45 protein-coding genes and 1 pseudogene are annotated in these 55,642 nt (G+C 71.2%); 30 read left to right on the forward strand and 16 right to left on the reverse strand.

The window, feature by feature from the left end:
* From VM306_RS08945 to VM306_RS08955, 3 genes are all read right to left on the reverse strand, one after another.
* Positions 1-1,419: Na+/H+ antiporter (locus VM306_RS08945; RefSeq protein ID WP_325512915.1), on the reverse strand; the 1,419-nt coding region annotated here is incomplete at its 3' end.
* Positions 1,420-1,437: 18 nt separating this feature from the next.
* A complete protein-coding gene (gene trxA, locus VM306_RS08950; RefSeq protein WP_325512916.1) occupies positions 1,438-1,746 on the reverse strand; it encodes a thioredoxin in 309 nt (102 codons plus the stop codon).
* Entirely contained in the window at positions 1,737-2,123 is a 387-nt protein-coding gene (locus tag VM306_RS08955; RefSeq protein WP_325512918.1) for a MerR family transcriptional regulator, read from the reverse strand. The genes trxA and VM306_RS08955 overlap by 10 nt, the downstream gene beginning before the upstream one ends.
* 431 nt (positions 2,124-2,554) lie before the next feature.
* Between VM306_RS08955 and VM306_RS08960 the strand changes: the two genes are divergently transcribed.
* The 8 genes from VM306_RS08960 (at position 2,555) to VM306_RS08995 (ending at position 9,289) form a co-directional block, all read left to right on the forward strand.
* Positions 2,555-3,400, forward strand: coding sequence for an LLM class flavin-dependent oxidoreductase (locus tag VM306_RS08960; protein ID WP_325512920.1), 846 nt, complete (start codon positions 2,555-2,557; stop codon positions 3,398-3,400).
* Positions 3,401-3,411: 11 nt separating this feature from the next.
* Positions 3,412-4,683: an LLM class flavin-dependent oxidoreductase gene (locus VM306_RS08965; protein WP_325512922.1), complete on the forward strand. Its 1,272-nt coding sequence runs from the start codon at positions 3,412-3,414 to the stop codon at positions 4,681-4,683.
* A gap of 236 nt (positions 4,684-4,919) precedes the next feature.
* Entirely contained in the window at positions 4,920-5,768 is an 849-nt protein-coding gene (locus VM306_RS08970) for an amino acid ABC transporter permease (RefSeq protein ID WP_325512924.1), read from the forward strand.
* Positions 5,765-6,487, forward strand: coding sequence for an amino acid ABC transporter ATP-binding protein (locus VM306_RS08975; protein ID WP_325512926.1), 723 nt, complete (start codon positions 5,765-5,767; stop codon positions 6,485-6,487). The genes VM306_RS08970 and VM306_RS08975 overlap by 4 nt, the downstream gene beginning before the upstream one ends.
* Before the next feature lie 11 nt (positions 6,488-6,498).
* Positions 6,499-7,434, forward strand: coding sequence for an ABC transporter substrate-binding protein (locus tag VM306_RS08980; RefSeq protein WP_325512928.1), 936 nt, complete (start codon positions 6,499-6,501; stop codon positions 7,432-7,434).
* 15 nt (positions 7,435-7,449) lie between these two features.
* Entirely contained in the window at positions 7,450-7,905 is a 456-nt protein-coding gene (locus tag VM306_RS08985) for a winged helix-turn-helix domain-containing protein (protein ID WP_325512930.1), read from the forward strand.
* The gene (locus VM306_RS08990) at positions 7,902-8,417 is read left to right on the forward strand and encodes a GNAT family N-acetyltransferase (protein WP_325512932.1); all 516 of its coding nucleotides are present in this window, start codon (positions 7,902-7,904) and stop codon (positions 8,415-8,417) included. Before VM306_RS08985 ends, VM306_RS08990 begins: the two co-directional genes overlap by 4 nt.
* Positions 8,417-9,289, forward strand: a complete 873-nt coding sequence (locus VM306_RS08995) for an aminoglycoside phosphotransferase family protein (protein WP_325512934.1) — start codon at positions 8,417-8,419, stop codon at positions 9,287-9,289. Before VM306_RS08990 ends, VM306_RS08995 begins: the two co-directional genes overlap by 1 nt.
* On the opposite strand, the gene VM306_RS09000 is transcribed toward VM306_RS08995, so the two are convergent.
* Positions 9,266-10,084: a helix-turn-helix transcriptional regulator gene (locus tag VM306_RS09000; RefSeq protein ID WP_325512936.1), complete on the reverse strand. Its 819-nt coding sequence runs from the start codon at positions 10,082-10,084 to the stop codon at positions 9,266-9,268. The genes VM306_RS08995 and VM306_RS09000 overlap by 24 nt on opposite strands.
* 55 nt (positions 10,085-10,139) lie before the next feature.
* On the opposite strand from VM306_RS09000, the gene VM306_RS09005 reads away from it, so the two are divergent.
* The 8 genes from VM306_RS09005 (at position 10,140) to VM306_RS09040 (ending at position 26,271) form a co-directional block, all read left to right on the forward strand.
* Positions 10,140-10,892, forward strand: coding sequence for a nuclear transport factor 2 family protein (locus VM306_RS09005; protein WP_325512938.1), 753 nt, complete (start codon positions 10,140-10,142; stop codon positions 10,890-10,892).
* A 485-nt stretch (positions 10,893-11,377) separates the two neighbouring features.
* On the forward strand, positions 11,378-17,917 hold the full coding sequence (locus VM306_RS09010; protein WP_325512940.1) for an SDR family oxidoreductase: 6,540 nt from the start codon (positions 11,378-11,380) through the stop codon (positions 17,915-17,917).
* Complete coding sequence (locus tag VM306_RS09015; RefSeq protein ID WP_325512942.1) at positions 17,905-21,591, forward strand: beta-ketoacyl synthase N-terminal-like domain-containing protein; 3,687 nt, start codon at positions 17,905-17,907, stop codon at positions 21,589-21,591. The genes VM306_RS09010 and VM306_RS09015 overlap by 13 nt, the downstream gene beginning before the upstream one ends.
* Positions 21,591-21,851: an acyl carrier protein gene (locus VM306_RS09020; protein ID WP_325512944.1), complete on the forward strand. Its 261-nt coding sequence runs from the start codon at positions 21,591-21,593 to the stop codon at positions 21,849-21,851. Before VM306_RS09015 ends, VM306_RS09020 begins: the two co-directional genes overlap by 1 nt.
* Complete coding sequence (locus VM306_RS09025) at positions 21,844-22,626, forward strand: alpha/beta hydrolase (protein ID WP_325512946.1); 783 nt, start codon at positions 21,844-21,846, stop codon at positions 22,624-22,626. The genes VM306_RS09020 and VM306_RS09025 overlap by 8 nt, the downstream gene beginning before the upstream one ends.
* Positions 22,623-23,750 carry a glycosyltransferase gene (locus tag VM306_RS09030; protein ID WP_325512948.1) on the forward strand — a complete coding sequence of 376 codons (1,128 nt, stop codon included), beginning with the start codon at positions 22,623-22,625 and terminating at the stop codon, positions 23,748-23,750. Before VM306_RS09025 ends, VM306_RS09030 begins: the two co-directional genes overlap by 4 nt.
* Positions 23,747-25,498 carry a class I SAM-dependent methyltransferase gene (locus tag VM306_RS09035; RefSeq protein ID WP_325512950.1) on the forward strand — a complete coding sequence of 584 codons (1,752 nt, stop codon included), beginning with the start codon at positions 23,747-23,749 and terminating at the stop codon, positions 25,496-25,498. The genes VM306_RS09030 and VM306_RS09035 overlap by 4 nt, the downstream gene beginning before the upstream one ends.
* Positions 25,495-26,271, forward strand: coding sequence for a hypothetical protein (locus VM306_RS09040; protein ID WP_325512952.1), 777 nt, complete (start codon positions 25,495-25,497; stop codon positions 26,269-26,271). Before VM306_RS09035 ends, VM306_RS09040 begins: the two co-directional genes overlap by 4 nt.
* Here VM306_RS09040 and VM306_RS09045 read toward each other — a convergent pair.
* The 9 genes from VM306_RS09045 to VM306_RS09085 form a co-directional block, all read right to left on the reverse strand.
* Positions 26,249-28,489: a glycoside hydrolase family 3 N-terminal domain-containing protein gene (locus tag VM306_RS09045; protein ID WP_325512954.1), complete on the reverse strand. Its 2,241-nt coding sequence runs from the start codon at positions 28,487-28,489 to the stop codon at positions 26,249-26,251. The two genes, VM306_RS09040 and VM306_RS09045, sit on opposite strands and share 23 nt — an antisense overlap.
* Before the next feature lie 227 nt (positions 28,490-28,716).
* Positions 28,717-29,217: a hypothetical protein gene (locus VM306_RS09050; RefSeq protein WP_325512956.1), complete on the reverse strand. Its 501-nt coding sequence runs from the start codon at positions 29,215-29,217 to the stop codon at positions 28,717-28,719.
* A gap of 33 nt (positions 29,218-29,250) precedes the next feature.
* Positions 29,251-29,844 (reverse strand): hypothetical protein, encoded by a 594-nt coding sequence (locus VM306_RS09055; protein WP_325512958.1) that lies wholly within the window; start codon positions 29,842-29,844, stop codon positions 29,251-29,253.
* Positions 29,841-31,190, reverse strand: a complete 1,350-nt coding sequence (locus VM306_RS09060) for a hypothetical protein (protein ID WP_325512960.1) — start codon at positions 31,188-31,190, stop codon at positions 29,841-29,843. Before VM306_RS09060 ends, VM306_RS09055 begins: the two co-directional genes overlap by 4 nt.
* Positions 31,187-31,948: an ABC transporter ATP-binding protein gene (locus VM306_RS09065; RefSeq protein ID WP_325512962.1), complete on the reverse strand. Its 762-nt coding sequence runs from the start codon at positions 31,946-31,948 to the stop codon at positions 31,187-31,189. Before VM306_RS09065 ends, VM306_RS09060 begins: the two co-directional genes overlap by 4 nt.
* 106 nt (positions 31,949-32,054) lie before the next feature.
* Entirely contained in the window at positions 32,055-32,819 is a 765-nt protein-coding gene (locus VM306_RS09070) for an ABC transporter ATP-binding protein (RefSeq protein ID WP_325512964.1), read from the reverse strand.
* Positions 32,816-33,601 carry a zf-HC2 domain-containing protein gene (locus tag VM306_RS09075; RefSeq protein WP_325512966.1) on the reverse strand — a complete coding sequence of 262 codons (786 nt, stop codon included), beginning with the start codon at positions 33,599-33,601 and terminating at the stop codon, positions 32,816-32,818. Before VM306_RS09075 ends, VM306_RS09070 begins: the two co-directional genes overlap by 4 nt.
* Positions 33,602-33,671: 70 nt before the next feature.
* Positions 33,672-34,223, reverse strand: a complete 552-nt coding sequence (locus VM306_RS09080; RefSeq protein ID WP_325513002.1) for an RNA polymerase sigma factor — start codon at positions 34,221-34,223, stop codon at positions 33,672-33,674.
* A 165-nt stretch (positions 34,224-34,388) separates the two neighbouring features.
* Entirely contained in the window at positions 34,389-35,531 is a 1,143-nt protein-coding gene (locus tag VM306_RS09085) for a helix-turn-helix domain-containing protein (protein ID WP_325512968.1), read from the reverse strand.
* Positions 35,532-35,617: 86 nt separating this feature from the next.
* On the opposite strand from VM306_RS09085, the gene VM306_RS09090 reads away from it, so the two are divergent.
* From VM306_RS09090 to lgt, 4 genes are all read left to right on the forward strand, one after another.
* The gene (locus VM306_RS09090; RefSeq protein ID WP_325512970.1) at positions 35,618-36,685 is read left to right on the forward strand and encodes a ferredoxin reductase; all 1,068 of its coding nucleotides are present in this window, start codon (positions 35,618-35,620) and stop codon (positions 36,683-36,685) included.
* A gap of 74 nt (positions 36,686-36,759) precedes the next feature.
* On the forward strand, positions 36,760-37,878 hold the full coding sequence (locus tag VM306_RS09095) for an acyl-CoA desaturase (RefSeq protein ID WP_325512972.1): 1,119 nt from the start codon (positions 36,760-36,762) through the stop codon (positions 37,876-37,878).
* 140 nt (positions 37,879-38,018) lie between these two features.
* Positions 38,019-39,794 (forward strand): CocE/NonD family hydrolase, encoded by a 1,776-nt coding sequence (locus VM306_RS09100; protein WP_325512974.1) that lies wholly within the window; start codon positions 38,019-38,021, stop codon positions 39,792-39,794.
* A gap of 64 nt (positions 39,795-39,858) precedes the next feature.
* Positions 39,859-40,782 carry a prolipoprotein diacylglyceryl transferase gene (gene lgt / locus VM306_RS09105; RefSeq protein WP_325512976.1) on the forward strand — a complete coding sequence of 308 codons (924 nt, stop codon included), beginning with the start codon at positions 39,859-39,861 and terminating at the stop codon, positions 40,780-40,782.
* A gap of 36 nt (positions 40,783-40,818) precedes the next feature.
* On the opposite strand, the gene VM306_RS09110 is transcribed toward lgt, so the two are convergent.
* Together VM306_RS09110 and VM306_RS09115 are read right to left on the reverse strand one after the other, a co-directional pair.
* Positions 40,819-41,478, reverse strand: coding sequence for a response regulator transcription factor (locus tag VM306_RS09110; protein ID WP_325512978.1), 660 nt, complete (start codon positions 41,476-41,478; stop codon positions 40,819-40,821).
* A complete protein-coding gene (locus tag VM306_RS09115) occupies positions 41,475-42,254 on the reverse strand; it encodes a sensor histidine kinase (protein ID WP_325512979.1) in 780 nt (259 codons plus the stop codon). Before VM306_RS09115 ends, VM306_RS09110 begins: the two co-directional genes overlap by 4 nt.
* Positions 42,255-42,392: 138 nt before the next feature.
* Between VM306_RS09115 and VM306_RS09120 the strand changes: the two genes are divergently transcribed.
* Genes VM306_RS09120 through VM306_RS09130 form a run of 3 tightly spaced genes read left to right on the forward strand, consistent with a single transcriptional unit; the run spans position 42,393 to position 47,588 of the window.
* The gene (locus VM306_RS09120) at positions 42,393-43,088 is read left to right on the forward strand and encodes an ABC transporter ATP-binding protein (protein WP_325512981.1); all 696 of its coding nucleotides are present in this window, start codon (positions 42,393-42,395) and stop codon (positions 43,086-43,088) included.
* A complete protein-coding gene (locus tag VM306_RS09125) occupies positions 43,085-45,403 on the forward strand; it encodes an FtsX-like permease family protein (RefSeq protein WP_325512983.1) in 2,319 nt (772 codons plus the stop codon). The genes VM306_RS09120 and VM306_RS09125 overlap by 4 nt, the downstream gene beginning before the upstream one ends.
* A gap of 43 nt (positions 45,404-45,446) precedes the next feature.
* Positions 45,447-47,588 (forward strand): penicillin acylase family protein, encoded by a 2,142-nt coding sequence (locus VM306_RS09130; RefSeq protein ID WP_325512985.1) that lies wholly within the window; start codon positions 45,447-45,449, stop codon positions 47,586-47,588.
* Between the two features lie 93 nt (positions 47,589-47,681).
* Here the strand turns inward: VM306_RS09130 and VM306_RS09135 are convergent, their stop codons facing one another.
* Positions 47,682-48,458 carry a crotonase/enoyl-CoA hydratase family protein gene (locus VM306_RS09135; protein ID WP_325512987.1) on the reverse strand — a complete coding sequence of 259 codons (777 nt, stop codon included), beginning with the start codon at positions 48,456-48,458 and terminating at the stop codon, positions 47,682-47,684.
* Between the two features lie 138 nt (positions 48,459-48,596).
* Here VM306_RS09135 and VM306_RS09140 point away from each other — a divergent pair, with 138 nt between their 5' ends.
* From VM306_RS09140 to VM306_RS09165, 7 genes and pseudogenes are all read left to right on the forward strand, one after another.
* A complete protein-coding gene (locus tag VM306_RS09140; protein ID WP_325512989.1) occupies positions 48,597-49,196 on the forward strand; it encodes a sulfite oxidase-like oxidoreductase in 600 nt (199 codons plus the stop codon).
* Positions 49,166-49,906 (forward strand): ferredoxin reductase, encoded by a 741-nt coding sequence (locus VM306_RS09145; protein WP_325512991.1) that lies wholly within the window; start codon positions 49,166-49,168, stop codon positions 49,904-49,906. The genes VM306_RS09140 and VM306_RS09145 overlap by 31 nt, the downstream gene beginning before the upstream one ends.
* A gap of 13 nt (positions 49,907-49,919) precedes the next feature.
* Positions 49,920-50,186 carry a DUF6510 family protein gene (locus VM306_RS09150; RefSeq protein WP_325512993.1) on the forward strand — a complete coding sequence of 89 codons (267 nt, stop codon included), beginning with the start codon at positions 49,920-49,922 and terminating at the stop codon, positions 50,184-50,186.
* Between the two features lie 13 nt (positions 50,187-50,199).
* Positions 50,200-50,667: pseudogene (locus VM306_RS41320) on the forward strand (hypothetical protein); the annotation flags it as partial.
* Positions 50,668-50,688: 21 nt separating this feature from the next.
* Entirely contained in the window at positions 50,689-53,823 is a 3,135-nt protein-coding gene (locus VM306_RS09155) for a LamG-like jellyroll fold domain-containing protein (protein ID WP_325512996.1), read from the forward strand.
* Between the two features lie 39 nt (positions 53,824-53,862).
* Positions 53,863-54,876: a LacI family DNA-binding transcriptional regulator gene (locus VM306_RS09160; RefSeq protein ID WP_325512998.1), complete on the forward strand. Its 1,014-nt coding sequence runs from the start codon at positions 53,863-53,865 to the stop codon at positions 54,874-54,876.
* Positions 54,877-54,970: 94 nt separating this feature from the next.
* On the forward strand, positions 54,971-55,642 hold a 672-nt coding region (locus tag VM306_RS09165), incomplete at its 3' end, for a discoidin domain-containing protein (protein ID WP_325513000.1).

The following is a 55,642-nucleotide window of genomic DNA, read 5'->3' on the forward strand; positions in this document are numbered from 1 at the left end:
CTCGGACTGCGCGACCTCCTCGTCGCCGGCCTCCTTGGCGCGCCTGACCTCCATGTGGTGTTCGTACTCGGCGAGCACGCGCTTGTAGACGACGTCGCTCACGCCCACCTTGTCGGCGAGGCGCGGCAGGGCCTCGTAGGCCTCCTCGGACGCGGTCGACTGGGCCAGCTTGAGCTCCTCGTCGACCGCGGTGTCCTCCGGCAGGCGGGAGAACCGGATGATCGTCGGCAGCAGGATCGCCTGCACGATCAGCGTCAGGACGACGACACCGGACGTGATGAGGATGATCTCGTCGCGGAACGGGAACGGGCCGCCGCCGACGACCGTCTCCGGCACCGCCAGCGCCGCGGCCAGTGACACGGCGCCGCGGAACCCGGCGGCCGACGACACCAGCCGTTGGCGGGCGCCGACGCGGCGGAGTCGTTGCTGTGGACGGCGATCGAGCGCCCGGATGATGTACGGGGTGGTGTAGCTCCACAGCAGGCGGGTGCCCGTCACGGTCAGCGCCACCAGGCCGATCGCGCCGAACGCGGTGAGGGTCTCCGAGCCGTCCAGCGCGCGGATCGCGCCGTTGGCCTGGAGTCCGATCAGGACGAACAGGGCGCCGTTGAGCAGGAACGTGGCGATGGTCCAGAACGCGGAGCTCTGCTGGCGGGTGTCGGCCGGCACGATGCGCGGACCGACCTGCGACAGCGTCAGGCCGCACACGACCACGGCGATCACGCCGGAGCCGTGCGCCACCTCGGCCAGCAGGAACGCGGAGAACGGCGTGAGGATGCTGACCACGCTCTCGTGCAACGGGCTGTCGAGCCGCTTGCGTACCTGCACCGCGAGCCACGCGATCGCGAGGCCCGCCAGCGCGCCGCCCACGTAGGACAGCAGCAGCCGCACCCCGACCAGGCCGGTGCTGAACTGCTGCTCTCCCGTGGTGATCGCGATGGCGATGGCGTAGATCACGAGCGCGGTGCCGTCGTTGATCAACGACTCGGCCCGCAGGATCGTCGTGGTGCGGCGCGGCATGCCCCGTGCGATGGCCGAGACGGCGGTCGCGTCGGTCGGGGCCAGTGCCGCGCCGAGCACCCACGCCGGGCCCCAGTCGAGGCCCAGCGCGTGGGCGACCGCCGCGACCGACCCGGCGGTCGCGAGCACGAGCAGCGTGCTGAGCAGCACGATCGGGCGCAGGTTGCTGCGGATCTCCCGCAGTGAGGTGTTGAGGCTCTCCCAGTACAGCAACGCGGGCAGGAAGATCAGCAACATCGCTTCCGGCGGGAGGCTGACCGATTCCAGCCCCGGCACGAAGCCGAGCACCGCGCCACAGAGGACGAGCAGCACCGGTGCCGCGAGGCGCAACCGTCCGGACGCGACGGTGCTCGCCAGGATGCACACGCCCAGCACCACTACGAGTTCGAGACCGAGCATGGCCTCAAGATAGGCGGCTCACGCGCCGAGCGCGCTATCCAGTTCGGCGAGCAGACGCGACTTCGGGCGAGCTCCGACGATCTGGTGAATCGGGACGCCGTCGCGGAACAGCAGCATCGTCGGCAGCGACATGACCTGGTAATCGCGAGCGGTGGCCGTGTTCTCGTCCGCGTTGATCTTGAGCACGGTCAGGTCGTCGCGCTCGCGGTCGATCTCGTCGAGCACGGGCGAGAGCATGTGGCACGGTCCGCACCACTGCGCCCAGAACTCGACGAGAACGGTCCCGGTCCGGGTGCTCTCGGCGAAGGTGGCGTCGGTCAGCTGCACTGGTACTCCTCAGGGTCGGGCACGAGGCACGGGTCTTGGAAGGCGAGTCTGGCCAGCAGGAACTCCCGGACCGCGTTGAGCCGGTCCAGGCACGCGTCGACCTCGGCGAGCTTGCGCCGGTAGACCTCCCGCGAGTCGGGACACGAGTCACCGGACTCGTGCCCAGCGCGCAGGCAGGCCACGAACGGCCGCGTGTCCTCGAGCGACAACCCGACGGCCTGCAACGACTGGATCTCCCGCACCAGCCGCAGGTCGTGCTCGCCGTACTCGCGGTACCCGTTGGACGCGCGCCGCGCCTCCAACAGCCCCTCGGACTCGTAGAAGCGCAGCGCACGGGTCGTGGTGCCGGCTCGCTTGGCCAGTTCGCCGATCCTCATGGACGGAACGCTAAACCTTGACGCGCACGTCAAGGCAACCTTTTCAGTCCGCGGCGAGCCCCGGCAGCGGTGAGGCGTGGTGCCGGGAAGGGCGCAGTGCAAGCGCGGCGCTGGGCACGCCCAGGTGCGGTGCGCTGCGGGGAACGCCCCGGTGCGGTACCCGGCGGCCAGCACCCCCAAGGGCGAGGCGAAGCGAGCCGTCTTCCCTGTGAACCGCCGGGAAGCGGCGATGACCACCACCGCGCCGTCCGGGTCTGCGCAACCACCTACGCAAGCCGAGGCGTTCACCGGCGGCCAGCCGCAGTCCACCGCGGCATGGCCAGCAAGCGCGGATTATTCCCGCCCCAGCCAGTTTTCCCACCCAGTGGCCGCCCCAGCGCCAAGCCCTCCCACCGCAACAGAATGCGGGGAAAACGAGGAGAGGGGGACCGGTGGGTTCACAACTGCACCTGGCCGCAGCGCTCCAGGCGACCGGCGACGAGGCGTACAGCGCGAAGCACTGGGCCGGGCTCGTGCGCGAGGCCGAGGACGCCAAGCTCGACTTCGTCACGTTCGACGACTCCCTGGACGGCCGACCAGGGCTGGACGCCGTGCTCACGGCCGCGCGAATCGCGCCGCTGACCACGCGGATCGGCCTGGTGCCGGTGGCGGTGGTGACGCACACCGAGCCGTTCCACGTGTCCAAGGCGATCGCGACGCTCGACCACGTGAGCAAGGGGCGTGCCGGTGTTCAGCTCACCGTTGCACCGAACCCCGCCGAGGCCAGGCACTTCGGGCGCCGCGAAGACCTCGACGACCTGTGGGAGGAGGCGGCCGACTACGCCGAGGTCCTGCGCGGGCTGTGGGACAGCTGGGAGGACGACGCCGAGATCCGCGACGTCGCCACCGGGCGGTTCATCGACCGCGAGAAGCTGCACTACATCGACTTCGAGGGTCGCTGGTTCTCCGTGCGGGGGCCGTCGATCACGCCGCGGCCGCCGCAGGGGCATCCGCTGGTCGCGGCCACGGAACCGGTGGGGGACATCGTCTTCTCCGACGACCCCTCGGCCACCGACAGGCTCGTCTTCCGGGACGTCGACGCCGCCACGCCGGTCGACCAGCTGATCGCGTGGCACGAGGAGGGGTTCGCGGGCTTCCGCCTGCACGGCGACCTCACGAACATCACCCGGGAACTCGTGCCCGAGCTGCGGCGGCGCGGGCTGTTCCGCGCCGAGTACGAGCACACGACGTTGCGCGGCCACCTCGGCCTCACCCGTCCTGCCAACCAGTTCGCCTGAAGGAGCGCGAGATGACCAAGCAGATCCACCTCGCCGCGCACTTCCCCGGCGTGAACAACACGACCGTGTGGAGCGACCCGCAGGCAGGCAGCCACATCGACTTCGACTCGTTCGTCCACTTGGCACAGACGGCCGAACGGGCGAAGTTCGACTTCTTCTTCCTCGCCGAGGGGCTGCGGCTGCGCGAGCAGGGCGGGCAGATCTACGACCTGGACGTCGTCGGCAGGCCGGACACCTTCACCGTCCTCGCCGCGCTGGCCGCCGTCACCGACCGGCTCGGGCTCGCGGGCACGATCAACTCGACGTTCAACGAACCCTACGAGGTGGCCAGGCAGTTCGCCTCGCTCGACCACTTGTCGGACGGGCGCGCCGCGTGGAACGTCGTCACCTCGTGGGACGCGTTCACCGGCGAGAACTTCCGCCGCGGCGGGTTCCTGGAGCAGGAGGACCGCTACACGCGCGCCGAGTCGTTCCTGCGCACGGCGTGGAAGCTGTTCGACACCGGTGTGGGCCCGTTCGAGCACCAGGACCAGCACTTCGGCATCAGCGGCACGTTCGGCGTCCCGCGCTCGCCGCAGGGCCGTCCGGTGATCCTCCAGGCCGGGGACTCGGAGGAGGGCAGGGAGTTCGCCGCCGCGACCGCCGACGCGATCTTCTCCCGGCACGGCACGCTGGAGGCGGGGCAGAAGTTCTACAGCGACGTGAAGAGCAGGCTCGCGAAGTACGGCCGCACGCCCGACCAGCTGGTGGTGCTGCCCGCGGCCACGTTCGTCCTCGGCGACACGGACGCGGACGCCCAGGAGAGGGGCGCCGTCGTGCGGCGGCAGCAGGTCAGCGGCGCGACCGCGATCCGGTTCCTGGAACAGGTGTGGAACCGCGACCTCAGCGCGTACGACCCGGACGGGCCGCTGCCCGACGTCGAGCCCGTGACCGGGGAGAACACCATCGCGAAGGGCCGCGCGAGCGTGCGGATGTTCAAGGACCCGGCCGCGACCGTGCGGGAGTGGAGGGAGAAGGCCGCGGCCAAGAACCTCTCGATCCGCGACCTCGTGATCGACGTGAGCGCGCGGCAGACGTTCATCGGGTCGGCGGACACCGTCGCCACGCAGATCGACGACCTCGTGCAGCAGGACGCGGCGGACGGCTTCATCCTCGTGCCGCACGTGACGCCCGGCGGGCTGGACGAGTTCGCCGACACCGTCGTGCCGTTGCTGCAGGAACGCGGTGTGTTCCGGGAGGACTACTCGGGTCCGACGTTGAGGGATCATCTCGGACTCCGATAGTTGTTCAGCAAGTGGACGTCCTTGCCCAGCTGATTCGCCGGTACCTACCGTGAGCGTCGTTGAGTGAGTGCTCTCCTCGGGGAGCGCAGGGAAGGGAGGACAGGATGGCCGTCTTCGCCACGATCATCCTGTCCTCCCGCTGCCACAACGACTGCACGAGCTGACCTTCCAGCTCGCCTCACGTTCCCCGCCGCAGCAAGGACTCCCCGATGGCCTCTCCTGGCACCCTGACACTCGTGTCCACAAAGGACGACGATCCGGCGTCGTTGCCGGTCGTGCCGGCGCGGCACCCGTGGCGCTGGGTCGGCGTCGCGTTCGTGCTGGTGCTGGCCGCGCAGTTCGTCCACGGCCTCGTCACCAACCCCGCGTGGGACTGGCCGACGTTCGCCCGCTACTTCACCGCCCGGTCGATCATCACCGCCGTCGGCACGACCATCCTGCTGACCGTGCTGGGCACCGTCCTCGGGTTCGCGCTCGGCATCGTGGTGGCGGTGCTGCGGATGTCGAAGAGCCCGTTCCTGCGGGCCGTCGGCTGGACCTACGTCTGGGCGTTCCGGTCGATCCCGCTGATCGTGCAGCTGCTGTTCTGGTTCAACATCTCCTACCTCTACCAGCGCCTGAGCCTGGGCATCCCGTTCGGGCCGGAGTTCGTGAGCTTCGAGACCATCGAGCTGATCAGCCCGATGGGCGCCGCGGTGCTCGGCCTGGCGCTGCACCAGGCGGCCTACGCGGCGGAGATCGTGCGGTCCGGCGTGATCTCGGTCGACCGGGGGCAGCTGGAGGCGGCGGCCGCGCTCGGCATCCCGAGGTTCCGGCAGTTCCGCAGGATCGTTCTGCCGCAGGCGATGCGGTCGATCCTGCCCAACGCGGCCAACGAGGTGATCAGCCTCTTCAAGGGCACGTCGGTGGTGTCGGTGATGGCGATCGGCGAACTGTTCTACCAGGTGCAGGTGATCTACGGCCGCAACGCCAGGGTCGTCGCGCTGCTGATGGTCGCGACCGTCTGGTACATCATCCTGACGACCCTGCTCTCGGTCGGCCAGCACTACGTCGAGCGCTACTTCGCGCGAGGAGACCGCCGATGATCGAGGTTCTGGGCGTGCACAAGAGCTTCGGCACGCTGGAGGTGCTGCGCGGGGTGTCGCTGGAGGTCGCGGCGGGCGAGGTCGTCGTGGTGCTCGGGCCGTCCGGGTCGGGCAAGTCGACGTTGCTGCGCACGATCAACCACCTGGAGAAGGTCGACCGCGGGTTCATCACGATCGACGGCGAGCTGATCGGCTACCGCCGCCGCGGCGGGAAGCTGCACGAGCTCAAGGAACGCGAGATCCTCAAGCAGCGCAAGGACATCGGGTTCGTCTTCCAGAACTTCAACCTCTTCCCGCACCTCACCGCGCTGGAGAACGTGGCGGAGGCCGCCGACCTCGCCTCCGCGCGGGCGTTCCTCGACCGGGTCGGCCTGGCGGACAAGGCGGGCGCCTACCCGCGGCAGCTCTCCGGCGGCCAGCAGCAGCGCGTCGCCATCGCCAGAGCCCTTGCCACGCAACCGAAGGTCGTGCTGTTCGACGAGCCGACCTCGGCGCTGGACCCGGAGCTCGTCGGCGAGGTGCTGGACGTGATGCGCGACCTCGCGCGGTCCGGCACCACGATGGTCGTCGTCACGCACGAGATCGGCTTCGCCCGCGAGGTCGCCGACCGGGTCGTGTTCATCGACCAGGGCGTGATCGTCGAGGAGGGCTCGCCGGCCGAGGTCCTCGACCACCCCGTCCACGACCGCACCCGCGCGTTCCTGTCCAAGGTCCTTTGAAGGAGTCCGTTGTGCGCAAGACACTTCTCGCCGCCCTCATCCTGGTCCTCGCCGCGTGCGGAACCGCCGAGAGCGAGCCCGCCACCAGCGGTGGCGCGAACCTGAACGTCAACCTCGGCCCCGGCCAGAACCGCGTCACGGCCGCGAAGGACGACAAGATCGCCTCGAAGGTCCCGGAGAAGTTCAGAACCAAGGGGGAGCTCGTCATCGGCGGAGACGCCGGTACAGCGCCACCTCTGCGGTTCTACGCCACCGACGACAGGACCGTGATCGGCGTCGAGACCGACATCGCCACGCTGATCGCCGACGTGCTGGGCCTGAAGCCCCGTCTCGAGATCTCGTCGTGGGAGAACCTGTTCGTCGGCCTCGACAGCGGCGCCTACGACCTCGGCCTGTCCAACATCACCGTCACCGAGGCGCGCAAGGAGAAGTACGACTTCGCCACCTACCGCCTGGACACGCTGGCGTTCGAGGCGAAGAAGGGCGGCAGCTGGAAGGTCGCGAAGCCCGAGGACGTGGCCGGCAAGGTGATCGCGGTGTCGTCCGGCACCAACCAGGAGAAGATCCTCGTCGACTGGAGCACGAAGAACGTCGCCGCCGGCCTGCCCGCCACCGACATCAAGTACTTCCAGAAGTCCTCCGACTACTACCTCGCGCTGCAGTCCGGGCGCATCGACGCCTACCTCGGCCCGAACCCGACCTCGGCCTACCACGCGGCCACGTCCGGTCAGACCGAGGTGATCGGCAACTTCTCCGGCGGCGCCACCGTCCAGGGCAAGATCGCCGCGACCACCAAGAAGGACAGCGGGCTCGTCGGCCCGGTCCAGGAAGCCCTGAACCAGCTGATCGCCAACGGCAAGTACGCCGAGGTGCTGAAGCGCTGGGGTCTGTCCGACGAGGCGGTGCCCACGTCGGAGATCAACCCCCAGGGCCTGCCGAAGACCTGACCGAGGAGACGGACAATGCGGTTCAGCATCACCATCGACACCGAGAACGAGGAGACCGCGTTGCGGCTGCTCGCCGCCATGAAGGACGCGGGCCTCGTGCAGTCGCCCGCGGAGCCGGTGCCCGGCGACGCGGAGGTCCGGATCCTGCCGCACACCCGGCAGGTCCTGCTCCGCGACGAGGTCGTCGAGACGACCCGGCTGGAGTTCGAACTGCTGCTGCACCTGTGCAAGCACCCCGACCGCGTGCACCGGCGCCGTGAGCTGTTGTCGGCGGTGTGGGGCATCGACGACGACTACAGCGGCGCCCGCACGGTCGACGTGCACGTCCGCCGGGTGCGGCAGAAGCTCGGCGACGCGGCCGACGTGATCCAGACCGTCCGCGGCGTCGGCTACCTCGCGGCCTCCAGCAGCCGCGTGCGGGTCGAGGACGCGGCGAACGTCGTGCGGCTGGCGGACCGCCGCGCGGGATGACCGACGAGGTCCTCTGGACGCGGCCGGGCGCACCCGAGGTCGCGGAGATGATGGCCGAACTGCTGCACGAGTACGTGAGCAGGTACGGGCCGGTGGCCGGGGAACGGATGGAACGGTTCCCCGACGACACCCTGACACCGCCGGACGGCCGGCTGATGGTGTTGCTGCGGGAGGGCGTCGCCGTCGCCGGTGGCGCCTTCCGGCGGCACGACTCGACGACCGCGGAGCTCAAGCGGATCTGGACGCACTCGTCGTACCGAAGGCAGGGCCTCGCCCGCAGGGTGCTGGAGGTGCTGGAAGCCGAGGCCGAGCGTCTCGGCTACCGGCGCCTGTACCTGACCACCGGGCCACGCCAGCCAGAGGCGCGCGGCCTGTACCTGGCGGCGGGCTACACGCCGTTGTTCGACGTCACGGTCCCGCCGGCCGGGCCGCTGCCGTTCGAAAAGGAGTTGCCCCTGCTCGTGGAACCGGTGTTGCATGCGGCGACACCGGGCCTGCGGGGGAGTGGTTGATGCACGAGGGCGAGATCGCGACGGACGTGTCCCTTGTGGACTCGCTGGTCCGGTCGCAGTTCCCGCGCTGGCAAGGACTTCCGATCACGAAGGTGGAGCACGGCGGCACCGTCAACGCGATCTACCGCCTCGGTGACGAGCTGGCGGTGCGGCTTCCGCGCATCGGACGGGCCAGTGGCGAGGCCGAACGGGACTTCGACACGGTGCCGCGGCTCGCCCCGCACCTCCCGGTCGCCGTTCCGGAACCGCTGGAACTGGGGGAGCCCACCGAGGAGTACCCGTACCGGTGGACGGTCGTGCGCTGGTTGCCCGGTGACATCGCGACGATCGGCGAGGCCGGCGAGAGCACACCCGTTCGCCTCGCCGAGTTCGTCCAGGCCCTGCAGGGGATCGACGCCGCCGGTCGGCCGTGGACGACCAGGCGAGGGCGCCGGGACCACTCCGGCAGCGACGAGCAGGTGCGCGCGTGCATCGCGGAGCTCGGCGGCGACCCGCGCCTGCTCGCGTTGTGGCAGGAGGTGCTCGACGCGCCGCGCTGGCACGGGCCCGGGCGGTGGCTGCACGCCGATCTGCACCGGGGCAACCTGCTGTTCACCGGCGGCGAGCTGACCGGCGTGATCGACTGGGGCGCCGCGGGTGTCGGAGACCCCGCCGGCGATCTCATGACCGCCTGGCTGTTCCTCGACGAACGCGGCCGTGCGCGGTTCCGGCGCGAGCTGCGCGAGTTCGACGACGCCACCTGGCTGCGAGCGCGCGGATGGGCGCTGGAGATGGCGGTCGTGGCCCTGCCGTACTACCGGGACACGAACCCGTTGCTCGCCGGCATCGCCCGTCACGTGCTCGACCAGCTACTGTCGGAACGCGCCGGGTGACGTGCCCGTCTCGCGGGCGAAGAACTTCGTGAAGTTCGTGGCCTCGCTGAACCCGAGCCGGTGCCCGATCGCCGCCGACGACAGGTCGGTGTGCACGAGCAGCCGTTTGGCCTCCAGCGCCACACGGGCGTCGATCAGCGCCTTCGCCGACTGGCCCGTCGCGGCGATGCAGATGCGGTTGAGGCTGCGCAGCGAGTAGCCGATCCGCGCCGCGTACTCGGCGGCGTTGCGCGTGGTGGCGAACCCGCGTTCCAGCTCCTGCTGGAAGCGTTCGAACCGGGCGTCGTCGCCGGGGGAAGCCGCGCCCGGCAGGCGGGCGACGCGCAGCAGCAACGCACCCAGCAGCTGCCGCAGCAGGTCCACCGGTTCGTTCGTCAGCACGTTGCGGCGGTACTCCTGCCGGAGGTCCTGCACGGCACGGTTGAAGACGGCCCGTTCCGCCTGGGGAACGGTGTGGCGGACCGGTCCGAACGGGCTGAGCGGGTGGTCGGGGAACGCCGGGGTGAAGAGCACCACGAACGCCTCCGCGCCCCCTGCCGGAAGACGGAGCACACGGCCGGGGCTGACGTGCAGCAGCGTGCCCGGCCCGCAGCGGTGGCCCACGAAATCGACCATGGCGTCCGCCTCGCCGGAGGTGACCAGGAACAGCTGGTGGAAGTCGGTGCGGTGCACCTTCGACAGCGTTTCCTCGGTGAGCCTGCGTCTGAGTGCGGCGAGGTCGAGCACCTCGACCCCGAGCTTGCCGCGGTCGGGGTTGCTGAACCCGAACCGCGTGACCTGTCCACTTCTGACCATGGTGAGGCGTGATCCTACCTCGTTCTCCCCGCTGCGCCGGGGCATCGTGGGAGCCATGGAGAACAAGGAGATCGTGCTCAAGGCGACCGGCGAGCTCTTCGGCGCCAAGGACCCGTCCGCCGTGGACCGCTGGGTCGCGCCGGACTACCGCCAGCACAGCTCGCTCGTCGCGGACGGACCCGAGGCGTTGCGCGGCCTCGTCGCCCAGCTGCCGGAGGGCTTCCGCTACGAACCAGCCCGCGTGATCGCCGACGGCGATCTCGTCGCACTGCACGGCGTCTACCACGGCTTCGGCCCGCAGCCGCTCGTCGCGTTCGACCTGTTCCGCGTGCGGGACGGCAAGCTGGCGGAGCACTGGGACGCGCTCACGCCGGTGGTCGAGCGGACCGCGAGTGGACGGTCCCAGACGGACGGACCGGCCGAGCCCTCCGGTTCCGAGACCGAACGGAACCGCGCGCTGGTCCTGGAGTTCGCACAGCGGATTCTGCAGGACGCCGACTACTCGGTCCTCACCGACTACGTCTCGACCGAAACCTACCTGCAGCACAACCCGGAGGCCGCCGACGGTCTCGACGGGTTCGGTGCCGCGGCGGCGAAGTGGGCGGCGGAGGGGAAGAACCTCGTCTACAAGACCGTCCACAACGCGGTGGCGGAGGGTGATCTGGTACTGCTGCAGTCGGAAGGCGAGTTCGGCGAGCCGGTGGCGTACTGGGACCTGTTCCGCGTGGACGACGGCAAGATCGTCGAGCACTGGGACGTCATCACCCCGATCCCGGCCGGCCTGCCGCACGCCAACGGGGTGTTCTGAGCCGTGCTCGCCGAACCGCCGGGACAGGGTGGTTGACGTCCACTGTGGAGGGACCGCCTGACCGCGGCGGGAGGCCGGGCGAGCGCCTCCGCTGCGGCGGCGCGGATCGCGGCTCTCGCTCGGCGCCCCGGCGTGGTCGATCCGCGCCGGCCGCGCAGCGGCCACTCCGCGCACGACCTGCTCGACCGGCACTGCCGTGGGCGCCCGACGCCTCGGCGGTGCCGGTCTGCCTGTGGTGCCGATCTGCCCGCCGTGCGGCGGACCCGGTGAGCAGTGCCGCCGAGCCATAGCACATCGCGCCATCCGCGAACCGGCGTAATGGCCCCCGCCATCTGGGGTCATTCGTCAGGTTACGTAGATGAGAAAGTTTCACTACCCCTCTCGACGGCACCTTCGATCTGTGCGTACGGTGACTGAGCACTAACCGTACCGGCCAGTAGGAACCGAGCTGAATTCCTTTCTCCCCACCCCTGCAGGGTGAGGAAGTGAGCGCAGTGAACATGCTGTCGGATCGTGAACGGGTGCTGTGCCTGAGTCCCTTCGGCACCCCCAACCCGGCCCTCGTGGTCGCGGCCGAACGAGCGGGCGCACTCGGTGTGCTCGACCTCGGACCGGACGCCGCCGCGGACCTCGCCCGCGTCGCCGCCCGCCACCCGCGCGCGTTCGGGGTGAGACTGCGCGGACCCTGGACGGGTGCTCTGCCTGATGCCGTCGACACGGTCGTCGTCGATCTCGCCCTGCCCGTGCCGAACATGGCTGAGCTGGGTGAACGCCGGATCCTCGCGGTGATCACCTCGGTGGCGGAGGCCGTTGCGGCGATCGAGTTCGGCGCCACCGGGTTGATCGCGAAGGGTGCCGAGTCCGGCGGCCGAGTGGGTGGGTCGCCCGCGTTCGTGTTGCTCCAGCAGGTGCTCGCGCTCACCGATCTGCCGATCTGGGTGGCCGGGTCGATCGGCCCCGACACGGCTGCCGCGGCGGTCGCCGGTGGCGCGCGAGGAGTGGTGCTGGAAGGGCAGCTGGCCCTGGTCGCCGAGGCGCGAAAACATATTTCCGGCGAATTTGTCAACGCCGTCAGGATGATGGACGGGGCCGACACCGTCGTGAACGGCGGGGTGCGCGTACATGTTCGGCAGAACGCGCTCGAAATTGGCCAAGAAGGTTCGTTCGCCGAAACAAACCATACTTCGTTCGGGACCGCCGGCGGAGTCGTCGGCGCAATTCACCGGGGTATTCGGGAGAATCTCACCCTGGCGGGTGAGCACCGTTCGATCCGGGCCGGCGGGCCGTTCTGCGACGCCGTTCCCGGCCTGCGCTACCCGATCGCGCAGGGCCCGATGACGCGGGTCAGCGACCAGCCCGCGTTCGCCGCGGCCGTCGCCGGGGGCGGGGCGTTGCCGTTCCTCGCGCTCGCGCTGATGGAGGGCGACGCGGTCCGGGAGCTCCTCGAGCAGACCGCCGGGAAGCTGGGTGACCGGCCGTGGGGCGTCGGCCTGCTCGGCTTCGCGCCGCCGGAGCTGCGGGCTCGGCAGATGGCGGCCGTGCTGGCGGTGCGGCCGAGGTACGCGATCGTCGCCGGAGGCACTCCCACGCAGGCGCGGGAGCTGGAGGCCGCGGGGATCGAGGCGTTCCTGCACGTCCCGTCGCCCGCGTTGCTGCGCCGGTTCCTCGACGAGGGCGCGCGCAAGTTCGTCTTCGAGGGCTCGGAGTGCGGCGGGCACACCGGCCCCCGCACCAGCTTCACGTTGTGGCAGCAGCAGATCGACGTCCTGCGCGGACGGGAGAAGGACGTCGTCGCCTTGTTCGCCGGCGGCATCCACGACGCGCGGTCGGCGGCGATGATCTCCGCGATGACGGCGCCGATCGCGGCACGGGGCGCGGCCGTCGGCGTTCTCGTGGGCACGGCCTACCTGTTCACCGAGGAAGCCGTGGCGCACGGCGCGATCCAGCCGGTGTTCCAGCAGGTCGCGCTGGAGTGCGAGGACACCGCGCTGCTGGAGACCTCACCCGGTCATGCCGTCCGCTGCGCCCAGACGTCCTATGTGGACACCTTCGAGCGGGCGCGCGCCGAGCTCGCCGGCCTGCCGAAGCAGGAGAGCTGGGAGCGGCTCGAACAGCTCAACCTGGGACGGCTCCGGCTCGCCAGCCGCGGCCTCGTGCGCGACGAGGGCGTGCTCAAGGAGGTCGGCGAGGACGAGCAGCGCCGCGAGGGCATGTTCATGATCGGTCAGGTCGCGACTCTTCGGTCCGAACGCACCACGATCGCCCGGCTGCACGAGGACATCGTCTCCGGTGTCCTGCCGGAGTCCGAGGCGGAAGCGACCACCGCCGCACCTCTGGACGTCGCCATCATCGGGATGGCGGCGATCATGCCCGGCGCGCGGGACGTGGCCGAGTTCTGGTCGAACGTGCTGTCCGGCACCGACTCCATCACCGAGATCCCGCCGGACCGCTGGTCGCCCGAACGCTACGACAGCCCGTTCCGCTGGGGCGGGTTCCTCCCGCGCACGGCGTTCGACCCGCTGGCGTACGGCATCCCGCCCGCGTCGCTGACCTCGATCGAGCCCGCGCAGCTGCTGGCGCTGGAGGTGTCCGCGCGGGCACTGCGGGACGCCGGCTACGCGACGCGCGTGTTCGACCGCGACCGCACGTCGGTGATCTTCGGCGCCGAGGCCGGCGCCGACCTCGCGAACGCCTACACGGTCCGCACCGCGTTGCCCGCCCTGGGAGTCCGCGGCCTGGACGACCACCTGCCGAAGCTGACCGAGGACTCGTTCCCAGGGGTGCTCGGCAACGTGATCGCTGGCCGCGTCGCGAACCGGCTCGACCTCGGCGGCGCGAACTACACCGTCGACGCGGCCTGCGCGTCCAGCCTCGCCGCGCTCGACGTGGCGTGCAAGGAACTCGTCGGCGGCACCAGCGACATGGTCCTGTGCGGCGCGGTCGACCTGCACAACAGCGCGCACGACTACCAGATGTTCGCCTCGGTGAAGGCGTTGTCCGCCCAGGGGCGCTGCGCGACGTTCGACTCGGCGGCGGACGGCATCGCGCTCGGCGAGGGCGTGGCCTGCGTCGTCCTGAAACGACTGTCCGACGCCGAACGCGACGGCGACCGGGTCTACGCGGTGGTCAAGGGCATCGGCGCGTCGAGCGACGGCCGGTCGATGGGCCTCACCGCGCCACGCCCCGAAGGCCAGCAGCGGGCGTTGCGCCGCGCTTACGCCTCCGCCGGCCTGCCCGTCACCGACGTCGGACTGGTGGAGGCCCACGGCACGGGAACCGTGGTGGGCGATCGGACCGAGCTCGCGTCGCTGACCGAGATGTTCTCCGGCGTCGACCCCGGCACCTGCACGATCGGCTCGGTGAAGTCGCAGATCGGGCACACCAAGTGCGCGGCCGGTCTCGCGGGCGTGATCAAGGCGGCGCTGGCCGTCCACACCGGCGTCCGGCCCGGCACGCTGCACGTCAAGCAGCCCAACGCTTTCTGGGACGCGCGGACCAGCCCGTTCGCGTTCGGCCACCGCACGTGGGCGAGCAAGAACCGCGTCGCCGGAGTGAGCGCGTTCGGGTTCGGCGGCACGAACTTCCACACGGTGATCGCCGGTTACACCGGCGCGGACGAACCACGCCACGGCCTCACGGCGTGGCCCGCCGAGCTGTTCCTGATCCGCGGCGCCGACCAGGCCGCCGCACGAGCGGAAGCGACCCGGCTGACATCGCTGGCCGACCCGCGTGTGCCGTTGCGTTCGCTGGCCGCGGCCTGCGGTTCCGGACCCGTCCAGGCCGCGTTCGTGGTCAGCTCGCACGAGGACCTGCGGGCGGCGCTGGCGGACGTCGAGGCGTGGCGCTCGTCGGACGTCGTGCGGCTGCGCGGGGGAGAACGGCCGAAGGTCGCGTTCCTGTACCCCGGCCAGGGCAGCCAGCGGCCGGGCATGCTGCTCGACCTGGTCACTGCTTTCCCGCGCTTGCAGGACTTCGTGGACGCGCGGTACGAGCGGGTCATGTACCCGCCGGCCGCGCTGACCGCCGAGGACGTGGCGCGGCAGCGCGCGGAGATCACCGACACCCGCAACGCGCAGCCGACGCTCGGCATCGCCGGTCTGATGGTCACGACTTTGCTCGAATCCGTTGGCGTGCGGCCAGATCTGGCCGGTGGGCACAGCTACGGCGAACTGGTCGCGTTGTCGGCGGCAGGCGTCTTCGGGCCTGCGGAGCTTGTGGAGCTGAGCGCCGCCCGTGCAGAGGCGATGCTCGAAGCCGTCGGCGAGGATCCCGGAACGATGGCGGCCGTTTCGGCTTCGCCGGCGTCGGTCGAGGCCTTGTTGCCGCCGGATGTCGTGGTGGCCAACCACAACGCGCCCGACCAGGTCGTGATCTCGGGTCCTTCGGCGGCCGTGCGCCGCGCTGTGGAGGAGCTCCGCGCCGCCGGTCTCCCGGTGAAGGACATCCCGGTCGCCGCCGCGTTCCACAGCCCGCTCATGGCCGGTGCGCGTGACCGCTTCGCTTCTCGTCTCGCGGCCATGTCGCTGGGGGAGACGGCGTTCCCGGTGTGGTCGAACGTGTCCGCCGAACCGCACGTCGACGTGCGCGACGGCCTGTCCGCACAGCTCGCCGGACGCGTGCGGTTCGTCGAGCAGATCGAGTCGATGTACGCGGCGGGCGCACGGATCTTCGTCGAGGCGGGACCGGGCGGCGTGCTGACGTCGCTGGTCGGCAAGACCCTCGGCGACCGCCCGCACCAGGCGTTGCGCTGCGACGGCCACGTGACGTTCCTGCGCACGCTGGCGGAGCTCGCGGTGGCCGGCGTCGAGGTGGACACCGCACCGCTGTTCGAGGACAGGGCCGAACCGGCGACGGCCGTGCCTTCGCCGCCTCGCTGGTACGTGGATGGAGGTCTCGTGCGGGACGCGAACGGCGACGCACTGCCCGGCGGGCTCAGGCCCGCGACCGAGCTGCCGACCCTGCGCGTGGGAGCGGGGCTGGGGCGTGACGAGATCGTCGAGAAGTTCCTGGACGGCATGCGGGACGCGGTGAGCGCCCAGCGCGACGTGCTGCTCAGCTACCTCGGCACCGCGGTTCCGGCCGCCCCTGCTCCGCTCGTCGAACCGCCACGGGTGGTGGAGGCGCAGGTCGTCAAGCCGCAGGAGGACGTCTCGGCGGTGGTGCTGCGGACGATCAGCACGCGCACGGGCTACCCGGAGGAGATGCTGCTGCCGGGGCTGGACCTCGAAGCGGACCTGTCGATCGACTCGATCAAGCGCACGGAGATCGTCGGTGAGCTGGTGGCCGAGCTGGGTGCCACCGGGTCGGTGGACGAGCTGGCGCAGCTCAAGACCATCGAGGGCCTGGTCGGCTGGTTCGGCGCCACCGATTGTCGGAATGGTGACATTCGGACAACTGTGCTGCGGACGATCAGCACGCGCACGGGCTACCCGGAGGAGATGCTGCTGCCGGGCCTGGACCTGGAAGCGGATCTGTCGATCGACTCCATCAAACGCGCGGAAATCGTCGGCGAACTGGCGGCGGAGCTGGGCGCGGTGGGCGCGGTCGACGAGTTGGCACAGCTGAAGACCATCGACGGGATCGTCGCCTGGTTCGGGAAGACGCCCGCACTCAGCCCGACACCCGCACTCAGCCCGACACCCGCGCTCACCCCGGCCGCCACGGCTCCCGAGCCGGACGCGCCGCAAGCACCGAAGGCCGGCCGGCTCGTCCGGCTCGTTCCCCAGGTCGTCCCCGCGGACCCCGCCGCGCCCGTCGACCTCACCGGCAAGACGGTGCTGATCATCGACGACAACGGCATCGGCCTCGAGCTCGCCGACCTCCTCGAACGCCACACCGCCCGCCCGCGCGTCGAGCCGTCGTTCCCGGCCGACCTGGCCGGCGTCGACGTCGTCGTCCGGCTCGGCGCGCGGTTGCCGGAGGCGTTCAGCGAGGTCAAGGCGTGTGTGACCAACGGTGTCGCGCTCGTCGTGGTGACCACGGGCGGTGGCACGTTCGGCTTCGACCACACGCCCGACGAGCTGCCCGCGGACATCGGGCTGCACGGCCTGGTCCGCACGGCCGCGCTGGAGTACCCGGACCTGGTGGTGCGCGCGGTCGACGTCAACACCAAGGAGAGCCACCGCGACATCGCCACCGCGTTGCTCGCCGAGATCGGCCCCGGACCGGCCGTCGTCGGTTACCTCGCCGGGAAGCGCCAGGTCGTCGAGGCGGTTCCCGCCGAGCTCGAAGCCAAGCCCCTCATCCTCGACGCCGACAGCGTGGTGTTGCTGACCGGCGGCGCGCGGGGGATCACGGCTCTCGCGGCGACGGCGCTCGCCGAGCGGACCGGGTGCCACATCGAGCTGATCGGCCGCACCGCTGTCGCGCCGGAGAACCACCGGCTGAGCCATGCCACGACCGAGCCCGAGCTGGTGAGGGCGTTGTTCGAGCTGGGGGAGAAGGACGACGTGCCCGCGAAGGCGCGCGAGGTCCTCGCCGAGCGCGAAGTGCGTCAGACCTTGGAACGGTTGCGCGCCACGGCATCGAGCGTCAGGTACCACGTGTGCGACGTCACCGACGCCGAGGCGGTGGGCCGGGTCCTCGACGACGTCAGGGCGCGGTTCGGGCGCATCGACGGTGTCGTCCACGGCGCCGGCGTGCTGGACGACAGGCTGATCGAGGCCAAGACGCAGGAGTCGTTCGACCGGGTGTGGGCGACGAAGGTCAACGGCGCCAAGGCCTTCCGCGACGGCTTCCTGGTGCTGTTCGGCAGCGTCAGCGGGGTGTTCGGCAACCGCGGGCAGGCCGACTACTCGGCCGCCAACGACGCGCTGGACCGGATGGCCCGGTTCTGGGGTGTCCAGCGCAGGGTCGTCGCCGTCGACTGGGGTCCCTGGGCCGGTGCGGGCATGGCCGCCGGGCTCGCGGACGAGTACGCGCGCCGCGGCATCCCGCTGATCGAGCCGGAGCAGGGCGTGGACGCGCTGCTGAACGAGATCGCCGCCGGTGAGGACGTGCAGGTGGTCTTCCGATGGGAGGCGTAGCGATCGTCGGGATCGGCGCCGTCTTCCCCGGCGCCCCCGACGTCACGACGTTCTGGCGCAACATCGTCGGCGGCGTCGACGCCATCGGGCAGATCCCGCCCGGCCGCTGGGACCCGGCGACCTACTACGACCGGGACAGCACCACCGGCGACAGGTTCTACTGCCGCAGGGGCGGGTTCGTCGACGACCTCGCGGAGTTCGACCCGACCAGGTTCGGCATCATGCCGTCCACCGTGGACGGCGCGGAGCCGGACCAGCTGCTGGCCCTCGCCACGGCCGCGGAGGCCATCGCGGACGCGGGCGGCGAGGCGGTCCTGCCGTCACGGGACCGGGTCGGCGTTGTCGTCGGGCGCGGTGGTTACCTCACGCCGGGGTGCGCGCGCCTCGACCAGCGCGTGCGGCTCGCGGACGAGGTCGTGTCGGTGGTCCGCGACCTGTTCCCGACCCTTGCCGGGACGGAGCTGGACACCGTCCGCCAGGCGATCCGGGACCGGCTCGGGCCGGAGCAGCCGGAGTCGTCGATCGGGCTCGTGCCGAACCTGGCGGCGTCGCGGATCGCGAACCGGTTCGACCTCAGGGGCACGGCGTACACGGTCGACGCGGCCTGCGCGTCCGGGCTGGTCGCCGTCGAGCACGCCGTCCGCGAGCTCCAGGAGGGCCGTGCGGACGCCATGCTCGCCGGGGCGGTGCACGTGTGCCACCACCCGACGTTGTGGAGCGTCTTCACGCAGCTCAGGGCGTTGAGCCCGAGCGAGCGCATCCGGCCGTTCGACGCGGGAGCGGACGGCACGCTGTTGTCCGAGGGCGTCGGCATGGTCCTGTTGAAGCGTCTCGAAGACGTCGGCGACGAACGCGTCTACGCGGTGATCCGCGGCATCGGCACGGCGAGCGACGGCCGGGCGACCAGCATGATGACGCCCAACCCCGAAGGACAACTCCTTGCGGTGCAACGGGCTTGGGCGAGCGCGGACCTCGACCCCCGCACCGACGGTCCCGGCCTGATCGAGGCGCACGGCACCGCCACGCCCGCCGGTGACGCCGCCGAGCTGCGGACGATGATCTCCGCGTTCGGCGCGCACGGCGACGAGATCGGCATCGGCACGGTGAAGTCGATGATCGGCCACGCGATGCCCGCCGCCGGGATGGCCGGACTGATCAAGGCCGCGCTGGCGTTGCACCACAACACCTTGCCGCCGACCCTGCACGTCGAGAACCCGCATTCGGCGCTCGACGGCACGAGGTTCACCCCGGTGACGACCGCCCGCGAGTGGACCGGCCCGCACCGCGCGGTCGTGAACGCGTTCGGGTTCGGCGGGATCAACGCGCACGCCGTGCTCGACGGCCACACGGTCGCCAAGCCGCGCAAGCCCGTCATGACGTTCGCCGCCGACACCGCCGGGGAACTGGCCACAGCGCTCAGGGAACGACGGACCTCGGGCGCAGACCGCGCGTTCCGGCTCGCCATCGGCAACCCGGACGACCGCAAGCTCGAGCTCGCCGAACGCGTGCTGGCCCAGGGCAAGGCGTGGCCAGGCCGCCACGACATCTGGTTCTCACCGGAGCCGCTGCTGACCGGCACCGACCAGGTCGCGTTCCTGTTCCCCGGCTTCGAGCGCGAGTTCAGCGGCGAGGTCGTCGACCACGCCGTCCGGCTGCTGCAGGACGGCCGCCGCGAGGCCCGCGACCTCATGGCGCTCGGCATCACACCCGGTGCGCTGGCCGGGCACAGCATGGGCGAGTGGACCGCCATGGTCGTCGGCGGCATCTACCCGACCATCGACGAGTTCGTCGCCGCGCTCGGGCCCGGCGCGGTCGCGGTCGTCGACATCGCCTACGCCGCACTGGGGTGCTCGGCCGACAAGGCGGAGCGGCACCTGACGGACGGCGTGACGATCAGCCACGACAACTGCCCGCACCAGTCGGTGATCTGCGGCCCGCTCGACCGGCTCGAAGAGGTCATCGCCACGCTCAAGGCCCACGGCGTCATGGCGCAGCTCATGCCGTTCCGCACCGGCTTCCACACCCCCGCGCTCGCGCCCTACCTGGGCAGGGCCAGGGAGATGCTCGACCAGCTGCCGGTCCGCACCCCGGACATCTCGGTGTGGTCGGCGAACTCCCTCGAACCCATGGCCGCCGGCGAGGTCCGCGACCTGGTGCTGCGCCACCTCGTCGAGCCCGTGAGATTCCGGCCGCTGCTGGAACGCCTGCACCGGCAGGGGTTCCGCGCGTTCGTCCAGATCGGACAGGGCAGCCTGCCGGGGTTCGTCGGCGACACGCTGTCCGACCGGCCGCACCTCGCCGTGGGCTCCGACATCGCGCCGGAGGCGTTGTGGGCGTTCGGGCTCAAGCGCGGCACGGCGCACCGGGTGAAGCTGCGGCTCGGGACACCGAAGATCACGGTCGACCCGCTCGGCACCGGACCCGTGCTCGTGGCGGACGACAGCCCGATGTCGGCCGCGGTGAACAGGCTGCTCGCGCACACGAACGCCGTGGCGCGCGAGGTGGTGGGGGCGTTGAGGCCGAAGGAGGTCGTGGCGAGCCCGAGCGAGGTGGGCTTCACCCGCGAGTTCTCGCTCAGGACCATGCCCGAGCTCGTCGACCACTCGGTCTTTCCGCAACCGCCGGGCTGGCCCGACCTCGAGGACGGCTTCCCGATCGTCCCCGCGACCGGTCTGCTGGAGGTCTTCGCCGACGCCGCCCGCCGGCTCACCGGCGGCACCGTCCACGGCTTCGCCCAGGTCAGGGCCAAGCGCTGGCTCACAGCGCTGCCCGCGACGACCGCGAGGATCTCCGCCCGCGCCGAGGGCCGTGACCGCGTCGTGGTGAAGGTCGGCGACTACGCCGAGGGTGTCGTGCTCATGGCGCCGCAGCCGGTCCAGCCGGTCGGCGGAGAACTCCACGGGGTCCGCGAGGCACCGGTGACCGCGGGCGCGCTCTACACGGACAACTGGATGTTCCACGGACCGGCGTTCGCGGGCGTCACGAAGATCGACTGCCTGGCGGACAACGGGATCGCGGGCGTGCTGACCCCGTTGCCCGCGCCGGGAGCGTTGCTCGACAGCGCCGGGCAGCTGATCGGTCACTGGATGCAGGTCAGCCGCACCGAGGACCAGACGGTGTTGCCGACCGGCATCGAGCAGGTGTCGTTCCACGGACCGGCTCCGGACAGCGACGTCCACTGCACGGCGTGGATCCGCGAGGTGACCGCCCAGGAGATGGTCGCCGACGCCGAACTGACCGTGCACGGCGAGCTGTGGTGCCGGATCACCGGCTGGACCACCCGCCGGTTCACCACGGACGACCGGATCTGGCAGGTCAAGCTGAAGCCGGGCACCGAGATGCTGTCGGTCCGCGACGGCGAGTGGCTGGGCGTCCGGGAGAACTGGTCGGACAGCGCCACTCGCGACCTGATCATGCGCCGGTACCTGAACTCCGCCGAGCGGCGGCACTACGGCGGACTGGACGTGCCGTCGCAACGGGACTGGCTCCTGCGCGTGATCGCGGCGAAGGACGCCGTGCGCGCGTGGCTGTGGAGCCGTGGCGCAGGGCCGGTCTACCCGGCGGAGCTGACCGTGGACGCGGACGGGAAGGTGCGCGGCGCCTTCGCCGTGCCACGGGTCGAAGTCGTGTCGGAACAAGGCGGAGCAGCAGCCCGCGTGCGAACGGAGAACTGATGGACGAGGTGCTGCAGCGGGTGGCCGAAATGGTCACCGAGGTGGTCGGGCCGGACTTCCTGCTGGGCGTGGAGATCACCCGTGACACCACCTTCAGCGACGACCTGGGGCTGGAGTCGATCGAGTTCGTCGCGCTGGCGGACAAGCTCAACGCGCATTACGGCGTCGACCTCGTGGCGTTCCTCGCGGACATGGACATCGACGAGATCATGGCGATGTCCGTCGGCCGGCTCGTCGACCACATCACGGCCCGTGTCTGAGCTTCACGCCCGAGGGCTGCGGTTCCACGTGCAGCGGCTCGGGCCGACAGTGGACACAAAAGCAGGCGCGCCGACCGTGGTGTTCGTGCACGGCCTGGTGATGGACAACCTGTCGAGCTTCTACTACACGCTCGCCGCGCCCCTGGCCAAGGCCGGGTTCGGCACCGTGCTGTTCGACCTGCGCGGCCACGGCCTGTCCGAACGGCCGCCCTCCGGGTACACGCCGGAGGAGAGCGCCGAGGACCTGGTCGCCGTGCTGGACGGCATCGGCGTGACCGAGCCGGTCTTCCTGCTGGGCAACAGCTACGGCGGCGTCGTCGCGATGCACGCGGCCGTGCGGGCTCCCGAACGGGTAGGCGGTGTCGTGCTCGTCGAGTCGGCCGTCGGGGGAGTGGTCGGCGACGCGTGGTTCGAGGACATCACCAACACGTTGACGGTCGCGGCGCTGGGTCTGGAGTTCGACCGCACGCAGGACCAGCTGATGGCCCTGGGACAGCGCAAGATCGCGAAGCTCGCGGTGAACGCCCACGCCCTGCTGAACGGCACCACGCTGATCGACGACCTCGGCTCGGGCGCGAAGCTCGACCTCACGCAGGTGCGGTGCCCGGTGCTCGGCGTGTACGGCAGCGAGTCCGAGCTGATCGGCGCGGCGGCGGAGCTCCGGGAACGCATTCCGTCGTGCCGGCTGCACGTCGTCAGCGGGCTCGGGCACACGGTCCTGCGGGAGGCCACGGCCGAACTGCTCGACGTGCTGTTCGACTGGTTGCCGTCATGAGCCGGTTCCTGTTCGTCGTGCCGCCGCTGACCGGCCACGTCAACCCGACCGCCTCCGTCGGCGGCGAGCTGCTGGCGCGCGGGCACGACGTCGCGTGGGTCGGCCATCCCGGCACGCTCGCACCACTCCTGCCGGACCACGCGGTCGTCCTCCCGGCGATCGACGACCTCCTGGAAGCCGGCATCCGCGCGAAACGGGAGCGGTGGCTCGCGTTGCGCGGGATGGCGGTGCTCAAGTTCTTCTGGGAGGAGTTCCTCCTCCCGCTCGGGCACTCGATGGTGCCAGGGGTGTCCCAGGCGGTCGACCGGTTCGGCCCGGACGTGGTCGTCGCCGACCAGCAGGCGCTGGCCGGGCCGGTGGTGGCGAGAAACGCCGGTCTGCCGTGGGTGACGTCGGCCAGCACGTCCGCCGAGCTGATCAATCCACTGAGGACGATGCCGAAGGTCGACGCCTGGGTGCGCGACCTGCTGCACGGCTTCGCGGGCGGCGACATCAGGTTCTCCGACCGGCTCGTGCTGGTCTACAGCTCGAAGGCGTTGGTGGGCGGTGAGTTCGGCGAGGAGGTGGCCTTCGTGGGACCCGCGCTGACGCACCGCGTCGAACGGGTGGGCTTCCCCTGGGAACGGCTGACCGGGCAACGGCGGGTGCTCGTCTCGCTGGGCACCCTCAACGGCCCGGCGGGCGAGCGGTTCTTCGGTCAGGTGCTGGACGCGGTCGCGGACCTCGACCTCCAGGTGATCATGGTCGTACCGCCGCGAACCGCGCCCGCCAACGTCCTCATGGTGCCGTCGGTGCCACAGCTCGCGTTGATGCCGCACCTCGACGCGGTCGTCACCCACGGCGGCCACAACACGGTCTGCGAGGCGCTCTTCCACGGGCTGCCGCTCGTCGTGGCACCGATCCGCGACGACCAGCCGACCGTCGCGGCGCAGGTCGTGGACGCCGGCGCCGGGGTGCGGCTGACCTACTCGCGGGCTCGGGCGGCCGACATCCGCAGTGCGGTGGAGTCCGTGCTGGACGAGCCGGAGTACGCGGCCGCCGCCGGACTGGTGCGGGACTCGTTCGTGGCGGCGGGCGGCGCGGCAGCCGCCGCCGACCGACTGGAGAAGGTGGTGGCCGGGTGATCCTCGCGGGCTCGATTCTTTCTGGACTGGTGGTGCTCGCCGTCCTGCTGGACGTGCTGCGCCTGCGTTCCCGCGCGTCCAAGCTGCGCGTGCTCGCACCGGGTGTGAGCGAGCACAAGCTCCTCAACGCCACGGGTGTGCATCCCGAGGGCTCGTGGGAGTCCGACGCGGATCTCGTCGACCTCGTGCCGCGCGACCTGCCGGCGGTGGCCGCGCTGGACCTGCTCGGGGCGTTCGACCCCGGCGCGTACCGCGACGACCAGTGGGCGCGCGGCGTCAGCGCCTCGCAGGCCGTGCTGGTGCGCGACGAGTACGCCGAGGAGGTCGACGGCGACGACCCCACCGAGTTCGTGGCGTTCGTCCGGCGGGTCAAGGACCACGTCAAGGCGAAGGTCGACATCGCGGTCGCGCCAGGGCTCGAAGCCGGGCCGTACGACCTCGGCTACCGCGCGGCGACGTTGCGGCAGCTGGGAAAGCGGCCGTCGCTGTGGATCGCGGGCTCGGTCATCGGCTACGCCGCGGTGGCGGCCGCCTTGATCACCCACTGGCAGTGGGGGCTCGTCGCTCTCGCCGCCTATTGGGCACACCCGATCCTCGTGTTCGCCGGAACGCCGCTGCGGCCGCGCGACCTGTGGGTGCCGAGGGTCGTCCGCACGCCCTACCTGTGGTTCAAGACGGCCGGGGGCAGGAAGTCCACGGCCGAGAAGCGCCAGGCCGCGCACCTCGAGCAGGCCGCGCCCTGGTACGAGCAGAACCGCGACCGGAACTTCCACGAGGCACGGCGCGACACCTGCCCGTCGTGCGGCAGCCAGGACCTCCGCCTCTGGGTGACCGCGCACGACCTGGTGCAGCGCAAGCCCGGCACGTTCACGATGGACCGCTGCGTCCGATGTGGACACGTCTGGCAGAACCCGCGGCTGTCCGAGGAAGGGCTCGGCTTCTACTACCGCGACTTCTACGACGGTCTCGGCGAGACGTCGGCGGAGGCGGTGTTCTCGGGCAAGACCGAGCCGTACTACGGCCGGGCGCGGATGGTCGAGCCGTTCACGACACCCCGGCGGTGGCTCGACGTCGGATCGGGGCACGCGCACTTCTGCCTGGGCGCCAAGGAGGTCCTGCCCGAGACGGCGTTCGACGGGCTGGACCAGGGCGCGGCCATCGAGGAGGCGGCGCGGCTGGGCCGGATCGAGCAGTCGTACCGGGGCAGCTTCAAGGAGTTCGCGGGCGAGCTCAAGGGCCGCTACGACGTGATCAGCATGCACCACTACCTGGAGCACGTGCGGGACCCGTGGGAGGAGCTCGACATCGTCGCGGACGTGCTGCCGGAAGGCGGTTACCTGCTGATCGAGCTGCCGGACCCGGAATGGCGTCTCGGCAAGCTGTTCGGCCAGTACTGGATGCCGTGGTTCCAGCCGCAGCACCAGCACATGATGCCGATCGGCAACCTGCAGCACGCGCTGGCCGACCGCGGACTGACCACGGTGGCCACCGAGCGCGAGAAAGCCCACCTCTGCAACGACTTCACGCTCGCGTTGCTGCTGTTCCTCGGCAACATCGCTCCCCGCACGCCCGCACCGTGGCGTCCGGAACGCGTCCGGCTGCGCAGGACCCGCAGCTTCCTGGTGTGGTCGCTCGGCATCCCGGCGTTCTTCGTCGCGATGGCGCTGGACCAGACGGTGAACCGGTTCCTCGCGAAGCGCACCGGCAACGGCAACGCCTACCGGCTGCTGGCCAGGAAGAGCTCATGACCGACATCGCGGACAGGCCCGAGCTCGCGCCGGAGCTCAGGCTCGTGCCGCACGCGTTCCGGCGCACGTTCGGCAGGCCCGCCGAGGGCGTCTGGTACGCGCCCGGTGTGCTGAACCTGCTCGGTGGTGCCGTCAAGGTGCGCGCCAAGTGGGGTGCGATCGTCGCGGGGGACCGGCGTGACGACGGCAGGCTCGAGCTGGTGTCGGTGAACCGGCCGGCCGAACGCGCGCTGCTGCCGTCCGGGGAGGTCCCGGCCTGGGCGGCCCCGGTGGCGGGGGAGTCCGGCGGCGCCACGCTGATGTGCAGCGTGGACCTGCCGCAGGGGAGCGGCCTGTCCGCCGGCGAGGCGCTGAGGACGGCCGTCGGGCTGGCCCTGCGCGATCTGGCGGGTGGTCTTCCGGAGGAGTCGCCCGCCATCGACCTCGATCTTCCCGGTCAACGGCTCCTCGTGGTCGACACGCGGATCCGGCGCCCTGAACCGCAGGAGGAACGGCCGTACACCCCGCACACCGAGGACCTCGGGGCGGCGTTGACGGCCTACCACCACGCCCGGGTCCCGGACCCCGAGCAGAACGCGGTGGTCTACGCCGCCCTGGCCGCGGGCGCGCGCGGCGCGAGCATGCTGGTGGACCCGCCGGGCAGGCCCGCTGTCGCGCTGGTCGACGCGGACCTGGTCCCGGCGGTGAAGAAGGCGATCACGAAGGCGGTGGAGGTCCCTCCCCGCTACCTCACGATCGTCCCCGGTCCCTTCAAGGCAGCGGCTTCACGGTGAACTCGGCCCGGCGCAGGTCCCTCGAGCTCGGACCGACCAGGAGGACGAACTCGCCGGGCTCGACCACCCGGTTGCCGTCCGCGTCGACGATCGTGCAGGCGGCGACCGGGAGCTCGAGGCCGACCTTCACGGTCTCACCCGGCCGCACGTCGACCTGCTTGAACGTCTTGAGCTCCTTGTCCGCCCAGCTCACCGACGTGACGGCGTCGCTGACGTAGACCTGCACGGTCTCGCGCGAGGGCCGCGAGCCCGTGTTGGTGAGCGAGATGCACGCCTTGACGGTCTCGTCCGGACGCAGCACCGCCGTCTCGACGAGCAGGTCGCTGTACTCGACGGTCGTGTACGACAGGCCCTCGCCGAACACGAACGCCGGCTCCTGCGTGAGGTCGGCGTAGCGCGTGCCGTGCTGGCCGCGGATCTGGTTGTAGTACGTCGGCTGCTGGCCCGCGTGCGCCGCGAACGAGATCGGCAGGCGGCCGCTGGGCTCGATGAGCCCGTGCAGCAGCTCGGCGATCGCGCGGCCGCCCTGCATGCCGGGGTTCGCCACCCACAGCAGCGCGGCGGCGTTGCGGGCGGAGGCGGGCAGGACCAGCGGCTTCGACGCGAGCAGCACCACGACCAGCGGCTTGCCGGTCCCGGCGAGCGCGTCGAGCAGCGCGACCTGGCCGCCGATCAGCTCGAGCGTGGCGGTGGAGCGGCCCTCGCCGACCAGCTCGATCTGGTCGCCGACCACGGCCACGACGTAGTCCGCGTCCTCGGCGGCCGCGACGGCCTCGGCGATCAGGTCCGCGTCCGGCGCGCACGCCTTCACGACCGGCGGGCGGGGCTGGCCGTCCGGGAACGTGTCGCCCTCGGGGTCCGGCTCCAGCGTCAGGATGTCGGCGCCGCGGGCGTAGGTGACCTCCTGCGGCGAGAGCTCGCGCAGGCCGTCGAGGACCGTGGTGATCATCTCGCGGGGGTGGCCGGTGGGCAGCCAGTCGGCCTGGCCGGACGAGCCGGCCCAGTCGCCGAGCTGCGTCTGGGCGTCGTCGGCGAGGGGACCGACGACCGCGATCCTGCCCTTGGACTTCGAAAACGGCAGCACGCCCTCGTTGCGCAGCAGCACCAGCGACCGGCGCGCGACCTGCAGGTTCAGCGCCACGTGGTCGTCGTGGTTGATCATCACGCGCTGGCGTTCCGCGTCGGGCCTGCGCGGGTTCTCGAACAGGCCGAGGTCGAACTTGAGCGTCAGGATGCGGGTGACGGCGCGGTCGAGGTCCGACTCGGCCAGCAACCCGTCCTCGACGGCCTGCAGCGCGCCGTCGAAGAACTGCGGCGTCGTCATGATCATGTCGTTGCCGGCCTTCACGGCGGCCGCGGCGGCGTGGGCGTAGTCGGGCTGCAGCTTCTGCTCCCAGACCATGCGGCCGACGTTGTCCCAGTCGGTGATGAGCGTGCCCTTGTAGCCCCACTCGCCGCGCAGCACCTCGTCGAGCAGCCACGAGTTGACCGTGATCGGCACGCCGTCGGTGGACTGGTAGCCGAGCATGAACGTCGCGCAGCCCTCGCGGGCGACCCGCTCGAACGGCGGCAGGAACCACGACCGCAGCTTGCGCCGCGACAGGTCCGCCTCGCTCGCGTCCCGGCCGCCCTGGGTCTCCGAGTAGCCGGCGAAGTGCTTGGCGGTCGCGAGGATGGCCGTCTCGTCGGTGAGGCCGTCGCCCTGGTAGCCGCGGACCATGGCGGCCGCGAGCTCGCCGATCAGCACGGGGTCCTCGCCGAACGTCTCGTCGACGCGGCCCCAGCGCAGGTCCCGCGAGATGCACAGGACCGGGGAGAACGTCCAGTGCACGCCTGTCGCCGCCGCCTCGACCGCCGTCACGCGCGCGACCTGCTCGACCAGGTCCGGGTCCCAGGACGCGGCCATGCCCAGCTGCGTCGGGAAGATGGTGGCGCCCTCGTAGAACGAGTGGCCGTGGATGCAGTCCTCGGCGATGAGCAGGGGGACCCGCAGCCGTGTCCGCGTGGTGAGGTCCTGCGCGCGCAGCACTCGTTCGGGCGAGGTGTGCAGGATCGAGCCGACGTGCTTGCGCAGCACGTGGTCGTCCAGGTCCTCCCTCGAGTCCAGCTGCATCATCTGCCCGACCTTCTCGGCCAGCGTCATGCGGGCCAGGAGGTCGGCGACCCGCTCCGCGGTGGGCAGCGTGGCGTCGAGGTAGGGCACGTCGTCGCGATCCATGTGGTCTCCGAGAGGGCTCGTGCGGCGGCAGCGTCTATGGGAGCGCTCTCACAGTTGATACCTGAAACCGGTTCCGCGCGATACCGGTTTCGGGATTTCCGGTACAAACGAATCGGTTGAGAAGCCGCTCGACTCACCCGAACGCGACAAACCGGCCGCCCCTCGGGGGACAGCCGGTTCCGGTGGGTGTCGTGGGTGTTACGGCTTGTCAGCGCTCGGTTTCGGCGCTACTTCACGGCCTTGGCCCCGTTCGGCGCGATGGCGTACCAGCGGTCGTCGACGCCGTGACCGGTGGTGTCGCCGGCCTCCTCGTCGTCGACGTACCGGTGGACCGGGTGGCCGGCGATCGTCACCTGCTCCAGGCCGTCCGGGCGCTTCACCGTGCCGAGGAGGTTCCGGTCGACGCCCACCGCCTCGATCTTGCCGCCCGCGGCCAGCAGCGGCGGCCACACGAGCGCGCACTCCGGTTCCACGCACGTCGGCTTGGGCGGGCTCGTGCCGTCCCCGGTGTCGAGGTAGAGCGTGTTGTGCTCGCGGTCGACGACGACCTGGCCCACGTTCGAGTCCAGGACCTGCAGTTTCACGAGGTCGCCGGGGAGGACCCCGGCCGGGCCGGCGACGGGGCCGGACGCGGCCTCCAGCTCCTCCGAGGTGGCCGGCTCCTCCGCCGGTGGGGTGGAGCAGGCGCCGAGGAAGGCGAGCAACACGACAAGGGCGAATCGGGTCACATGGGTGGATTACGGACAGCCGGCCGGGCTGGTTCAGCGACGTCCGCCGCGCGCCGTGTAGGCGGCGATCCCGGCCGCGAACAGCGCCGCCGCGGTCCACGTCGTGACCGGGTCGTCCGACGCGCCCGTCGGCCACGTGGTGATCCGCCAGGACAGCGACTCGCCCGGCGGCATGATCGCGCTCACCGCCCACCACAGCACCGGTGCGACGGGAGCGAGCCGCGCGCCCGCCACCGTCGCCGTCAGCCCGGCGAGACCGGCCATGCCCGCCGCGTCGCGCACGAAGAACGCGACGTCGGACGGCGCGTCGCCGAGCAGCTGGACTCCGAGCAACTGGACTCCGAGCAGCTGGACTCCGAGCACCGCCGTCGCGGCCAGCGCGGTGGCCAGCAGCAGGTGCCCGAACCGCCACACCGGCCACGGCAGGGCGGTCGAGGCGTCCAGCTCCGGGTCCTGGCCCGTGAGGCCGACCGTGACGACCAGCACCCCGGCCAAGGCCGTCAGCGACGCGCTGAGCGGTGTCCACGGCGAGCGCAGCGCCAGCCACGCCGCGAAGACCACCACGGGCAGCGCCACGAGCGCCGCGGGCACACCGCGCGACCGGGCGTACAACGTGAGCGCTCTCATCGCGCCGCCAGGGTCGCGAGGATGCTCTCGGAGTCCTCACACGCCAGCAGCATCTCGCGTGCCTTCGCGACCCGGTTCAGCTGCTCCCGCTCGGACTGGCCTCGCAGGGCCTGCCAGGCCGAGTCGAGCTCGGCCCGCATCCGCGAGCTGTTCCACAGGTAGGAGTCGGAGGCGAGCTGGGTCAGGCCGCCGTTGAAGTAGCCGGCGGTCAGGTAGCGCACGATGGCGTCCCGGGAGTCGAGCGCGTAGGGCGTGGAGCAGGTGGGCACACCCGCTCCGGCGAGCATCTCGAGCCGCATCTGGCCCGGCGGCATCTCGAGCACCCTGGGATAGCCCTGCGCCGGCACGTAGACGGTCCTGCTGCTGCGTTGCGGGGCGGACAGGTGAGCCATCGCGGACGTGTCCTCGCGGACCTCGGTGGGCGCGCCGGGCAGCACCGCGAGCTTCGCCAGCACCTCCTCGCCCACCGCGGCCGCCGCCGGCAGCGCGTCCGCGTGCGCCCGGCTCACGCACACCGGGCCGTCGCAGACCAGCTCACCCGCGATCGAGTCCGTCACCAGCACGTCGGAGAGCTTCACCGGCAGGATCGACACGGCGAGCACCCCGGCCAGCGCGGCGGGGACGAGCGCGGCCAGCCGTCCGGCCCAGGTCCGCGACGCCAGCAGCAGGAACGCCGCCACGCCCAGGCCGGCGAACCACACGCCCTGTCCGAGGTCCACGGACGTCGAGGTCGTGACGAGGTCCGAGCTCGGCGGGTCGAGGACGGGCGTGAGCAGCGCGAGACGGGAGATCTCGTCGTCCGGGGACCGCGACTCCAGGGCCCGCGCGGCGCTGGTCGCCACCATGAACGTGGCCACCAGCGCCACCGGCACGGTCAGCGGGTGCGGCAGCAGCCGCCCGATGGCGAGACCCAGCAGCACGCTCGACGCCAGTGCCAGCACCACGGTCAGCATGAGCGGCAGGAACCCGATCGAGACGAACCCGCCGCCCAGCGCGACCTTCACCACGAGTCCCGCGCAGAGCAGCGCCCCTGCCACGGCGACGACGCCCGCCACGGCGGTCGCGAGCGTCCCCAGCCGGACCCAGCCAGGACGGGACGTGGCGGTGAACAGCTCGGTCACGCGCGCCCGGCTGTCCCGCATGCCCTGGAAGACGGCGAGACCGACCACGAGCGCCCACACGTAGGCCAGCGGCACGCGGAACTCGAGCAGCGCCGACGTGGAGTTGCCCTTCCACCTCGCGTTCTCCGACGTGACCAGCCACAGCATCCCCGTGCCGGCGACGAGGACGACCAGCCCGGCCCAGAGCGCGGTCGAGCGCCGCAGTTCGATGCGCAACCCGGTCACCAGGCACTCCCGCTCTTCGCGCTGATCAACGCCGAGTAGCCGCGTTCGATCGGGCTGTCGCCCACGTGGTCCCGGGTTCCCGCGTTGACGAGGTCCGACGGGGTTCCCTGGAACACGAGGGAACCCTCCGACACGAGCACCACGTCCGTGCAGGCCGCCGCGACGTCCTCGACCAGATGCGTCGAGATGAGCACGCAGGACCGCTGCCCCAGTTCGGCCACCAGTTCGCGGAACCTGAGCCGTTGCGCGGGATCCAGCCCGACCGTCGGTTCGTCGAGCAGCAGGACGTCCGGTTCGTTGACGATCGCCTGCGCGATGCCGACGCGCCGGACCATGCCGCCGGACAACGACTTCATGCGGTCCTCGGCGCGGTCGGTCAGCCCCACCCGTTCCAGGGCGCGGTTGACGGCGCCGGGGATCTCCCGTGACGGCATCTCCTTCAGCCAGGCCAGGTACTCGACGAACTCCCTGACCTTGAACCGCTTGTAGAAGCCGAAGTGCTGCGGCAGGTACCCGAGCCTGCGCCGGACGGGCCGCAGCCGGCCGTCGATCGGGGTGCCGAGCAGGGACAACGAGCCCCCGCTGGGCCGCTGGACCGTCGCCAGCGTCCGGATGAGCGTCGTCTTGCCCGCGCCGTTGGGGCCGAGCAGTCCGTGCACGCCCTGGCCGAGCCGCAGGTCCAGGCCGTCGACCGCGTTGCGGCCACCACGCCTGCCGCCCACCCGCACGACCAGGCTGTCGGCTTCGATCGCCCGCATCCTGTTCTCCTTCAGGTCATTTCCGCCTACAACCGGCAAGACGGTGGCGGCGGCTCCCCGGTTCTCCGTTCGCCGTGGCCTGGGTCACTTTGTCCTTTGTGGACCGCTACCAGGTGCCGGGCCGGTTCGGGAGGGCGAGCGTGGCGCTGTAACCGCGTTCGATGGGGCTGTCACCGGGGTGGTTCTCCGTGCCGGCGTCCGCGAGCTGGGAGGGCGTGCCCTGGAAGACGAGTTTCCCTTGGTGCAGAAGGACCACGTCCGTGCAGGCGGCGGCGACGTCCTCCACCAGGTGGGTGGAGACGACCACGCACGCGTCGGAGCCGAGCTCGGTGAGCAGCTCGCGGAACCTGAGTCGTTGCGCCGGATCGAGACCGGCGGTCGGTTCGTCCAGCAGCAGTACCTCCGGGTCGTTGACGATGGCCTGCGCGATGCCGACGCGCCGGATCATGCCGCCGGACAACGTCTTCAGCTTGTCGTCGGCGCGGTCGGCCAGACCCACGCGGTCGATGGCGCGTTGCACGGCACCGGGAACGTCCCTGGCCGGCATCTCTTTCAGCCACGCCACGTACGCGACGAACTCCCTGGCCGTGAACCGGCGGTAGTGCCCGAACTCTTGCGGCAGGTAGCCGATCTTCTTGCGCGTCTCGTGGAGCTTCTGGTCACCGAGCAGGGAAAGTGTGCCTCCTGCCGGCCGCAGCACGGTGGCGAGCGCGCGGATGAGCGTCGTCTTGCCCGCGCCGTTGGGGCCCAGCAGCCCGTGCACGCCGCGTCCCATGGCGAGCGTGACGCCGTCGACGGCGGTCTTCCGCCCTGCCTTCACCCGCAGGTCGCGTGCCTCGATCTCCCAGGCGTAGGTGGTGGGCGCGGTCATCGGTTCGCCTCCAGGCGGGTGAAGGCCATCCTGCGCCGTGCGATCACGAGCAGACCCACGGCGAGGATGGCGGCCCACGCGGGTGTGGTGTTCTCGTTGAGGACTGCGGACATCCGGTTGAACGCGATCGTGGGCGCCACGATCGCCACGGCCCAGGCCGCTGTCAGCGTGACCGCCGCGCGGGTGACCCCGATGAACGCGCCGAGGGCGAGCGTGCCGGTGGTGAACGCGAGGCACGGCAACAGCCACAGCGTGAGGTGCAGGCCCGTCAGCAGGCTGGCGACCGCCAGTCCGGGCACGATGACGGCCAGCACCGCCGCGGTGCGCCGGAACACCAGCGGCAACCCGGCCCGCGGCGTGGCGGCGATGAGCTCGAAGGCGGGGTCCAGCGCCCGGCTCCACGACGCCGCGACCCCGAGCACCGGCAACACGGGCGCGACCAGCAGCACCAGCGACACCCGCCCGCTCGCCGCCGCGCCGAGCTGGTCGAGGGCCACCGCGGCGGCCGTGACGAGCAGGATCATGGCGAGCCACGGCCCGGCCGCCGGCGACACCCACGCGTTGAACCTTTGGCGCGCACGCGGCATCTGCGGCGTGCGGTCGAGCAACGGCTCGAGGCCGGCCCACGCCGCCTCGGCGACGGTGTCGGGCCCGAGGCGGCCGCGACACGGCGCGCACGTCTCAAGGTGCGACTCGACGGCCCACAACTGGTCGGCGGCGATGTCGTCGTCACCGCGCGCGTACCGGCGCAACAGCGAGTCGCTGGGGTGGTCCGCGGTCATGGCCGAGCCTCCTTCGACACGGGGGTCGCGTTCCGCGTGGTCAAGTTCGGGGTCGTGCTCGGGGTCGTGCTCATGCCAGGGCCTCCCGCATCGCGATCCGAGCTCGCCGCGCGCGGGTCTTCACGGTCCCCTCGGGCACGCCGAGCAGCAACGACGTCTCCCGCACCGACAGCCCGTCCAGCACCATCGCCTGCAACACCTGCCGCAACTCCGGCGCGAGCCGCCGCAAGGCGTCCCCGACCTCGTCCCCGACCACCCCGTCCAGCACGGACTCCTCGGCGGCGGGCGCGGTGTGATCCGCCGCGGCAGCGGCAGGGGGCGCGGCGTGGTGAGCACGACGCCGGAACGCGTCGATCAGCCGCCGCGCGGCAATGGTCCACAGCCAGCCCACCGCACTGCCGCCGGCAGAGGCACCGGCGAACGCGTCGGCGGCCCGCCACACCGCGAGGTAGGTCTCCTGTAGCACCTCGGCGACGATCTGGTCGTCCGAACACCGCCTGCGCAACCGCACCGCCAGCCACGGCGAGGTGCGGCGGTAGAGCTCCTCGAAGGCGCCGCGATCACCCCGCGCGACTCGGCGCACGAGCTGTTCCTCGTCGAGGTCGGCCGGCTCACCCCGGATGGCTCTCACACTCCGCAAGACGTGGGCGGCGCCTGGTGGGTTCTCACCTCGGTGTGGCTTGTGTCACAGGGGGCGGTAGCGGTGGCGACGTGTTCACCCTGCCGTGGTGAACCCTGTGCCGCTTGGGCAGCGTCGCCGCTGCCTGCCTGGCATGCCGCCGACAGGTCACGTCGACGCGGGCAGACCCACCGCCAGCGTCAGCTCCAGCACCCGCCACGGCGAGTTCAGGTCCGGGTACAGGTCCCGCAGCTGCCCCATCCGGTACCGCACGGTCTGCGGGTGCACGAACAGCGCCGTAGCCACCTCCTCGCGCCGGCCGTGGTGCAGCAGCCACGCCCGGAGCGTCTCCTCCAGGCGGCGGGCCGTGCTGGCGGGCAGGGCGCGCAGCGGGGCGAGGGCTCTGGCGCGGAGGTCGGCGTACGCGTCGGGGTCGGCGCTCAGCACCAGTTCGGCCAGGTGTTCCTCGGTGTCGCGTATGTCGGGGGAGAGGGAGCGCGCGCGTGCGGCTCGTGCGTACGACGCTGACGCACGCGTCCATGGGCGTGCTGGGCCTACGACGGCCTGGCGGTCCTTCAGCTGGCGCAGGAGGTGGGTTCGGTCGGCGTCGGGCACCAGCAGCACGCCCACGCCGTCGGGGAGGTCGTCCAGCACCAGCGCGCCGGGGTCGAGGAAGCGGAACGCGGGGCGGGCCTGGGCCGCGGGCAGCAGTGCCACGGTGAGGGTCGTGGGGGGCTGCCAGGCGGCGCGGCCGGCTGCGGCCAGCAGGACCTCCGGGCTCGCGCCGGCCAGCAGGTCGCGGGCCAGTTGTTCCAGGTGGCGTTCGTGGGCCAGGCCTCGCGCGGCGAGTTCGTCGGCGTGGCCGGCGGCGCTCGCCGCGGAGAGCTCGTCGATGTAGGCGAAGGTCAGCTCGGCGAACTTCGCCACCTCGGCGGCCGGCAGACCCGCTGGTACGGCGCCTGCCGCCAGGCCTCGCCACGCCACGCGCGCGCCCACCCGGTAGGCGCTGAGCAGGGCGTCCATCGAGCGGCCGTCGCGCACCTCGCCGCGGCCCAGGTCGTAGGCCGCCTCGCTCGCGTCGCCTCCGGTGGCTGCGCCACCGGCCAGGTCGAGGTAGTGTCCGAGCGCCGTGCGGACCGCGCGGCGGATCGTGCCACCCATGCGGCCCGAGAGCGCGTTCTTGTAGCTCGGGACCTCGTCGATGATCGCCTGGACGACCTCGTCCGCCGTCGTCCTCAGCACCGACCGCAGAGCGGTGACAGTTTTCTCGTCGAGGGCCAATTCGGTGGCTCTCTGAGTTGCGTAACTCATGATTTGTTCCCCGCGAACAATTCTGGCGAGCAGATTCACGTCGTACGGACAGGACTTTACGCCGTGAGGCGCATCAAGCTGGAGTCATGACGAGTGCCGCCCTCCGCAGCAGGGCGTGGAAACTGCTGGAACTGGTCACGACGCCGCTGCTGCCGTCCGACTACCTCGACCTGGTCAGCCCGCTCCGGTCGGGCGCTGACCTGCGCGGTCGCATCGAAGCCGTCCATCAGGAGACGGATGACGCCGCGACCATCGTCATCAGGCCCGGTAAGGGCTGGCGCGGTCACGTCGCCGGTCAGTACATCCGGGTCGGGATCGACGTCGACGGCGTGCGCCTGTGGCGCGCGTACTCGGTGACGTCGCCGACGAGCCGCAGGGACGGCCGCATCACGATCACCGTGAAGGCCATCCCCGACGGCAAGGTCAGCAACCACCTGGTCCGCAAGGTCAAGCCGGGCACGGTCATCCAGCTCGACCAGGCGACCGGCGAGTTCGTGCTGCCGGCGACGAAGCCCGCCAAGGTCCTCTACCTCACGGCCGGCAGCGGCATCACGCCCGCGATGGGCATGCTGCGCGACGCCCGGCTGACCGACGTCGTCATGGTCCACTCCGCACCGCGCCCGGAAGACGTCATCTTCCGCAAGGACCTGCACGACCTCGTCGCCGACAAGGCGCTGAAGCTCGTCGAGCTGCACACCGACACCGCCGGCGTGCTCGACATCGCCCGCCTGGAGGACCACGTCCCCGACTGGGCCGAGCGCGAGACCTGGGCCTGCGGCCCGGCCGGCCTGCTCGACGCGGCCGAGGAGCACTGGGCGAAGCACGGTGTCGCCGACCGCCTGCACACCGAGCGGTTCCGGCCCAGCGTCGTCGTCGCGGGCGAAGGCGGTGAGGTCACGTTCGGCAAGACCGGCAAGACCGTCGAGGCCGACGGCGCCACGCCGCTGCTGAACGTCGGCGAGGAGGCCGGCGTGCTGATGCCGTCCGGCTGCCGCATGGGCATCTGCTTCGGCTGCGTCACCCCGCTCAAGGCGGGCGCCGTGCGGGACCTGCGCACCGGCGAGATCACCCAGGCCGAGGACAGCCCCACCGCCCACGTGCTCGTCCAGACCTGCGTGTCCGCCGCGGCGGGCCCCTGCGAACTCGAACGCTAGCCCTTCCCACCACAGACCTTCCTCCCCCGCGAAGTGGCACACCCCCGGCCACCGCAGCACGGAAAGCGAGCCTCATGACCGCCATCGACCCCACCGCCCACCTCACCGACGAGCAGATCGAGGAGCTCGGCCGCGAACTCGACGCCATCCGCGACGAGGTCATCGCGAGCCGTGGCGAGAAGGACGCCGCCTACATCCGCAAGGTCATCTCGGTGCAGCGCAAGCTGGAGCTGACGAGCCGCGGCATCCTGCTGTTCTCCCTCTTCCCGCCGGCGTGGATCATCGGCACCGCCGGCCTGTCCGTGGCGAAGATCATGGACAACATGGAGATCGGCCACAACATCCTGCACGGCCAGTGGGACTGGATGCGCGACCCGAAGATCCACTCCACCACCTGGGAGTGGGACCACGTCTCGCCCGCCGAGCAGTGGAAGCACTCGCACAACGAGCTGCACCACACGTACACCAACGTGATCGGCAAGGACAACGACCTCGGCTACGGCATCATGCGCGTGGACGAGGACCAGAAGTGGCACCCGATGTACCTCGCGCAGCCGCTGTGGAACTTCATCAACGCCTGCTTCTTCGAGTACGGCATCGCCGCGTACGACCTGGAGCTCGGCAAGAACCTCCACAAGCGCCGCCGCAAGAACCCCGAGTTCCGCGCGCGTGCCAAGGCGGTCGGCCGCAAGATCCGCAAGCAGGTGCTCAAGGACTACGTGATCCACCCGCTGCTGTCGGGCCCGTCGTTCCTCACCACGCTCGCCGCGACGTTCACCGCGAACCTGGTCCGCAACCTCTGGTCGCACTCGGTCATCATGTGCGGGCACTTCCCCGAGGGCGTGCAGACCTTCGAGCGCCGGTCGATCAAGGGCGAGACGCGCGGCCAGTGGTACCTGCGCCAGATGATGGGCTCCGCGAACATCAGCGGCAGCAAGGCCATGCACTTCATGACCGGCAACCTGTCGCACCAGATCGAGCACCACCTGTTCCCGGACCTGCCGAGCAACCGGTACGCCGAGGTCGCGGTGAAGGTGCGCGCGCTGTTCGAGAAGTACGAGCTGGACTACGTCACCGGCCCGCTGCCCAAGCAGGTCTTCTCCGCGTGGCACAAGGTCTTCCGCCTCTCGCTGCCGAACAAGAAGCCGAAGGTCAAGACGCCGTCCCGCGACAAGGAGCTCGTCGCCGCCTGACGCAGGACAAAGGACCGGACAAGGAGTGGTTCAGATCTTTCGGCCGTACCGGCGAGCACGCCGGATTCGGTGAGATTCCTCCGTAGGGCCCGAGATGTCGCATCCCTGCTGCTTCATCGGGCCCTCCGACGGAGGAACCTATGCGAAGGGTCTACCTCGTCGCGGCCACCCTGCTCACGGCCGCGACGATCCACACGCCTGCCGTGACCGCGGCACCCGCCGCGGTCACGGAGACGGTGTACGTCGAGTCCACGATCGACAGCGACTCGGACGGCAAGCTCGACCGGATCGCCGCCGACGTCATGCGCCCCGGCACTGCCGAACGAGTGCCGATCGTCATGGAGGCCAGTCCTTACTACGGACTGGGCGCGGCGGCGGCCACCTCGACCACCGTGCCGCGCGGCTTCGGCCGTTGGTACGACGAGTACTTCGTGCCGCGCGGGTACGCCGTCGTCGAGATGGAGATGCAAGGCACCTCCCGCTCGACCGGCTGCCCGACCACCGGCGGCCCCGAGGACACCGCGAGCGTCCGGGCGGTCGTCGACTGGCTCAACGGCCGCGCCAGGGCGTTCTACGCCGACGGACGGCAGGCGGTCGCGAGCTGGAGCACCGGCGACGTCGGCATGCTCGGCGTCTCCTACAACGGCACGCTGCCCAACGCGGCGGCCGCGGCGAACATCCCCGGCGTGAAGACGATCGTGCCGATCGCCGCCATCTCCAGCTGGTACGAGTACGCCCGCGACCAGGGCGTCGGCTACAAGGGCTGGGAGGCCAACTACCCGGCCTACCTCGCCGGCTACGTCGTCAGCGCGGCGCAGAAGGCGAAGTGCAAGGCGGTGTTCGACAAGCTGTCCGCCGAGGACGGCGACGAGTCCTACGACTACACGTCGTTCTGGAAGGCCCGCGACTACCGGGTGGGCGCGGGAGACGTGTCCGCGTCGGTGTTCGCCGTGCACGGCCAGGCGGACTGGAACGTCAAGCCGTCGCAGTTCGGCCGCTGGTGGCAGGAGCTCGCGGAGAAGAACGTGCCGCGCAAGATCTGGCTGCACCGCGGCGGTCACCTCGACCCGATCTCGTTCCGCCAGGCCGAGTGGCAGCGCGTCATGGGCCTGTGGATGGACCACTGGCTCAAGGGCGCCGACAACGGGATCATGGACGAGCCGATGGCCGACGTCCAGAAGCCCGACGGCGGCTGGGAACAGGCCGCGTCCTGGCCCCGGCCGGGCACGAGCGGCACGACGCTGTACCTCGGTCCCGCGGCGAACGGCATGTCCGGTTCGCTGACCACGACCCCGGTGTCCGGTGGCACGCACCGGCTGGGGGACAACACGAACCTCAGCGAGTCGGCCATGATGGCCGGCCCGGAGACCGCCGACTCACGCAGGCTGGCCTACGTGACGGCGCCGCTCACGAAGGACGCCCGCCTGTCCGGTGAGGTCAGGGTGACGGCCAGGATCGCCTCGAACCGCACGTCGACGCCGTTGACGGCGTTGCTCGTGGACTACGGTCCGAGCTCGCAGGCGGTGCTCACCGAACGGTCGCCGCTGCAGCTCTCCACCGAGACCTGCGGCAAGAACGACCTGCGCGACCGCACCGGCTGCGCGCGACCGCCGGAGGTCTCGGTGCAGGCGGTCAGCGCGACCATGCTGACCAAGGGCGCCATCGACGCCAAGAACCGGTTGTCGCTGGAGTCGGCGACCCCTTTGCCCACCAACGCGACCACGGACGTCACCTGGAAGCTGCACGCGCGTGACGCCCTGATCCCGGCGGGTCACCGCATCGGGATCGTGATCGTCACCAACCACAGCGCCTACATCGCCAGGGACACCGGGTCGAGCGGCATCGCGCTCGACCTCTCGCTCGGCGTGAGCAAGGTGGTGCTCCCGGTCGTCGGGGGAGCGGTGGTCACCGGATGACGAACCGGTGCCTGCGCGCCGCGACTTCACAGCGCGCAGGCACCGGTCTGTCTAGCCTGGCGCGATGGTCACGGGGGAAGCATTCTCAGCCGTCATACCGAGCCCGGCACAGGGCGTGTGGCACCTGGGTCCGGTACCGATCAGGGCCTACGCGCTCTGCATCATCGCCGGCATCCTGGTCGCCGCCTGGCTGACCGAACGCCGCTACGTCCAGCGCGGCGGCAGGCCCGGTGTCATCAACCAGATCGCGACCTGGGGCGTGCCGTTCGGCATCGTCGGCGCCCGGCTGTACCACGTGGCCACGTCCTGGCAGCCGTACTTCGGTCCCGGCGGCAACCCCGTCAAGGCCTTGTACATCTGGGAAGGCGGGATGGGCGTCTGGGGCGCCATCGCGTTCGGCGCGCTCGGAGCGTGGATCGGCGCCCGGCGCGCCGGGGTGGCGCTGCCGCCGCTCGCGGACGCCGCCGCGCCGGGAATCCTGCTGGCCCAGGGGATCGGCCGCCTCGGCAACTGGTTCAACAACGAGGTGTACGGCGGCCCGACCGACCTGCCGTGGGCGCTCACGATCCACGAGTGGGACCAGGGCGCCGGCCGCGCGGTGACCGGGCCGGACGGACTGCCCGTGGTGCTGGGCACGTTCCACCCGGCGTTCCTCTACGAACTGCTGTGGACCTTCGCCGCGGCGGCCGTGGTGATCTGGGCGGACCGCCGGTTCCGGCTCGGGCACGGCCGGGCGTTCGGGCTCTACGTGGTGCTCTACACCTCGGGACGGCTGTGGATCGAGGCGTTGCGGGTCGACGAGGCGAACACGATCCTCGGGCTGCGCCTCAACATCTGGACCTCGGTCATCGTGGGCCTGGTGGCGGCCGCGCTGACCGTGTGGTCGGCGCGGCGGCACCCCGGCCGGGAGGACCTCGGGTCAGCTTCGGAGCCGAGTCGTACCCCTCCGCCGGCAGACGCGGTGCCGGGACGGAGCGCTGAGGGGTGATCCTTCCTCCAGGACGACCGATCGCGGCACGGTCGCTCACCCGCCGGGCGTGACGAGCCCCGTCTCGTAGGCGAGCACGACGGCCTGCGCCCGGTCCCGCAGCCCCAGCTTGGCGAAGATCCGTGCGACGTGCGTCTTCACCGTGGCCTCGCTCAGCACGAGGTGCGCGGCGATCTCGGAGTTGGACCGCCCGTGCCCGACCAGCGTGAGCACCTCCCGTTCGCGCGGGGTCAGCGCGGTCAGGTCGCGGTGCACGGCGGGCGCCGCCGGGGTGCCGGAGGCGAAGCGCTCCACCAGCCGGCGGGTGATCGACGGCGCGAGCAGCGCGTCACCGGTCTCGACCAGGCGGACGGCCGCGACGAGGTGCTCGGGTGTGACGTCCTTGAGCAGGAAGCCGCTGGCACCCGCCGCGAGCGCCTCGTAGACGTACCGGTCCAGGTCGAACGTCGTCAGCATCAGCACCCGGCTGTCGCCCGGCTCCCGCACGATGCGGCGGGTGGCCTCGAGGCCGTCCATCGCCGGCATGCGGATGTCCATCAGCACGACGTCCGGTTTCGTCTCGCGCACGACCGCCACGGCCTCGGCGCCGTCGGCCGCCTCGCCGACGACGTCGATGCCGCCCGACTTCAGGATCATGCGGAAGCCGATGCGCACGAACGCCTGGTCGTCGGCGATCACGACGCGGGGCGCGGTCACGGGCGCTCCACCGGGATCTTGGCCCGGACGCGGAAACCGCCTCCGAGCCGCCGTCGCGCGTCGAGGTCGCCACCGAGCACGGCCACGCGTTCCCGCAGTCCCAGCAGCCCGCGGCCCTGTCCGTCCTCCGTGGACACCGCGGAGCCCGACAGCACGCTGGGGCCGGTGGTGAGCACCTCTACCCGCAGGTGGTGTTCGGCGTACCGCACGGTCACCTCCGCCGGTCGGCCGTCGCCGTGCTTCAGGGCGTTGGTCAGCGCCTCCTGCACGACCCGGTACGCCGTCAGGTCCACACCGGACGGCAACGGCCGCGGCTCGCCGGAGATCCGGACCTCGACCGGAAGCCCGGCGAAGCACATGCGGTCGACCAGTGAGCCGAGCCTGCTCAGACCCGGTTGCGGCGCCAGCAGGTCGTCGCTGTCGGCGGAGGGCGCGAGGAGTCCGAGCATGTGCCGCAGCTCGGTCATCGTGTCGCGCCCGGCGCTCTCGACGGCCAGCAACGCGTCGGTCGCCTCGTCCGACCCGAGCACCCGGCGTGCCGCCCCGGCCTGCACCACCATGACACTCACGTTGTGGCTCACGATGTCGTGCAGCTCCCGCGCGATCCGGGCGCGTTCGGCGTCGACGGCGTTGCGCGCGGCGCTTTCCCGTTCCTTCTCCAGCAGCCAGCCGCGTTCCTCGACCGCACGGGCGTACGCGCGCCGGGCCGCCGCCAGCCGCACCGCGAAGAACACGGCGGCCACGCACGCGACGACGGCCACCACCAGCTCCCACACCCCGTCACTGTCCCAGAGCCGGCGCCACGGCCGCATCGAACCCCGGATGGAGCCACTACATCCCCGGGATGACCCCGCCCGGTGAGTTACCTCCCCGGACTGACGCTCCACCGCCGCCCGCTGAGCAGGATTGCGGCCATGGAGAACTCGGACGCCGTCGTCGAGCTGACGAACGTGCGCAAGGAGTACAGCGACTCGGTCGCGCTGGACGGGCTGTCGCTGACCGTCCGCGCCGGGGAGGCCGTCGCGGTGATGGGCCCGTCCGGCAGCGGCAAGTCGACGCTGCTGAACATGATCGCGGGCCTCGACCGGCCGACGTCCGGCTCGGTCGTCGTGCACGGCACGGATCTGGGGGCGCTCGGCGAGACGGGCCTCGCCCTGTTCCGGCGGCGCGGGATCGGCATGATCTTCCAGTTCTTCAACCTGCTCGACGACCTGTCGGCGCTGGACAACGTCGCGCTCGCGGCCCAGCTCACCGGCACCGGGGCCGGCCAGGCCCGTGCCCGCGCGCTGGAGCTGTTCGGGGAGCTCGGCATCGCGAGCCGCAAGAACGTCTACCCGGCGCAGCTCAGCGGTGGCGAACGGCAGCGCGTCGCGGTGGCGCGGGCGTTGATGAACCGCCCGGCCCTGCTGCTGGCCGACGAACCGACCGGCGCGCTCGACAGCAGGTCCGGTGAGCAGGTGATGGACCTGCTGCTCGACCTCAACCAGATCGGCCAGACGCTGCTGCTGGTCACCCACGACGAACGGCTCGCGACCCGGTGCGCCACCAGGGTGATCGAGGTCGTCGACGGCAGGATCGCCCGCGAGCAGAGCCTGGAGCGGACCTCGTGAACGCCGTCTGGCAGGCGTCGTGGGCCGCGGTGCGCAGGCGGAAGCTGCAGACGTTCGTGATCGGCGTCGTCGTGTGCGCGGCGAGCGCGACCCTCGTGATGGCGCTGGGGTTGCTGGAGGCGTCGGCCGCGCCGTTCGACCGCGCGTTCGCCTCGCAGCGGGGCGCGCACCTGACGGCGGCGTTCGACCCGGCGAAGGTGTCGGAGGCCGGCCTGGCGCGGAACGCGGGGGAGTCGGCGGGACCGTTCCGGCAGGCCACTGTGGACACTTCGGAGGGGGAGATCTTCCTCGGCACGCTCACGGTCGTGGGACGAGCGGATCCCGGAGGTCCCGTCGACCGCGTGTCGGTGTGGCGCGGCAGGTGGCCCGCGAACCCCGGCGAGATCGTCCTCAACCGGACACCCGGCGGCGTCGGTGACCGGCTGGACCTGGGTTTCGAGCTGGAGTTGCCGGGACGCCCGAAGCTGACGGTCGTCGGGTTCGCCCACTCGGTGACCGGGTCCGCCGACGCGTGGGTCACCCCCGGGCAGATGACCGCGTTGCGGCCCAGCGCTCTCCAGATGCTCTACCGCTTCCCGCAGGCGGGCACCGCGGCCGACGTCGAAGCGGGTCTGGCGGCGGTCACGGCGGGCCTGCCGCGCGATGCCGTGCTCGGCACGCTTTCTCACCTCACCGTCAAGGACAAGGCGACGTCCGAGCTGGGCGTGTTCATCCCGTTCCTGCTGATCTTCGGCGTGCTCGGGCTCGTCGTGGCGGTCCTGATCGTCGCCAACGTCGTGAGCGGCGCGGTGGTCGCGGGGCTGCGGCACATCGGAATGCTCAAGGCGATCGGCTTCACCCCGGACCAGGTCATGGCCGTCTACCTGGTCATGGTGTCGATCCCGGCGGTCATCGGCTGCGCGCTCGGCACGATCGCGGGCAACTTCTTCGCGAAACCGATCGTGCAGGACGCCGTCGAGGGCTTCGGGGTCGCCGAGCTGAGCTTCGCGCCGTGGGTGAACGTCGTCGCGGCCGTCGGCATGCCGCTGCTGGTGGTGCTGGCCGCGCTCGTCCCGGCGCTGCGAGCACGCCGGCTCCCGGCCGCGCGGGCGATCAGCGCGGGCACCACGACGCGCACCGGCAGGGCGCTGTGGATCCAGCGCCGGCTGAGCGCCACCGGGTTGCCGCGCTCGGTCAGCCTCGGCCTCGGGATGCCGTTGGCGCGCACCGGCCGCAGCGCGCTGACGCTGGCGTCGGTCGTGTTCGGCGTCATGACCGTGACGCTCGCGACGGGCGTGACCCTGTCCGTGACGGCGTACGACGCCGCGGTCCGCCCCAGCCACCCGGATCGGGTCGAGCTGCTGGCGGGACCACCGCCCGGAGCGCCGGACGTCGGGCCGGTCGGCGGGGAACCACCCGCCGCGAAGCTGAGCGACGCCGAGGACGAGGCGCTGCTGCGCTCGTTGCCCGGCGCGACGGCCCTGCTGGCCGTGACGCAGCTCGAGACCGAGGTCGCGGGCGGCACGCAGGAGGCCACGATCTTCTTCCACCGCGGGGACGTCGGTGTGCTCGGCCCGCGCGTGCTGACCGGGCACTGGCCCGACGGACCGGGTCAGGTCGCGGTGCCGTCGAGGTTCCTCAACCAGCGCGGGCTCGCCGTCGGCGACACCGTCACCGTGTCGGCGAGGGGCAACCAGGCCCGGGCCGAGATCGTCGGGGTCGTGCTGACCAACAACGCCGACCAGATCTTCGCCGACTGGTCCGCGCTGGCGGTGCTCGCACCGGGTTCCCGCGCGAGTTCGTACGAGGTGCGGACGACGCCCGGTACCGACCGGGACGCGGTCGTCGCCGCGGTGCGGGCGAAGGACCCGGGCCTGCGCGTCCTGCCTCCGCGGGACAGCACGTCGTCGACCACTGTGATCCTCGTCAGCGCGGCCGTCGTCCTCACGCTCGTGCTCGGTGCGGTGGCGGCGCTCGGCGTGTTCAACACCGTGGTCCTCAACGCCCGTGAACGCCGCCGCGACCTCGGCATGCTCAAGTCGATCGGCATGACGCCGCGCCAGGTCACCGCGTTGCTCGTGACGTCGATGGGCGCGCTGGGAGTGCTCGGCGGGCTGATCGGCGTACCGGTGGGCTTCGCGGCGCACCAGCTCGTGGTCCCGGCCATGGCACGCGCGGGCCAGGCCGATGCCATCGACATCCTCATGGACGTCTACCCCGCGCCGGTGCTCGCGCTGCTGGCGTTCTCGGGGCTCGTCATCGCCGTGCTCGGCGCGGTCGTCCCGGCCAGGGGAGCGGCACGGCTCTCGATCGCCACCGTCCTGCACAACGAATGAACCAGGGGGAACAGTGATGCGCGGATGGGTCGCATTATCGCTTGTGGCAGCAGGGGTTCTGGCCGCGTGTCCACCGGCGCTCGCCGACAGCGGCACGATGGTCAGGCGAACCTCGTACGGCATCCCGCACGTCCGTGCCTCCGACTACCGAGGGGTGGGGCAGGGACTCGGGTACGCGTTCGCCGAGGACAACCTCTGCGTGATGGCGGACATCGTCGTGACGCTGTCGGGGGAGCGGTCGCGGTGGTTCGGGCAGGAGAACCCGGACAGCGACCTCTACTACCGGCGGCTCAACCAGTCCGCGGTGGTCGAACGCCAGCTGGTCGCCCAGTCGCGACAGGCGCGGGACCTCGTGCGCGGCTACGCGGAGGGCTTCAACCGCTTCCTCGCACGGACGTCGAACGCCTGTGGTGGAGCGGAATGGGTGCGGCCGATCACGGAGCTCGACGTGTGGCGGCGGGCCCACCAGGTCGCGGGACTGACCGGGAGCGAGGGGTTCCAGGAACAGCTGGTGTCCGCACAGCCACCGGGATCTCCGACGGCCGCCGCGCCGATGCGCCGCGCGGAGGAGAAGCCGGCCAGCAACGGCATCGCGCTCGGCCGGTCCGCGACCACCGCGGGAACCGGGATCGTGCTGGGCAACCCGCACTTCCAGTGGGACGACGACTGGCGCTTCTACCAGCACCACCTCACGATCCCCGGCGAGCTGGACGTGAGCGGCGCGGGCCTGTTCGGCCTGCCCGTGGTCAACATCGGCCACAACGACAGGCTGGGCTGGACCCACACGGCGTCCGAGGCGCAGACCGTGACGCTGGCGAAGCTGACGCTGGTCCCCGGCGACCCCACGGCGTACGTCGTCGACGGCCAGGTGCACCGCATGATCGCCGAGGAGGTCACCGCGGGCGGCACGACGAGGACGCTGTACCGCACTCCGGACGGCCCTGTGTTCGAGGACTCCGAGCTGCTGCAGTGGACCGGCACGACGGCTTACGTGCTGCGCGACGCCAACTACGGCAACCTCCGCGTCATCGACCAGTGGCTCGCCATCGCCCGTGCCCGCAGCGTCCCTGATCTGCACGCCGCTCTCGTCCGCCACCAGGCCCTGCCGTGGGTGAACACGCTCGCGTCGGACTCCACCGGCACCGCCTACTTCAGCGACGTCCAGGTGGTCCCGCACGTCACGGATGAACAGCGTGCCCGTTGCGGCACAGGACCTTCCGTCGGTCTGGTGATCCTCGACGGCAGCCGTGGGTCGTGCGGGTGGGGCAGCGACCCGGACGCCGTGACGCCGGGCAGGTTCGGCCCTGGCCGGCTGCCGAAGCTGGTCCGGCAGGACCACGTGAGCAACATGAACGACAGCGCGTGGCTGACCAACCCAGCGGCGCCGTTGACCGGCTACCCGTCCATCGTCGGCGACGTCGGCACCGAACGTTCCGCGCGCACCCGCATGGGACTGGACATGATCGGCTCGGACCGGTTCACGCTGTCCACTGTGGAGCGGGCGATGTTCGGCAACCGCAACCTGACCGCCGAGCAGGGCCGTGCCGCGGTCGTCGCCGTGTGCCAGGCCAACCCGACGCCGGTCGCGAGCGACGGCCGCCCGGTCGACGTCCGTGCCGCGTGCGCCGCGGTGGCCGCGTGGTCCGGAACCGGTGACACCGGCCCGTCCAGCCGGGGCGCCTACTTCTGGCGTGCGTTCATCGGCGCGGCGGGCAGGCCCGGCGTGAAGATGTGGGAGGTCCCGTACGACCCGGCCGACCCCGTGCACACCCCGCGCGGCATCAACGCCGCGGATCCCGGTGTCCAGCGGGCTTTCGCCGACACCGTCAACGCCTTCGCGGCCGCCGGCGTCGCGGTGGACGTACTGCTGGACGACGTCCAGCAGTACGAGGGCATCCCGATCCACGGCTGCCGCGGCCCGGAGGGCTGCTTCAACGTGATCTCGGTGCCCGCACCCCGGCCGACCGCGGAGATCCCGCACGGCACCAGCTTCGTGATGGCGGTCGAACTGACGGGGAACGGCCCGCGCATGCGGTCGGTGCTGGTGTACGGCCAGTCCGCCGACCCGGCCTCACCGCACCACACCGACCAGGCCCGCCTGTACGCGCGCAAGCAGTGGGTGACGGGGGCGTTCACCGAACGCGAGATCGCCGCCGACACCCGTTCCGTGCGCCATCTCGGCTAGATGAGCGGCGAGCGGGTGAGGTGCCGGCACATCATCCGCTTCGCGGTGGACGCGGAGAAGATCGTGGACGTGGTGCCGGGCGGGCACGGCGGGCTAGCTCTCGAACCCGCCGTGCCTGCCCGCTCCGGACGTGAAGCGGGCCGCTCCGGTGGCGCCTTCGCGTTGCACGACCGGCACCCCGGCGGCGCCCTCCGCGCGCAACGCCTCCTCCAGCGGCAGGTCGAGGCCCGCGTAGGTCGACGCCCGGTCCGCGAGCACGCACTCGAACGGGAACGAGGCGATCTGCTCGGCCAGCTCCAGCGCGGCGGGCACGGCCTGACCGGGCTCGACGACCCGGTTGGCCAGCCCGATCGCCAGCGCCTCGTCGGCGTGGACGGGGCGCCCGGTGAGGATCAGGTCCAGCGCACGCCCGAGTCCCACGACCCGGGGCAGGCGCGCCGTGCCGCCGTCGATCAGCGGCACGCCCCACCGCCGGCAGAACACCCCGAAGACGGCGTCGCTCTCCACCACCCGCAGGTCCGCGAGCAACGCCAGTTCCAGGCCGCCCGCGACGGCGTACCCGCTGACCGCCGCGATCACCGGCTTGGTGAGCCGCAACCGCGTCGGTCCCATCGGGCCCGAGCCGCCGCCGTCGGGATCGAGCTCGTTGCGGCGGTCCGGGTCGGCGACGGCGCTCAGGTCGGCGCCCGCGCAGAACGTCCCGCCCGCCCCGGTGAGAACCGCCACCCGCTGGGCCGGGTCCGCCTCGAACGCCTCGAAGGCCTCCCGCAGGTCGCCGGCCATCCGGCGGTCGACGGCGTTGCGGCGATCGGGGCGGTTCATCCAGATCACCGTCGTGGTGCCTCTTGTCTCGACCCGCACGTCGTCCATCGGCCCTCCTCGGTCCCACCCGAGGTTAGGCCCGTGTCGAAGTCCGTGTTCGCGATAGCCGGGCCTGAGGCGGCCCCCCGGGGCACGGCCGGGCGGTGATCACTGGCGCCGAGCGCGCCGATGTCGTCTACTTGCGCCATGGCCATCGTCTCTCCCGGGTTCACCGGACGGCGCCAGTCACCGGACGTGCGGCTGCCGCCCGGTCAGTACCTGGCGGAGGACTTCCCGGTGCTCACCGCGGGACCGACCCCGCGCGTGCCGACCGACCGGTGGGAGTTCACCGTCGGCACCGAGGCCGGCCAGAAGCACACCTGGTCGTGGCAGCAGCTGATCGAGCTGCCCGCGGAGAAGATCACGACGGACATCCACTGCGTGACCAAGTGGTCGAAGCTGGGCACGCGCTGGAAGGGCGTCTCGCTGGACGTGCTGCTGGAGGACGTGGAGACGGCGGCGGACTTCGCGCTCGTCCAGTCCTACGGCGGCTACACGACCAACCTGCCGCTGGAGGACCTCCTCGACGGGCAGGCGTGGATCGCCTACCGCTACGACGACGACGATCTCACGCCCGAGCACGGCGGCCCGGCGCGGTTGCTGGTGCCGCACCTGTACTTCTGGAAGTCGGCGAAGTGGGTCCGCGGGATCCAGTTGCTGCTGGAGGACGAACCCGGCTTCTGGGAGAGCGCGGGTTATCACGACTACGGAGATCCATGGCGCGAGCAGCGGTATCAGGGCGACTGACGTGGCGGCTGGCGTCGCTCGCCGAGGCCACCGACATCACCGGGAGCGCGCGCCGGCTCGTGTTCGACGTGCCGGACTGGCCGGGTCACCTGCCGGGACAGCACGTCGACCTGCGCCTGACCGCCGAGGACGGCTACTCGGTGCAGCGCAGCTACTCGATCTCCTCCGCGCCGGACGGCGGCCGCGTCGAGCTGGCCGTGCAGCGCGTCGAAGGCGGTGAGGTGTCGCCGTACCTGTGCGACGTGCTCCCCGCCGGCTCGGAGATCGAGCTGCGCGGACCGGTGGGCGGCTGGTTCGTGTGGCGTGCGTCGGATCCTTCGCCGGTGACGCTCGTGGCGGGCGGTTCGGGCATCGCGCCGCTGATGGCGATGATCCGCACCCGCGCCGCGGAAGGCAGCCGCGTGCCGTTCCGGTTGATCTACTCGGTGCGCACGCCCGACGACGTGTACTTCGCCGACGAGCTGGCGCGCCGCGCCCGCGAGGACGCGGGCCTGGACGTGAAGATCGTGTACACCCGGCGGGCTCCGGAAGGGTCTCCGGAGCCGCCGGGCCGGCTGGGTGTGGCCACCCTCAACACGGACGGCTGGCCCGCCGAGTTCAGTCCGCAGAGCTTCGTCTGCGGACCGACCGGGTTCGTCGAGACCGTGTCGGACGTCCTGGTCGCGCTCGGCCACGACCCGCGCCGCGTCCGCACCGAACGTTTTGGCTGATGGGAGAGGGTCGATGGACGACGAGCACGTGGACGGCAACGCGCTCGCGGGCGACCTGCGGGAGATCTTCGCGGTGGACCTGACCGCGGCCACCGGGAAGTGCGCGGGATGCGGCTACAGCGGGTCCGTGGCGACGTTGCGGGTCTACCGGAACGCACCGGGGCTGGTCGCGCGCTGCCCGCACTGCGAGGAGGTCGTGCTGCGGCTCGTGCGCGGGCGCGACCGGGCCTGGCTCGACCTGCGCGGCACGGTGAGCCTGGAGATCCCGCTGTCGTCCTGACGAACGGGCCCGCTCCTGGCGTGAGTGGGCCACCGCCGTGTCGGCCACCGCCGACATCCTCGCCATCGGCATCGTGGCCGGTCCGCGGGAGACCGGCGCATGCGTGCCCGACGACTTCTCGGTGATGGGCTTTGACGACCGACGCGGGTGGAGTGAGTGGGCCGCTGCGCGGGTGTGCGGGCGAGCGGTGGGATCAGGACGGGGCCTGGGGTGCCTGGAGGGCTGCGGCGGCTGGAGCGGCGGCCACCGGGCGCTTCGGCCGAGAGGGGCCTCCCGGAGCGGCAGCCGAGAGGCGTCCCCCACTGACCCGCCGACGGCCCCGAAAGGCCCCGCGCGGTCTGGAACGGCTCCAGACCGCGTCTCTCAACGGTCATCTTCGCGAAACTTGTCCGGTTTGACATGCGCGATGCGTCCATTCGGCCGTAGCCCGGCGTCCGACCCGTGTGCGTGGATGTACGGGAGCGCTCTTACAACGTTGTAAAAACGAAGGGGAATCTCGTCGATGAGAAAAGCCGCCCCCGTACTCGTCGCGCTGCTGCTGGCGCTGGGAGTCGCGTCAGGCACGCCGCCCGCAGGGGCCGCCGAGCCCGTGCACGGCCTGAAGGGCGAGTACTTCAGCATGTCCCAGCCGGGCGCGCGTGACTTCGCGAAGCTCGGCGGCACCGTCCTCGACAGCCAGGTCAACCAGTCGGACCTGACCGGTGTGTTCAGCTTCCTCACCGGGCAGCCCGAGCACACGACCGCGCGCTGGACCGGGCAGATCGCCGTGCCGCAGACCGGCGACTACACGTTCTACGCCATCGGTGACAACGGGTTCCGGCTGCTGGTCGACGGCCAGCCGGTGATCGACCACTGGGTCCCCGACTGGGACAGGGAGCAGACCAGCGCACCGGTCACGCTGACCGCAGGCAAGCAGTACGACTTCAAGCTGGAGATGTTCCAGGACGTCGGTGGCGCGAACATGTTCCTGCGCTGGTCCAGCGCGACCATCGCGAAGCAGATCGTGCCGGAGTCCGCGTTCACGCCGCCGGCGGGCTTCCAGGCCGTGCCGCGCGCGGCGAGCGTCTCCGAGGACGGGCGCACTCTCACCGCTGACTTCGGCGGCAGGGTGTCGGGTGTCGGCGACCTGAAGGACCACCTGCGCATCGAGGTCGACGCGACGCCGATGCCGATCTCGGTCGTCACCACGAGCCGCGAGCGCGTCACGATCCGGCTGGCCGAGAGGGTGTTGAAGGGCCAGTCGGTCCGGATCTACTACGACGGCGCCGGCTCGTTGACCGTGGGCGGCAAGAAGGTCGAGAAGGCCGCCCGTGTCGTCACCAACACCTCGGCGGAACGGCTCCGGACGCCGTGGGGCGAGAAGGTCGACACGCGCAACCCGCTGCCGGAGTACCCGCGTCCGCAGCTCGAGCGCGACAAGTGGGTCAACCTCAACGGCCCGTGGGAGTTCTCGGCCGCCAAGGAGGGCCAGCAGCCCGCGTTCGGCAAGAAGCTGCCCGAGAAGATCATCGTGCCGTACCCGGTCGAGTCGCAGCTCTCCGGGCTCGAGCGGCACGAGGACCACATGTTCTACCGCCGCACGGTCTCCGTCCCGCACGACTGGAAGATCGGCGACGGGCAGCGCCTCAAGCTCAACTTCGGCGCGGTCGACTACCAGGCCAAGGTCTGGGTGAACGGCAAGCTCGTCGCCGAGCACACCGGCGGTTACACGGCGTTCAGCGCTGACATCACCGACGCCCTCAAGCGCGGCAACGACCAGGAGATCGTCGTCGCCGTCACCGACACGACCGGGCCGTACCAGCCCAAGGGCAAGCAGTCGCCCAACCCCAGCGGCATCTTCTACACGCCTTCGTCGGGCATCTGGCAGACGGTGTGGATGGAGCCGGTGGCGGACAAGGGCATCGACGAGATCAAGACGACCCCGGACCTCACCACCAGCTCGCTGGCGATCAACGTGAAGTCCGCCGGCAACGCCACCGTCACGGCGGTCGCGAAGGACGCTCGCGGCAAGCAGGTCGGCACGGTCACCGGACCGGCGAACTCGGACCTGAGGCTGTCCGTGCCCACCCCGCACCTGTGGACGCCGGACGACCCGTACCTGTACCAGCTCGAGGTCAGGCTGGGCGGCGACAAGGTCAAGAGCTACTTCGGCATGCGCTCCACCGGTGTCGCCATGGTCGGCGGCACGCCCAAGCTGACGCTCAACGGCAAGCCGATCTTCAACCTGATGCAGCTGGACCAGGGCTTCTACCCGGACGGCCTGAACACCGCGCCGAGCGACGAGGCGCTGGTCTTCGACCTGAAGGCGCAGAAGGACCTCGGCTTCAACTCCGTCCGCAAGCACATCAAGGTCGAGCCCGCCCGCTGGTACTACCACGCGGACCGGCTGGGACTGCTGGTGTGGCAGGACTTCGTGTCCGTCCAGGACGGCCGCAACCCCGAGGCGCAGCAGGCGTGGCTCAGCCAGGGCCGCGAGATGATGCACCAGCTGCAGAACTACCCGTCCATCTACGCCTGGATCGTGTTCAACGAGGGCTGGGGCGAGTGGGACCGCACCGCCACCGGCCAGATCACCGACCAGGTCAAGGCCGCCGACCCGAGCCGGATCGTCAGCGCCCACAGCGGTGTGAACTGCTGCGACTCCAAGGGCGACTCCGGCAGGGGCGACGTCATCGACCACCACGACTACAACAACACCGACCCGGCCAAGCCGGACGGCAAGCGCGTCGTGATGGACGGCGAGCACGGCGGCTTCACGCTGCGCACGCCGGGACACCAGTGGCCCGGTGCGCCGATCGCGATCTACAGCGGTGTGGCGGACAAGGCGGCGCTGACGGCGAAGTACGTCGACAACACCCGCACGTTCTACCTGGGCCAGGCGCGCCAGGAGCTGTCGGCGTCGGTCTACACGCAGGTCACCGACCTGGAGGGCGAGCTCAACGGCCTGTGGACCTACGACCGCAAGCGCATCAAGGTCGACCCCGGTCCCGTCCGCGAGATCAACCGGCGCGTGATCGAGGCCGGTGCCAACGCGGGCACGCCGTACCCGTACGCGAACAAGGGCGAGTGGAACCTCGACGAGCGCAGGGGAACGACCGCGAAGGACTCGAGCGGCGGCGGCAACTCGCTGACGCTCACCCCGACCGGTGTGACGTTCAAGGACGGCACGTTGCAGTTCGCCGGCGGCTCCGCGGACACCTACGGCCCGGTCGTCGACACGACCGGTGACTACACGGTCTCCGCGCGGGTGAAGCTCGACGAGGTGCCGAGCAACTACGCCACCGCGGTCAGCCAGGACGGCAGGGAGCGGGAGAACCCCTTCTACCTGCAGTACGGGCAGGGCGCGTGGGCGTTCAGCACGCCCGGTGGCAACCGGGCGCGGTTCGAGGTCGTGCCGGAGGTCGGCCGCTGGTACGAGGTCACCGGCGTGCGGGCCGGCAACGAGATCCGGCTCTACGTCGACGGCGTGAAGGTCGCGACGGCCCCGGCCGGACCGGCGCTCGTCAGCACCGGCGGTTTCACGGTGGGCCGGGCCAAGTACGAGGGCCGCAACGTCGACTTCTGGCGCGGCGCGGTCGACGACGTCGACGTGGTCGGCAAGGCGTTGACGGACGCGGAGGTGGCCCAGCTCTCTTGATGTTGGGAGAACGCTCTCCAGACGTGGTACAACCGGTGCATGACCAAGAGCGCACCCACGCTGGAGGACGTTGCGAAGGTGGCGGGCGTGTCCCGGGCGACGGTCTCGAGGGTCGTCAACGGGACACGCAACGTCGATCCGCAGCTCCAGGAGACGGTGCGTAGCGCGATAGAGCAGACCGGGTACACGCCCAACCGCGTGGCCCGGTCTCTCGTCACCCGGCGCACGGGCACGGTGGCGCTGGTGATCTCCGGCGCGGGCGGGGGATCGGACGTCTTCACCGACCCGTTCTTCGGCAGGGTCACCGCGGGGGTCGTCGACTTCCTGCGCCTGCACAGCGTGCACCCCGTGCTCATGCTCGCCGACTCGGACCACTCGCGGACCGAGGTGGTCGAGTTCCTCAGACAGGGCAGCGCCGACGGCGCACTGCTCGTGTCCACGCACCCCTCCGACCCCCTGCCCTCGCTGCTGCTCGAAGCCGAGGTGCCCGCCGTGCTCTACGCGCGGCCCGGCCGTCCGATGCCGATCAGCTACGTCGACATGGACCACCGCGCGGGCGGCAGGATGGCCGCCGACCACCTGGTGGCGGCGGGGCGGTACAACATCGCCACGATCTCCGGCCCGCTGGACGTCCTGGCGAGCCAGGACCGGCACGCCGGCTTCCGCGATGCGATGGCCCGCCACGGGTTCCCGTACGTGCCGACCGCCGAGGGCGGGTTCACGGCGGAAAGCGGGGCGACCGCGATGCAGCGGCTCCTCGTCGAGTGCCCCGACCTCGACGCCGTGTTCGCCGCGAACGACCTGATGGCGCAGGCGGCCGTGGACGTGCTGCAGGCGCACGGGCTGCGCGTTCCCGACGACGTGGCCGTGGTCGGGTTCGACGACAGCGCGCCCGCGAAGGCCTGCCGCCCGCAGCTCACCACCGTCCGCCAGCCCGTGGAGCGGATGGCGGCCCAGATGGCCGACCTGCTGCTGTCGGACCTGGAAAAACCGGGACAACGGCCGAAATCCGTCATCTTCGAACCGGAACTCGTCGTACGGGCCTCTGCCTGATTGACCTGCCCGACACCCGGCGTTAACGTCCCTTGGGAGAGCGCTCTCACACCCCTGTCCAAGGCTTTCAGCCCTTCCCCCGTCAGGCAGGACCATGGGCTCAACCCTGTCCAGGGCCGCCGCGCTCGGCGCTGCCGCTCTGTGTTTGATCACCACAGTCAGTGCTACCTCCCAGGCAGGTGCCGCCGCGTGCGGCACCGCGAACGCCGCCCTGAACCGACCCGCGACCGCGTCCTCCACCGAGAACGGCGGCACTCCTGCGTCCGCTGCCGTCGATGGCAATGCGGGTACGCGGTGGTCGTCGCAGTTCTCGGACCCGCAGTGGATTCAGGTGGACCTCGGCTCCACGCAGCAGGTGTGTCGTGTCTCCCTGACGTGGGAGGGCGCGTATGGCAGGGCTTTCCAGGTGCAGGTGACTGACAACGCTGCGGATTCGGCGTCGTGGCGCAGTGTGTACTCGACCACGACCGGTGCGGGTGGTACGCAGGCGCTCGATGTCAGCGGTTCGGGCCGGTATGTGCGGGTGCTGGGTACGCAGCGCGGTACCGGTTATGGCTATTCGTTGTGGGAGTTGAGCGTCAACACCGAGGATGGCTCGACGGGCATTCCGTCGACTGATCCGCGTAACCCGGATTTCGGTCCCAACGTGTACGTCTATGGGCCGGGGTCGTCGCAGGCGGAGATGCAGTCGAGGCTGGACTCGATCTCGGCGCAGATGAGGACGAACCAGTTCGGTCCGCAGCGTCATGCCGTGTTGTTCAAGCCG

This window comes from Lentzea sp., from assembly GCF_035525475.1.
GTDB lineage: Bacteria > Actinomycetota > Actinomycetes > Mycobacteriales > Pseudonocardiaceae > Lentzea.

Excerpts from the sequence above, each read along its gene's own strand:
- VM306_RS09045 (WP_325512954.1), bottom strand. The coding sequence starts at position 28,489 with ATGGATCGCGACGACGTGCCCTACCTCGACGCCACGCTGCCCACCGCG.
- VM306_RS08965 (WP_325512922.1), top strand. The coding sequence starts at position 3,412 with ATGACCAAGCAGATCCACCTCGCCGCGCACTTCCCCGGCGTGAACAAC.
- VM306_RS09000 (WP_325512936.1), bottom strand. The coding sequence starts at position 10,084 with ATGGTCAGAAGTGGACAGGTCACGCGGTTCGGGTTCAGCAACCCCGAC.
- VM306_RS09160 (WP_325512998.1), top strand. The coding sequence starts at position 53,863 with ATGACCAAGAGCGCACCCACGCTGGAGGACGTTGCGAAGGTGGCGGGC.
- VM306_RS08985 (WP_325512930.1), top strand. The coding sequence starts at position 7,450 with ATGCGGTTCAGCATCACCATCGACACCGAGAACGAGGAGACCGCGTTG.
- VM306_RS09040 (WP_325512952.1), top strand. The coding sequence starts at position 25,495 with ATGACCGACATCGCGGACAGGCCCGAGCTCGCGCCGGAGCTCAGGCTC.
- VM306_RS09065 (WP_325512962.1), bottom strand. The coding sequence starts at position 31,948 with ATGCGGGCGATCGAAGCCGACAGCCTGGTCGTGCGGGTGGGCGGCAGG.
- VM306_RS09005 (WP_325512938.1), top strand. The coding sequence starts at position 10,140 with ATGGAGAACAAGGAGATCGTGCTCAAGGCGACCGGCGAGCTCTTCGGC.
- VM306_RS09120 (WP_325512981.1), top strand. The coding sequence starts at position 42,393 with ATGGAGAACTCGGACGCCGTCGTCGAGCTGACGAACGTGCGCAAGGAG.
- VM306_RS09145 (WP_325512991.1), top strand. The coding sequence starts at position 49,166 with ATGGCGCGAGCAGCGGTATCAGGGCGACTGACGTGGCGGCTGGCGTCG.
- VM306_RS08975 (WP_325512926.1), top strand. The coding sequence starts at position 5,765 with ATGATCGAGGTTCTGGGCGTGCACAAGAGCTTCGGCACGCTGGAGGTG.
- VM306_RS09020 (WP_325512944.1), top strand. The coding sequence starts at position 21,591 with ATGGACGAGGTGCTGCAGCGGGTGGCCGAAATGGTCACCGAGGTGGTC.
- VM306_RS09135 (WP_325512987.1), bottom strand. The coding sequence starts at position 48,458 with ATGGACGACGTGCGGGTCGAGACAAGAGGCACCACGACGGTGATCTGG.
- VM306_RS09095 (WP_325512972.1), top strand. The coding sequence starts at position 36,760 with ATGACCGCCATCGACCCCACCGCCCACCTCACCGACGAGCAGATCGAG.
- VM306_RS08955 (WP_325512918.1), bottom strand. The coding sequence starts at position 2,123 with ATGAGGATCGGCGAACTGGCCAAGCGAGCCGGCACCACGACCCGTGCG.
- VM306_RS09155 (WP_325512996.1), top strand. The coding sequence starts at position 50,689 with ATGAGAAAAGCCGCCCCCGTACTCGTCGCGCTGCTGCTGGCGCTGGGA.
- VM306_RS09140 (WP_325512989.1), top strand. The coding sequence starts at position 48,597 with ATGGCCATCGTCTCTCCCGGGTTCACCGGACGGCGCCAGTCACCGGAC.
- VM306_RS09015 (WP_325512942.1), top strand. The coding sequence starts at position 17,905 with ATGGGAGGCGTAGCGATCGTCGGGATCGGCGCCGTCTTCCCCGGCGCC.
- VM306_RS09075 (WP_325512966.1), bottom strand. The coding sequence starts at position 33,601 with ATGACCGCGGACCACCCCAGCGACTCGCTGTTGCGCCGGTACGCGCGC.
- VM306_RS09085 (WP_325512968.1), bottom strand. The coding sequence starts at position 35,531 with ATGAGTTACGCAACTCAGAGAGCCACCGAATTGGCCCTCGACGAGAAA.
- VM306_RS09030 (WP_325512948.1), top strand. The coding sequence starts at position 22,623 with ATGAGCCGGTTCCTGTTCGTCGTGCCGCCGCTGACCGGCCACGTCAAC.
- VM306_RS08990 (WP_325512932.1), top strand. The coding sequence starts at position 7,902 with ATGACCGACGAGGTCCTCTGGACGCGGCCGGGCGCACCCGAGGTCGCG.
- lgt (WP_325512976.1), top strand. The coding sequence starts at position 39,859 with ATGGTCACGGGGGAAGCATTCTCAGCCGTCATACCGAGCCCGGCACAG.
- VM306_RS09090 (WP_325512970.1), top strand. The coding sequence starts at position 35,618 with ATGACGAGTGCCGCCCTCCGCAGCAGGGCGTGGAAACTGCTGGAACTG.
- VM306_RS09100 (WP_325512974.1), top strand. The coding sequence starts at position 38,019 with ATGCGAAGGGTCTACCTCGTCGCGGCCACCCTGCTCACGGCCGCGACG.
- VM306_RS09150 (WP_325512993.1), top strand. The coding sequence starts at position 49,920 with ATGGACGACGAGCACGTGGACGGCAACGCGCTCGCGGGCGACCTGCGG.
- VM306_RS09070 (WP_325512964.1), bottom strand. The coding sequence starts at position 32,819 with ATGACCGCGCCCACCACCTACGCCTGGGAGATCGAGGCACGCGACCTG.
- VM306_RS08995 (WP_325512934.1), top strand. The coding sequence starts at position 8,417 with ATGCACGAGGGCGAGATCGCGACGGACGTGTCCCTTGTGGACTCGCTG.
- VM306_RS09055 (WP_325512958.1), bottom strand. The coding sequence starts at position 29,844 with ATGAGAGCGCTCACGTTGTACGCCCGGTCGCGCGGTGTGCCCGCGGCG.